At 72.9% G+C, this 54,797-nt stretch carries 55 protein-coding genes and 1 tRNA gene (1 of these 56 only partly in view); 22 read left to right on the top strand and 34 right to left on the bottom strand.

All coding sequences use genetic code 11. The features are described 5' to 3' along the window. Positions 1-60: 60 nt before the first annotated feature. The 5 genes from Q7L73_RS06115 to Q7L73_RS06095 all read right to left on the bottom strand — a co-directional run bounded on the left by Q7L73_RS06115 (position 61) and on the right by Q7L73_RS06095 (position 6,170). Positions 61-1,497: a trehalose-6-phosphate synthase gene (locus Q7L73_RS06115; RefSeq protein ID WP_304687253.1), complete on the bottom strand. Its 1,437-nt coding sequence runs from the start codon at positions 1,495-1,497 to the stop codon at positions 61-63. Positions 1,498-1,528: 31 nt separating this feature from the next. Then, positions 1,529-2,761 carry a glycosyltransferase gene (locus Q7L73_RS06110; protein WP_304686939.1) on the bottom strand — a complete coding sequence of 411 codons (1,233 nt, stop codon included), beginning with the start codon at positions 2,759-2,761 and terminating at the stop codon, positions 1,529-1,531. A gap of 78 nt (positions 2,762-2,839) precedes the next feature. Continuing rightward, a complete protein-coding gene (locus tag Q7L73_RS06105; protein WP_304686937.1) occupies positions 2,840-4,042 on the bottom strand; it encodes a S1C family serine protease in 1,203 nt (400 codons plus the stop codon). Further along, positions 4,039-5,415, bottom strand: a complete 1,377-nt coding sequence (locus tag Q7L73_RS06100) for a cell wall metabolism sensor histidine kinase WalK (protein WP_304686935.1) — start codon at positions 5,413-5,415, stop codon at positions 4,039-4,041. The genes Q7L73_RS06105 and Q7L73_RS06100 overlap by 4 nt, the downstream gene beginning before the upstream one ends. A gap of 44 nt (positions 5,416-5,459) precedes the next feature. After that, positions 5,460-6,170 carry a response regulator transcription factor gene (locus Q7L73_RS06095; protein WP_304686933.1) on the bottom strand — a complete coding sequence of 237 codons (711 nt, stop codon included), beginning with the start codon at positions 6,168-6,170 and terminating at the stop codon, positions 5,460-5,462. A gap of 81 nt (positions 6,171-6,251) precedes the next feature. Between Q7L73_RS06095 and Q7L73_RS06090 the strand changes: the two genes are divergently transcribed. The 3 genes from Q7L73_RS06090 to Q7L73_RS06080 all read left to right on the top strand — a co-directional run bounded on the left by Q7L73_RS06090 (position 6,252) and on the right by Q7L73_RS06080 (position 9,118). Continuing rightward, on the top strand, positions 6,252-8,006 hold the full coding sequence (locus Q7L73_RS06090) for a hypothetical protein (RefSeq protein WP_304686931.1): 1,755 nt from the start codon (positions 6,252-6,254) through the stop codon (positions 8,004-8,006). Between the two features lie 35 nt (positions 8,007-8,041). Then, positions 8,042-8,725 (top strand): class E sortase, encoded by a 684-nt coding sequence (locus Q7L73_RS06085; RefSeq protein ID WP_304686930.1) that lies wholly within the window; start codon positions 8,042-8,044, stop codon positions 8,723-8,725. 201 nt (positions 8,726-8,926) lie between these two features. Then, complete coding sequence (locus Q7L73_RS06080; protein ID WP_304686925.1) at positions 8,927-9,118, top strand: hypothetical protein; 192 nt, start codon at positions 8,927-8,929, stop codon at positions 9,116-9,118. On the opposite strand, the gene thiL is transcribed toward Q7L73_RS06080, so the two are convergent. The 3 genes from thiL to Q7L73_RS06065 all read right to left on the bottom strand — a co-directional run bounded on the left by thiL (position 9,073) and on the right by Q7L73_RS06065 (position 12,607). Continuing rightward, positions 9,073-10,092, bottom strand: a complete 1,020-nt coding sequence (thiL, locus tag Q7L73_RS06075) for a thiamine-phosphate kinase (protein WP_304686921.1) — start codon at positions 10,090-10,092, stop codon at positions 9,073-9,075. The genes Q7L73_RS06080 and thiL overlap by 46 nt on opposite strands. Positions 10,093-10,132: 40 nt before the next feature. After that, positions 10,133-10,351 (bottom strand): translation initiation factor IF-1, encoded by a 219-nt coding sequence (gene infA / locus Q7L73_RS06070; RefSeq protein ID WP_304686918.1) that lies wholly within the window; start codon positions 10,349-10,351, stop codon positions 10,133-10,135. Between the two features lie 126 nt (positions 10,352-10,477). Then, positions 10,478-12,607 carry a transglycosylase domain-containing protein gene (locus tag Q7L73_RS06065; RefSeq protein ID WP_304686916.1) on the bottom strand — a complete coding sequence of 710 codons (2,130 nt, stop codon included), beginning with the start codon at positions 12,605-12,607 and terminating at the stop codon, positions 10,478-10,480. A gap of 185 nt (positions 12,608-12,792) precedes the next feature. On the opposite strand from Q7L73_RS06065, the gene Q7L73_RS06060 reads away from it, so the two are divergent. The 5 genes from Q7L73_RS06060 to Q7L73_RS06040 are packed head-to-tail and all read left to right on the top strand — an operon-like array spanning position 12,793 to position 17,356. Further along, the gene (locus tag Q7L73_RS06060; protein ID WP_304686914.1) at positions 12,793-14,064 is read left to right on the top strand and encodes a mannosyltransferase family protein; all 1,272 of its coding nucleotides are present in this window, start codon (positions 12,793-12,795) and stop codon (positions 14,062-14,064) included. Beyond that, a complete protein-coding gene (locus Q7L73_RS06055; RefSeq protein WP_304686913.1) occupies positions 14,061-14,762 on the top strand; it encodes an HAD family hydrolase in 702 nt (233 codons plus the stop codon). Before Q7L73_RS06060 ends, Q7L73_RS06055 begins: the two co-directional genes overlap by 4 nt. Positions 14,763-14,775: 13 nt before the next feature. Beyond that, complete coding sequence (locus tag Q7L73_RS06050; RefSeq protein ID WP_304686910.1) at positions 14,776-15,657, top strand: CPBP family intramembrane glutamic endopeptidase; 882 nt, start codon at positions 14,776-14,778, stop codon at positions 15,655-15,657. Between the two features lie 32 nt (positions 15,658-15,689). Next, entirely contained in the window at positions 15,690-16,775 is a 1,086-nt protein-coding gene (locus Q7L73_RS06045; RefSeq protein WP_304686908.1) for a L,D-transpeptidase, read from the top strand. Beyond that, entirely contained in the window at positions 16,775-17,356 is a 582-nt protein-coding gene (locus Q7L73_RS06040; protein WP_304686906.1) for an orotate phosphoribosyltransferase, read from the top strand. Before Q7L73_RS06045 ends, Q7L73_RS06040 begins: the two co-directional genes overlap by 1 nt. A gap of 33 nt (positions 17,357-17,389) precedes the next feature. Here the strand turns inward: Q7L73_RS06040 and Q7L73_RS06035 are convergent, their stop codons facing one another. From Q7L73_RS06035 to Q7L73_RS06025, 3 genes are all read right to left on the bottom strand, one after another. Further along, complete coding sequence (locus tag Q7L73_RS06035; protein WP_304686905.1) at positions 17,390-18,028, bottom strand: hypothetical protein; 639 nt, start codon at positions 18,026-18,028, stop codon at positions 17,390-17,392. 10 nt (positions 18,029-18,038) lie between these two features. After that, positions 18,039-19,193, bottom strand: coding sequence for an aromatic acid exporter family protein (locus tag Q7L73_RS06030; RefSeq protein WP_304715507.1), 1,155 nt, complete (start codon positions 19,191-19,193; stop codon positions 18,039-18,041). 60 nt (positions 19,194-19,253) lie between these two features. Then, a tRNA-Arg gene (locus tag Q7L73_RS06025) sits at positions 19,254-19,327 on the bottom strand. 161 nt (positions 19,328-19,488) lie between these two features. On the opposite strand from Q7L73_RS06025, the gene Q7L73_RS06020 reads away from it, so the two are divergent. The 3 genes from Q7L73_RS06020 to Q7L73_RS06010 are packed head-to-tail and all read left to right on the top strand — an operon-like array spanning position 19,489 to position 23,304. Then, positions 19,489-20,466 carry an ABC transporter permease gene (locus Q7L73_RS06020; protein WP_304686901.1) on the top strand — a complete coding sequence of 326 codons (978 nt, stop codon included), beginning with the start codon at positions 19,489-19,491 and terminating at the stop codon, positions 20,464-20,466. A 35-nt stretch (positions 20,467-20,501) separates the two neighbouring features. Then, on the top strand, positions 20,502-22,298 hold the full coding sequence (locus Q7L73_RS06015) for an ABC transporter substrate-binding protein (RefSeq protein WP_304686899.1): 1,797 nt from the start codon (positions 20,502-20,504) through the stop codon (positions 22,296-22,298). 40 nt (positions 22,299-22,338) lie between these two features. Further along, positions 22,339-23,304 (top strand): ABC transporter permease, encoded by a 966-nt coding sequence (locus tag Q7L73_RS06010; protein ID WP_304686897.1) that lies wholly within the window; start codon positions 22,339-22,341, stop codon positions 23,302-23,304. Here the strand turns inward: Q7L73_RS06010 and Q7L73_RS06005 are convergent. Genes Q7L73_RS06005 through Q7L73_RS05985 form a run of 5 tightly spaced genes read right to left on the bottom strand, consistent with a single transcriptional unit; the run spans position 23,301 to position 26,381 of the window. Beyond that, positions 23,301-23,930: a hypothetical protein gene (locus Q7L73_RS06005; protein WP_304686894.1), complete on the bottom strand. Its 630-nt coding sequence runs from the start codon at positions 23,928-23,930 to the stop codon at positions 23,301-23,303. The two genes, Q7L73_RS06010 and Q7L73_RS06005, sit on opposite strands and share 4 nt — an antisense overlap. 11 nt (positions 23,931-23,941) lie before the next feature. Then, on the bottom strand, positions 23,942-24,385 hold the full coding sequence (dtd, locus tag Q7L73_RS06000) for a D-aminoacyl-tRNA deacylase (protein ID WP_304686890.1): 444 nt from the start codon (positions 24,383-24,385) through the stop codon (positions 23,942-23,944). A 10-nt stretch (positions 24,386-24,395) separates the two neighbouring features. Then, positions 24,396-25,382 carry a DUF4921 family protein gene (locus Q7L73_RS05995; RefSeq protein WP_304686880.1) on the bottom strand — a complete coding sequence of 329 codons (987 nt, stop codon included), beginning with the start codon at positions 25,380-25,382 and terminating at the stop codon, positions 24,396-24,398. Continuing rightward, on the bottom strand, positions 25,375-25,806 hold the full coding sequence (locus Q7L73_RS05990) for a GNAT family N-acetyltransferase (RefSeq protein WP_304686875.1): 432 nt from the start codon (positions 25,804-25,806) through the stop codon (positions 25,375-25,377). Before Q7L73_RS05990 ends, Q7L73_RS05995 begins: the two co-directional genes overlap by 8 nt. Further along, positions 25,803-26,381: a TlpA disulfide reductase family protein gene (locus Q7L73_RS05985; protein ID WP_304686870.1), complete on the bottom strand. Its 579-nt coding sequence runs from the start codon at positions 26,379-26,381 to the stop codon at positions 25,803-25,805. The genes Q7L73_RS05990 and Q7L73_RS05985 overlap by 4 nt, the downstream gene beginning before the upstream one ends. A 212-nt stretch (positions 26,382-26,593) precedes the next feature. Here Q7L73_RS05985 and Q7L73_RS05980 point away from each other — a divergent pair, with 212 nt between their 5' ends. Further along, complete coding sequence (locus Q7L73_RS05980; protein WP_304686863.1) at positions 26,594-30,172, top strand: DEAD/DEAH box helicase; 3,579 nt, start codon at positions 26,594-26,596, stop codon at positions 30,170-30,172. 31 nt (positions 30,173-30,203) lie between these two features. Here Q7L73_RS05980 and Q7L73_RS05975 read toward each other — a convergent pair whose 3' ends face one another. The 13 genes from Q7L73_RS05975 to Q7L73_RS05915 are packed head-to-tail and all read right to left on the bottom strand — an operon-like array spanning position 30,204 to position 41,005. After that, a complete protein-coding gene (locus Q7L73_RS05975; RefSeq protein WP_304686857.1) occupies positions 30,204-30,950 on the bottom strand; it encodes a biotin--[acetyl-CoA-carboxylase] ligase in 747 nt (248 codons plus the stop codon). Next, positions 30,947-32,452, bottom strand: coding sequence for a uroporphyrinogen-III C-methyltransferase (gene cobA / locus Q7L73_RS05970; RefSeq protein ID WP_304686850.1), 1,506 nt, complete (start codon positions 32,450-32,452; stop codon positions 30,947-30,949). The genes Q7L73_RS05975 and cobA overlap by 4 nt, the downstream gene beginning before the upstream one ends. Next, a complete protein-coding gene (gene hemC / locus Q7L73_RS05965) occupies positions 32,449-33,384 on the bottom strand; it encodes a hydroxymethylbilane synthase (RefSeq protein ID WP_304686844.1) in 936 nt (311 codons plus the stop codon). The genes cobA and hemC overlap by 4 nt, the downstream gene beginning before the upstream one ends. Beyond that, positions 33,384-34,733, bottom strand: a complete 1,350-nt coding sequence (hemA, locus tag Q7L73_RS05960) for a glutamyl-tRNA reductase (RefSeq protein WP_304686837.1) — start codon at positions 34,731-34,733, stop codon at positions 33,384-33,386. The genes hemC and hemA overlap by 1 nt, the downstream gene beginning before the upstream one ends. Further along, complete coding sequence (locus Q7L73_RS05955; RefSeq protein WP_304686832.1) at positions 34,730-34,999, bottom strand: hypothetical protein; 270 nt, start codon at positions 34,997-34,999, stop codon at positions 34,730-34,732. Before Q7L73_RS05955 ends, hemA begins: the two co-directional genes overlap by 4 nt. Beyond that, on the bottom strand, positions 34,996-35,745 hold the full coding sequence (locus Q7L73_RS05950) for a cytochrome c biogenesis protein (RefSeq protein WP_304686831.1): 750 nt from the start codon (positions 35,743-35,745) through the stop codon (positions 34,996-34,998). The genes Q7L73_RS05955 and Q7L73_RS05950 overlap by 4 nt, the downstream gene beginning before the upstream one ends. A 4-nt stretch (positions 35,746-35,749) precedes the next feature. Beyond that, positions 35,750-36,457 (bottom strand): heme exporter protein CcmB, encoded by a 708-nt coding sequence (locus Q7L73_RS05945; protein ID WP_304686829.1) that lies wholly within the window; start codon positions 36,455-36,457, stop codon positions 35,750-35,752. Further along, positions 36,454-37,140 (bottom strand): ATP-binding cassette domain-containing protein, encoded by a 687-nt coding sequence (locus tag Q7L73_RS05940; RefSeq protein ID WP_304686827.1) that lies wholly within the window; start codon positions 37,138-37,140, stop codon positions 36,454-36,456. Before Q7L73_RS05940 ends, Q7L73_RS05945 begins: the two co-directional genes overlap by 4 nt. Further along, positions 37,118-37,603 (bottom strand): molybdenum cofactor biosynthesis protein B, encoded by a 486-nt coding sequence (locus Q7L73_RS05935; RefSeq protein ID WP_304686826.1) that lies wholly within the window; start codon positions 37,601-37,603, stop codon positions 37,118-37,120. The genes Q7L73_RS05940 and Q7L73_RS05935 overlap by 23 nt, the downstream gene beginning before the upstream one ends. 11 nt (positions 37,604-37,614) lie before the next feature. Continuing rightward, positions 37,615-38,094 (bottom strand): cyclic pyranopterin monophosphate synthase MoaC, encoded by a 480-nt coding sequence (gene moaC / locus Q7L73_RS05930; protein ID WP_304686816.1) that lies wholly within the window; start codon positions 38,092-38,094, stop codon positions 37,615-37,617. 27 nt (positions 38,095-38,121) lie between these two features. Further along, positions 38,122-39,273: a sigma-70 family RNA polymerase sigma factor gene (locus tag Q7L73_RS05925; RefSeq protein ID WP_304686810.1), complete on the bottom strand. Its 1,152-nt coding sequence runs from the start codon at positions 39,271-39,273 to the stop codon at positions 38,122-38,124. A 47-nt stretch (positions 39,274-39,320) separates the two neighbouring features. After that, positions 39,321-40,058, bottom strand: coding sequence for a bifunctional precorrin-2 dehydrogenase/sirohydrochlorin ferrochelatase (locus Q7L73_RS05920; protein WP_304686792.1), 738 nt, complete (start codon positions 40,056-40,058; stop codon positions 39,321-39,323). A 44-nt stretch (positions 40,059-40,102) separates the two neighbouring features. Continuing rightward, positions 40,103-41,005 carry an aminoglycoside phosphotransferase family protein gene (locus tag Q7L73_RS05915; protein ID WP_304686784.1) on the bottom strand — a complete coding sequence of 301 codons (903 nt, stop codon included), beginning with the start codon at positions 41,003-41,005 and terminating at the stop codon, positions 40,103-40,105. Between the two features lie 51 nt (positions 41,006-41,056). Between Q7L73_RS05915 and Q7L73_RS05910 the strand changes: the two genes are divergently transcribed. Continuing rightward, entirely contained in the window at positions 41,057-41,872 is an 816-nt protein-coding gene (locus tag Q7L73_RS05910) for an oxygenase MpaB family protein (protein WP_304686779.1), read from the top strand. Here Q7L73_RS05910 and Q7L73_RS05905 read toward each other — a convergent pair. Next, positions 41,869-43,152 carry a replication-associated recombination protein A gene (locus tag Q7L73_RS05905; RefSeq protein WP_304686767.1) on the bottom strand — a complete coding sequence of 428 codons (1,284 nt, stop codon included), beginning with the start codon at positions 43,150-43,152 and terminating at the stop codon, positions 41,869-41,871. The genes Q7L73_RS05910 and Q7L73_RS05905 overlap by 4 nt on opposite strands. A 34-nt stretch (positions 43,153-43,186) precedes the next feature. On the opposite strand from Q7L73_RS05905, the gene Q7L73_RS05900 reads away from it, so the two are divergent. Genes Q7L73_RS05900 through ychF form a run of 6 tightly spaced genes read left to right on the top strand, consistent with a single transcriptional unit; the run spans position 43,187 to position 47,846 of the window. Next, entirely contained in the window at positions 43,187-44,491 is a 1,305-nt protein-coding gene (locus Q7L73_RS05900; RefSeq protein ID WP_304686754.1) for a M20/M25/M40 family metallo-hydrolase, read from the top strand. Further along, a complete protein-coding gene (locus Q7L73_RS05895) occupies positions 44,488-45,585 on the top strand; it encodes a quinolinate phosphoribosyl transferase (RefSeq protein ID WP_304686750.1) in 1,098 nt (365 codons plus the stop codon). Before Q7L73_RS05900 ends, Q7L73_RS05895 begins: the two co-directional genes overlap by 4 nt. A 15-nt stretch (positions 45,586-45,600) precedes the next feature. After that, positions 45,601-46,011 (top strand): methylmalonyl-CoA epimerase, encoded by a 411-nt coding sequence (gene mce, locus Q7L73_RS05890; RefSeq protein WP_304686746.1) that lies wholly within the window; start codon positions 45,601-45,603, stop codon positions 46,009-46,011. Then, a complete protein-coding gene (locus tag Q7L73_RS05885; RefSeq protein WP_304686740.1) occupies positions 46,011-46,232 on the top strand; it encodes a hypothetical protein in 222 nt (73 codons plus the stop codon). The genes mce and Q7L73_RS05885 overlap by 1 nt, the downstream gene beginning before the upstream one ends. A 31-nt stretch (positions 46,233-46,263) precedes the next feature. Continuing rightward, positions 46,264-46,770: a phosphatase PAP2 family protein gene (locus tag Q7L73_RS05880; protein ID WP_304686735.1), complete on the top strand. Its 507-nt coding sequence runs from the start codon at positions 46,264-46,266 to the stop codon at positions 46,768-46,770. Beyond that, the gene (ychF, locus tag Q7L73_RS05875) at positions 46,767-47,846 is read left to right on the top strand and encodes a redox-regulated ATPase YchF (RefSeq protein WP_304686721.1); all 1,080 of its coding nucleotides are present in this window, start codon (positions 46,767-46,769) and stop codon (positions 47,844-47,846) included. Before Q7L73_RS05880 ends, ychF begins: the two co-directional genes overlap by 4 nt. Positions 47,847-47,858: 12 nt before the next feature. Here the strand turns inward: ychF and Q7L73_RS05870 are convergent, their stop codons facing one another. Both Q7L73_RS05870 and Q7L73_RS05865 read right to left on the bottom strand, forming a co-directional pair. Beyond that, complete coding sequence (locus Q7L73_RS05870; protein ID WP_304686714.1) at positions 47,859-48,005, bottom strand: hypothetical protein; 147 nt, start codon at positions 48,003-48,005, stop codon at positions 47,859-47,861. Positions 48,006-48,424: 419 nt separating this feature from the next. Beyond that, positions 48,425-49,297, bottom strand: a complete 873-nt coding sequence (locus Q7L73_RS05865; RefSeq protein ID WP_304686709.1) for a 5'-3' exonuclease H3TH domain-containing protein — start codon at positions 49,295-49,297, stop codon at positions 48,425-48,427. A gap of 70 nt (positions 49,298-49,367) precedes the next feature. Here Q7L73_RS05865 and Q7L73_RS05860 point away from each other — a divergent pair, with 70 nt between their 5' ends. The 3 genes from Q7L73_RS05860 to Q7L73_RS05850 are packed head-to-tail and all read left to right on the top strand — an operon-like array spanning position 49,368 to position 52,997. Next, entirely contained in the window at positions 49,368-49,826 is a 459-nt protein-coding gene (locus Q7L73_RS05860) for a MaoC family dehydratase (RefSeq protein WP_304686703.1), read from the top strand. A gap of 39 nt (positions 49,827-49,865) precedes the next feature. Next, on the top strand, positions 49,866-51,530 hold the full coding sequence (locus Q7L73_RS05855) for an acetolactate synthase large subunit (protein ID WP_304686698.1): 1,665 nt from the start codon (positions 49,866-49,868) through the stop codon (positions 51,528-51,530). Between the two features lie 27 nt (positions 51,531-51,557). Then, positions 51,558-52,997 carry a hypothetical protein gene (locus Q7L73_RS05850; protein WP_304686694.1) on the top strand — a complete coding sequence of 480 codons (1,440 nt, stop codon included), beginning with the start codon at positions 51,558-51,560 and terminating at the stop codon, positions 52,995-52,997. 6 nt (positions 52,998-53,003) lie between these two features. On the opposite strand, the gene Q7L73_RS05845 is transcribed toward Q7L73_RS05850, so the two are convergent. Both Q7L73_RS05845 and Q7L73_RS05840 read right to left on the bottom strand, forming a co-directional pair. Then, positions 53,004-54,332, bottom strand: coding sequence for a lyase family protein (locus tag Q7L73_RS05845; RefSeq protein WP_304686692.1), 1,329 nt, complete (start codon positions 54,330-54,332; stop codon positions 53,004-53,006). 105 nt (positions 54,333-54,437) lie between these two features. Next, positions 54,438-54,797, bottom strand: partial view of an alpha/beta fold hydrolase gene (locus tag Q7L73_RS05840; protein ID WP_304686690.1) — the end only. It continues 480 nt past the right edge of the window; 360 of the gene's 840 nt are visible here — the last part of the coding sequence; its start codon lies beyond the right edge, outside the window; the stop codon is at positions 54,438-54,440.

Raw genomic sequence — 54,797 nt, 5'->3', positions numbered from 1 at the left:
AGTGACGGGGAGTTCGGGCTGGCGTGAGGGGGAGTTCGCGCTGGAGTGAGGCCGCCGCGCTCAGTGCGCGTCGGCCGCCTTCTTCTTGATGTCGGCGAGCTGGTCGTCGATCCAGTCGCCGGGGTTGCGCTGGGTGACGATCCGCTTGAGGCCCTCGACGCGGCGCTCGCGCTCCTCGCGCGACATCGTCAGCGCGGCGTGGATCGAGTCGGCCAGCTCCTGGATGTCGAACGGGTTGACCGACAGCGCGAACTCGCCCAGCTCCTCGTGCGCGCCGGTGTTCTCCGACAGGATCGAGACGCCGGCGCGCTCGTTCACGAGCGGGCCCTCCTTCGCGACCAGGTTCATGCCGTCGAACATCGCGTTGACGAGCAGCAGGTCGTAGTTCTTGTAGGCCGCGACCGCCTCCTCGAGGTCGTCGCGCAGCTTCAGGTGGATCGGCATCCAGTCGGGCGTGCCGTGACGGTGGTTGACGACCGCGACGACGGCCTCGATCCGCTCCAGGTACTCGGCGTACTCCGGCACGTCGGTTCGCGACGGCATCAGCTGCGCGACGAACGTCACGCGCTCGCGGAACTCGGGATGCTGCTCGAGGAAGACGTCGAAGGCGGTGAAGCCGCGCAGCACGTTCTTCGACAGGTCGGCGCGGTCGACGCGCAGGATCAGGTGCTCGCGGCGGCGGCGCAGCAGCTCGCCCTCGAACTCGGCCGTGCGCGGACGCTTGGCGACGGCGCGCGTCTGCTCGGCGTCGATCGGCAGCGGATAGGCGCGGACCCACACCTCGTGACCGTCCGGGCAGTGGACGATCCCCTTCTCGAAGTCGACCTCGAGGTCCATCAGGTCGCGGCAGCAGTAGAGGAAGTTGCGCCGGTAGGAGCGCGTGTGGAAGCCGACGATGTCGTTCGCCAGCAGGCCCTCGTAGATCTCCGTGCGGATCTTCGTCGGCAGCACGCGCCAGGCGTCCGGCTGCGTCCACGGGATGTGAACGAAGTGGTGCAGGAAGACGTCGGGCCGCTCGCGCCGGATCAGGCCCGGCAGCGTGTAGAGGTGGTAGTCGTGGACCATCACGACCGGCTCCTGCTGGCCCTCGATCTCCTCCAGCACGGCCCTCGCGAGGTCCTCGTTGACGACGTTGTAGCCGAACTCGAACGCCTCGACCTCCTCGCGGCGGATGTCCGGCGCGTTCGAGAGATCCCACAGGTAGTGCTGGATGAACCACAGCATCGGGTTCGCGAAGACGTTGTAGAAGCGGTCGAAGGCGTCCGGGTCCGACGCGACCAGGCGGACTCTGTAGCTGCCGCCGTCGGGCAGCTCGGCGGTGAACGGTCTGCCGCCGTGCTGCTCGGTCACGGCGATGTCCTGCTCGGTCATCGCCGACGCGATCCAGATCGCGTCGCGGTGGGAGGCGAGTCCGGTGAGGGCGGTGACGAGCCCGCCGCCGCCGCGCTTCACCTCCCCGTCGTCGAGGAACGTGACAGGGCCGCGGTTGGAGACCAGGACCAGCGGTGCAGCATCAGCGGACAGCGGACTATCCCTCCAGGTCGGTGAAGATCTTCAGCCAGTCGCGCAGCAGCCGCGGCATCAGGAAGTGCCTGCGGATGTGCTCCTTGCCGGCGAGCCCGAGTCTGCGCCCGAGGCCGGGGTCCTGGAGGATCTGCGTTGCGCGGTCGGCGCACTGCTCGACGCTCTCGACGAGATAGCCGGTGACGCCGTCCTCGACCTGCAGCGGGATCCCGCCGACGTTGCCGCCGATGAACGGCCGCGCCTTCCAGATCGCCTCCGAGACGGTCAGGCCGAAACCCTCGCGCGTCGACTTCTGGATCAGCACGTCGGCGTGCGACTGGAAGGCGTTGACCTCGATCGCGCCGACGTTGTTGAAGTTGTTGAGGATGTGGATGTCGGGATCGCCGTCGGCGTGCGCGACGGTCGCGTTGAAGAAGTCCCAGCCCTCGGGGTCGTCGGTCGCCATCGAGCCGACCAGCGCCAGCTGCACCTCCGGCACCGCCTGCTTGACGATCCGGTAGGCGTCGATCACGCCGAGCGGGTCCTTCCACGGGTCGAAGCGCGACACCTGGCACATCAGCGGCCGGTCGACGTCGATCCCGAACTGCTCGCAGATGTAGGTCGAGTCCTCCGGCGAGAAGGCCATGTTCTTCGGCGCCAGCGGGTCGATCGCCGGCGGCACGATGTGGATCCGGCCGTCCATCCCGGGCGGGACGTACTGCTGCATGTGGAAGACCGAGTCGGCGTACGTGCGGATGTAGGGCAGCAGCCGCTCGATCGTCGCCGGGTTCGGCGTCGAGAGGTCGATGTGGCAGCGCCAGATCCAGTGCCGCGACTTCTCCGGCGCGAGCGTGTGCATCGCCGCCGGCTGCGGGTCGTGCGCGACGACGACGTCCCAGCCGCGGGACAGCTCGCGCGCGTTCATCTCGTTGTAGCGCCGCCACGAGGACCACTGCTCCTCGGTCAGGTCCTGCGGGTTGCCCTGCAGCGCGTTGTGCATCACCTTCGTCGCGTTGAAGAACTCCTCGCGCCCGTAGATGACGTGCCACTCGACGTCGAGGCCGACGTCCTTCATCAGCGGGACCATCGTGTAGAGGATCTCCGAGACGCCGCCGCCGAAGGCGGTCGCCGACAGGTGCAGGACGCGCTTGCCACGCAGCGGCTCGGCCAGCTCGCGGATCTCCTCGACGAGCGAGCGACCGACGATGCTGGCGTAGTCAGCGAGCGTCTTGTGACCGACTGCGACGGGTTGGAGCATGGCTGCGGTGGGCTCTTGGCTCGGGGATCGGGAGCGGCGCGCGCAGCGTACCGAATGGCCGGCCCCTGCCGAAAGGGCTCAGCCCGGCCGCGTGCCGAGCGTCACCTGCACCGTGCGCTGTTCGCCGCCGCGCCAAACCTCCAGCGTGACGACGTCGCCCGGTCTGTCGTCGGCGATCGCGGCCGCGAGATCGCGGTCGCGCGTGATCGGCTCGCCGTCGAGCGCGGTGATCAGATCGCCGCCGGTCGCGTATCTCTGCGCCATGAACTCGACCTCGTCGTCAGCGCTGCCGGCGTCGAGGCCGGCGACCGCGGCCGGTCCGTCGGCGGTCACCGCCTGCACGAGCGCCCCGGTCGTGCTCGGCAGGCCGAGCCGTCTCGCCAGCTGCGGGAAGACCGGCACCGTCGAGACGCCGATCCAGGCGTAGTCGACTCTGCCGCTCGCGGCGAGCTGGTCGAGCGAGCGTCTGACGGTGTCGACCGGGATCGCGAAGCCGACGCCCTCGCCGCCGCCGCCGGTCGACTGGATCTGGGCGTTGATGCCGATCACGCGGCCGGCGGCGTCGACCAGCGGGCCGCCCGAGTTGCCGTGGTTGATCGCGGCGTCGGTCTGGATCGCGCCGCCGATCGCGAAGCGGCCGTCGTTGGCGGGGCCGCCCGAGTTGAGCGAGTCGATCGTGCGGTTGACGCCGGAGATGACGCCGACCGAGAGCGACTGCGGCTCGCCGAAGGGGCTGCCGATCGCGGCGACCGGCACGCCGACCGTCAGCCCTCTGCTGCTGCCGAGCGGCAGCGGGCGCAGCGTCAGGTCGGCCGGGTCGACCTCGATCAGCGCGACGTCGGAGTTGAGGTCGGTGCCGACGATTCTGGCCGGCACCTGGTTGCCGTCGGAGAACTGCACGTAGATCGTCTCGGCGCGTCTGACCGCGTTGCCCTCGCCGTTGGTGACGACGTGGGCGTTGGTCGCGATGCGGCCGTCGCCGTCTATCACGAAGCCGGAGCCGAGCCCCTCGCCGCCGGTCGGGGCTCTGGCGTCTCTGTCGCCCTCGAAGAGGCTGATGACGGTGACGACCCCGGGCGCCTCGCGGGCGTAGATCGCGCTCGGGTCGAAGCGGCCGTCGGACGCCTGCCGGATCACCTCGACGCGGGTCGTCGCGGTGCGGACGGGACCGTGGTCGCTGGAGAGGCCGTCGGGCCCCTCGTCGCCGCCGCCGCAGCCGGCGACGGCGAGCGCGACGGCTGTCAGAGCCGTCGGCGCGAGGATCCGGATGCGATGCGTCATGCGGGCAGCTCCAGCGTGAAGACGGTGCGACCGGGGCGCGACTCGACGCCGAGGCGGCCGCGCATGCGCTCGGCCAGCTCGCTCGCGATCGCCAGCCCGAGGCCGGAGCCCTGGGCGTCGTCGGTCGTGTAGAAGGGTTCGAAGATCTGCGACAGCGCCTGCCGCTCGATCCCCTTGCCGTGATCGCGCACGGCGAGCCGAGCGAAGCCGTCGTCGCGTGTCGCGGAGACGACGATGTCGGTCCCGGCCGGCGAATGGGTGAGGGCGTTGTCGATGAGGATCCGCATGATCTGGGCGACCCGGACAGGATCGCAGAGTGCCTCGACCGCGCGGCCCGTCAGCCGCACCTCGAGATGCGCGTCGCGCTGCGCGAGCACGGGCTCGAACTCGGAGCTGACCGCGCTCGCCAGCTCCGACAGGTCGACCGGCTCGGGCCGCAGCTCGAGCGAGCCGGCCTCCAGCCGCGACAGGTCGAGCAGGTCGACGGTCAGCTTGCGCAGCCGCTCGACCTGCAGCCGCAGCTGCCCGATGAAGCGCCGCCGCGTCTCCTCGTCCAGCTCCTCGTCCTCCAGCAGCTCGACGAAGCCGCCGAGCGAGAAGAGCGGCGTGCGCAGCTCGTGCGAGGCGGTCGCGATGAACTGCTTGCGGGCGCGGTCGAGCTGCGCGAGCTGGCGCTGCATGTCGTTGAAGGCGCGCGCGAGCTGGCCCAGCTCGTCGTCGGAGTCGACCGGGATCGGGCGCGAGAAGTCGCCGGCCGCGACCTGCTCGGCCGCCTCCTCCAGCCGCTTGACGCGCTGCGCGAGCGCGCGTGCGACGAGCCAGCCGGCGAGCACCGCCAGCGCGAGCGCGATCGCGCCGGCGATCAGGATCTGCTGGCGCACGACCGCGACGTTGCCCTCGACGTCGCTGGTCGGCGTCGAGTAGAGCGCGACGAAGCTGATTCTGCCGTCTCTGTCGGCGACCGGGACGGCGACGATCGCGAGCGATCTGGTCACCGCGCTGGCGGTGCGGCCGTCTCTCAGCACGCCCTCGGCGATCCCCTGGTCGAGCGTCTCGCCGCCTCTGACCGAGTCGCTCACGCGCTCCAGCTGGGGCGCGCCGTCGACGCTGTTGACGCGCAGCAGCGTCAGCCGCGCGTTGGCGCGATCGCCCGCCTGGCTGACGGCCTCGTCGAGGCCCTCGGTGGGGACGTCGGTGCCGGCGGCTCTTCTGACGTCGCCGATCGTCCCCTGCGCCGCCTCGCGCAGCTGCGTCACCTTCTCGTCGCGCAGGCGCGTCTCCAGCTGCGGCGCGATGTAGAGGTAGAGCGCGGCGATCGCGGCGAGCGTGATCGCGAAGAAGAGGAAGGCGAGGCGGTTGCGCAGCGAGCGCATCGGCGACGTGGGCGGGTGGCGGCCGGGCCGTCAGCCGGGCGGCGTCAGGCGCCGTCCGTGTCGCGGAAGCGGTAGCCGACGCCGCGCACGGTGAAGAGGTACTCCGGCTCCTTCGCCTCGCGCTCGATCTTCTCGCGCAGGTGGCGGATGTGGACGTCGATCGTGCGCGGGTCGCGGTAGGCGGAGTCGCCCCAGACGCGCGCCAGCAGCATGTCGCGCGTGAAGACGCGGCCGGGGCTGCGGGCGAGCGTCAGCAGGATCTCGAACTCGACGAAGGTCGTCGTGATCGCCTCGCCGCGGACCGTCACTGTGCGCTTGTCGGGATCGATCCGCAGCTCATGGCTGTCGAGCGTGCCGCCGTCGCTCTCGGCCGTCCGCGTCAGCTCCGAGCGCCGCAGCGCCGCCTTCACGCGGCTGCGGAACTCGCGCATCGAGAACGGCTTGGTGATGTAGTCGTCGGCGCCGATCTCGAGCCCGACGACCTTGTCGATCTCCTCCGACTTGGCCGTCAGCATGATGATCGGCACCGAGCTGCGGCTGCGCAGCCGGCGGCAGACCTCGAGCCCGTCGAGCTGCGGCAGCATCACGTCGAGCACGACGAGGTCGAACGGGCGCTCCTCGAAGCGCGCCAGCGCCTCGCGGCCGTCGGTCGCCTGGACGACCTCGTAGCCGTCTCTGCGCAGGGGATACGAGAGCAGCGTCTGGATCGACTGCTCGTCGTCCACCAACAGGATGCGGGTCGAGCGCTCGGTCATCTCCTCTCGCCGCAGAAGGTTAGTGGCGTGTCCAACTTGCGGGAAGATCGGCCGGCCGGAACGGGTGGATAACCTGCCGGTGTGCTCGATCCGCGGATCTACCGCGCCGCTTTCCTGCCGGTCCTGTTCGTCCTGGTGCTCGTCGGCTTCTCGCTGCGCGAGCAGCCGCGCGGCGTGACGACCTCGCTCGCCTCCGAGGCGTTCGACGGCGTCGGCGCCTTCGCGACGCTGCAGCAGCTCGCCAGCAGCGCGCCGAACCGCGCGCCCGGCTCGGCCGGCGACCGCCGCGTCGCCGCGCGGGTGCGCGAGGGCCTGAGAGCGAACGGCTTCGACGTCAGCGTCCACCGCCTCAGCGCGCAGACGAGCGTCGGCGCGCGCCAGGTCGAGACCGTGATCGGCCAGCGGACCGGCTTCTCCAGCCGCCGGATCCTCGTCGTCGCCGCGCGCGACGCGATCGGCAGCCCGGCGAAGGCGCAGCTGTCGGGCACGGCGGCGCTGCTGGAGCTGGCGCGCGTGCTCGGCGCGCGCACGCTCGACCGCACGCTCGTGCTCGCCTCCGTCAGCGGCGGGATCGACGCCGCCCGCGAGCTGGCCGAGCACCCTGGCGGCAGCGTCGACGCGGTGCTCGTGCTCGGCGACCTCGCCGGCACCGCGACGCGTCAGCCGCTGGTCGTGCCGTGGGGCGACTCGGCCGCCGTCGCGCCGCTGGAGCTGCGGCGGACGGTCGAGCTGGCGCTCGCGAGAGAGGCCGGGCTCGGCAGCAGGCGGGCGCGCCCGGCGAGCCAGTTCGCGCGCCTGGCGGCGCCGTTGACGCCGGGCCTGCAGGGTTCGTTCGTCAGCGCCGGGCTGCCGGCGGTGCTGCTGTCGGCCAGCGGTGAGCTGCAGCCGGCCGCCGACCAGGAGGTGTCGGAGGCGCGCCTGACCGTCTTCGGCCGCGCTGCGCTGCGCTCGATCTCCGCGCTCGACTCCTCCGCCGACCTGCCGGCGCCGGAGGCGTACGTGATGATCGAGAGAAAGCTGCTGCCCGAGTGGCCGGTGCGGCTGCTCGGCGCGGCGCTGCTGCTGCCGGTGCTGCTCGCCTCGATCGACGGATTCGCGCGCGTGCGGCGGCGGCAGGAGCCGGTCGGCCTGTGGCTGCGCTGGGTCGGCGCCTGCGCGCTGCCGTTCGTGCTCGCGCTGCTGCTGACGATCCTGCTGAAGCTGACCGGGATGCTGAGCGCGGCGCCGCCGGGGCCGGTCGCGATCGCCGACCTGCCGGCAGACGGCACGGCGCTGGCGGCGATCGTCAGCGTGCTCGTGGTGGTCGTGCTCGGCTGGTTCGTGCTGCGGCCGCTGGTGGCGCGCTGGTGGGGCGCGCGCGGCGAGCCGGCCTCGCCGGGCGCGGCGGCGGCGGTGATGCTGACGCTGTGCGCGATCGCGGTCGTCGTGTGGATCTTCAACCCGTACACCGCGCTGCTGCTGATCCCGGCGCTGCACCTGTGGCTGCTGGCGATCGCGCCGGAGGTGCGGGTGCACCCGTTCGCGGCGGTCGGCATGTTCCTGCTCGGGCTCGTGCCGCCGCTGCTGATCGCCTACTCGTACGCCCGCCAGCTCGGGCTCGACCCGGTCGAGCTGGCGTGGACCGGGCTGCTGCTCGTCGCCGGCGGCAGCGTCGGACCGCTCGCCGGCCTGCTGTGGGCGCTGCTGCTCGGCTGCAGCGGCGCGGTCCTCACGATCGTGCTGCGCAGCAGCTGGCACGGCGGGCCGGAGGGGCAGGCGCCGGTGACCGTGCGCGGCCCCACCAGCTACGCCGGGCCGGGCTCGCTGGGCGGCACCGAGTCGGCGCTGCGGCGCTGACCGTCCACCCGTCCGCGAACCGGCATACTGGAGCGATGCGGCGCGTCCTGCGGGCACTCTCCAGCGTCCTGATCGTCTCGGGCGTGCTGCTGATCGTCGATGCCGGCATCACGCTCGCGTGGCAGGAGCCGGTCTCGGCCTTCCTCGCCAACAGGCAGCAGAGCAAGCTCGCGGACCAGTTCGAGCAGGTCGTCCAGGCGCAGCCGACGCCGGTCCAGAGACGGGCGCTGGCGCAGCTCAGAACCGACAGACACCGGATCGCCTTCCTCGCGCGCGAGGCGCGCCGCAAGGCGGTCGACGGCGACGTCTTCGGGCGCCTGCGGATACCGGCTATCGGCGTCGACAGCTACGTCGTCAACGGCACCGCGCCCGACGACCTGCGCAAGGGGCCGGGCCACTATCCCGACACGACCTTCCCGGGACTCGGCGGCACGGTCGCGATCGCCGGCCACCGCACGACCTACCTGGCGCCGTTCCGCAAGATCGACGAGCTCGGCAGAGGCGACGAGCTGGTGCTGCGGATGTCGTACGGGACCTTCACCTACGTCTACGACAGACAGCAGATCGTCAAGCCGACGGCGACGTACGTCACGAGAGACGTCGGCTACGACCAGCTCGTGCTGTCGGCCTGTCATCCGCTCTACAGCGCGGCCGAGCGGATCATCGTCTACGCGAGACTGAAGTCGGTCAGACCGCGCGACGCGGCCGACCGATCCTGAAACCGGCGCGTCAGCGCACCGGGCCAGCTCCCGGTGAGATGTCCAGTCGCGAACACTGTCGCTCATGTGCCAAGCCGGTCGGCCCGATACCCAGGGCACGGACGGGCAATCCGGCAGCGCGGCAAGCCATCCAGGCGTGCCGCTGACGACTGCTGGCTTGACCTCTTCCCGTCCGGACAGTCAATGGACGACACCAACACCGTGAAACTCAAAGATCTGAGAGCCCGCATCGCGAGGGCCGACTACGACGTCGACGTCGATGCCGTCGCGGAGGCGTTCGTGACGCGCATGCTCGCCGTCCACGGCGCGCTGCGCCGTGCCGACGTGCGCGAACTGCTCGGCGACGCCTACGACGAGATCGGCGGCGTGCCGGCGCGGAAGTCGTGCTCGTAGCCGCGCAGGGGCGTGGACGGATCCTCGCTCCCGCGCAGCAGTGAGACGCCCGGCCCCGCCGTCGCGGCCGCCGCCGCTGTCCCGATCCAGCTGACCGCGACCGCCGCCTCGACGGCGGCGCGCGCTGCCGGCGGGACGCAGAAGCACAGCTCGTAGTCCTCCCCCGCCGTCGCCGCGAAGGCTGCCGGCTCCTGCCCGAGCGCGGCTGCGACCGGGGCGACGCCGGCTGCCAGCGGCAGCCGCTCCAGCTCCAGCCGCAGCTCGACGCCGCTGGCGCGGGCGAGATGGCCGGCGTCGGTCGCGAGCCCGTCGGAGACGTCGACCAGCGCGCTCGCGCCGGCCGCCGCGAGCGCGCGGCCCTCGGGTATCCGCGGCCGCGGCCGCAGGTGCGCGGCGCGCAGCGCCGCGGCGGTGGCGTCGTCGACGACGGACGGCTCGACGCGGCGGTCGAGCAGCGCGAGTCCGGCGCCGGAGCCGCCGAGCGTGCCGGTCACGCCGACGAGGTCGCCGGGGCGGGCGCCGTCGCGGCCGACCAGCTGCTCGGCGCGGTCGGCCCAGCCGACGACGGTGACCGCGACGACCAGCACCGGCCCGCGCGAGAGGTCGCCGCCGGCGATCGCGACGCCGCAGTCGCGCGCGAGCGCGTCGGCGCTGCGGAACAGCTCCAGCACCTCGTCCTGCTCGAGGCCGGGCGGCAGCACGAGCGAGAGGTAGGCCTCGCCGGGGTCGGCGCCCATCGCGCCGACGTCCGACAGCGCGCCGGCGAGCGCGCGATGGCCGACGTCGGCGAGCGTCGCCGTCGGGTTCGGCGTGCGGCAGCGGAAGTGGATCCCGTCGACCATCGTGTCGACGGAGGTGACTGCGTACGGGCGCGCGCGCACGACGGCGGCGTCGTCGCCGATGTGGCGGACGACGCGGTCGCTGTCATGCGCGAGGATCTCGCTGAGCGCTTCGATCAGCGCCAGCTCACGCATCGTTCAGGGCTCCCGGCGGTGCGGCCGGCCGGCCGCCGCCTCAGCGGTGGCGGTAGACGATGCGCGCGCGGTCGAGGTCGTACGGCGACAGCTCGACGCGCACACGGTCGCCCGGCAGGATGCGGATCCGGAAGCGGCGCATCTTGCCGGCCACGTGGCCGAGGACGAGATGGCCGTTGTCGAGTCTCACGCGGAACATTGCGTTCGGCAGGGCCTCGATGACCTCGCCTTCGAGCTCGACCTTTTCTTCCTTCGACAAACCGTGTCCTATCTGGCGGTGGGTTCGGATGCGGGCATGCGCATGCAGCAGCGCCTTCAGGCCCGACGGTCTACGGTACCAGCCCGCGCGGGGCCGGGGGAGGGCTGAACGCGGCGCCTGGCCGCGTCAGTTGCCGCCGGGGACGCCGGCGCCGCCGCCCTCGGTCTGTATCTCGGGCTCGCCCTGGGGCGGCCTGGCGTAGCCGTCCGGATTGTTGTTGACGCCGCCGGTGCCCGTGTCGCCGGTCGTTCCGTCGGTGCCGGTCGTGTCGCCGGTGCCGTCGGTCGTCCCGTCGCTGGAGCCGTCGCTGCCGTCGTACGAGTAGTCCTCGTCGTCGTTGGAGCCGGTCGAGGAGTATCTGCCGAAGAACGGCTCGGACTCGAACGTGCCGCCCGCGGCCCAGTCGGAGCCGCAGTAGCCGTCGGAGGCGACCGACATGTACGCCTTCCAGATCGGCGCCGGGAAGGTGCCGCCCTGAACCGACTGGCCGTGCACGACCATGTAGACCGGCGTCTTGTAGCCCATCCAGACGGCCGTCGACAGTCTCGGCGTGAAGCCGACGAACCAGGCGTCCTTGATGTCCGAGGTGGTGCCGGTCTTGCCGGCCGCGGGGCAGCCGTAGCTGGCGCCGACGCCGGTGCCGGACTGGACGTTCTGCTCCAGCACCTCGCGCGCCTTCTCGGCCTGCGCCGGTGTGAAGGTGCGCTTGCTTCTCGTTCTGCCGAGATCCTGCACCTGGCCGTCGCGCAGCCGCACTCTCGTCAGGATCGTCGGCGTGCGGCGGATGCCGCCGTTGGCGATCGTCGCGTAGGCGTTGGCCATCTCCAGCACCGTGACGCCGTATCTGAGGCCGCCGAGGCCCTCGGCCGGGTAGGCGTCGAGTCTCGACGTGATGCCCATGTCGTAGGCCGCCTGGCGGACCGCGTCGGGGCCGACGTCGGCGTCGAGCTGGGCGTAGACGGTGTTGTCGGAGGAGAGCGTCGCGCGCGTGATCGTCTCGCTGCCGCTGTAGGTGTGCCCGAACGTCTCGACTCTGTAGGTCGGGTCGCTGGCGAGCCAGCCGGGTTCGAGCACTCTCGACGTGTAGTAGGTCGAGTCGGGGTCGATCCCCTTGCGCAGCGCGGCCATCAGCACCATCGTCTTGAAGGTCGAGCCGGGCTGGCGCTGGGCGGTGGCGGCGTAGTTGTAGACCGTCTTGCCGTCTCTCTCGTCGCCGTACTCGGCGGAGGAGGCCATCGCGAGGATGTGGCCGTTGGCGGGGTCGATCGTGACGATCGCGGCCGGCGGGTCGGCGGGGTCGTAGAGGATCTCTCTGATCGCCGCGCGCGCCGCCTCCTGCTTCTTCAGGTCGATCGACGTGTAGACCCTCAGGCCGCCCGCCCGCAGCACGTCGGCGCCGTACTTCTTCAGCAGCTGCTGTCTGACGTAGTCGAAGACGAACGGCTCCTTGCGCTGCTGGTAGAAGGCGTTCGGCTTGACGCCGAGCGGCGCGGCGTTGGCTCTGTCTGCCTCCGCCTGCGTGATGTATCTCGAGTCGACCATCGCGCGCAGGACCTCGGAGCGGCGCTGCTTGGCCTTCTTCGGTCTCTCGAACGGGGCGTACGCGCTCGGCGCCTGCGGCAGGCCGGCCAGCAGCGCCGACTCGGCCAGCGTCAGCTGCGAGACGTCCTTGTCGAACAGCACGCGCGAGGACGACTGCACGCCGATCGCCTCCTGGCCGCCGACGGTCGTGTACGGGACGTTGTTGAGGTAGCTGACGAGGATCCACTCCTTCGAGTGCTGCTTCTCCAGCTCGTCGGCCAGCTTCGCCTCGCGGATCTTGCGCGTCAGGTCCTTCTTGAATCTGTTCTCAGGTATGTAGAGGTTGCGGACGAGCTGCATCGTCAGCGTCGAGCCGCCCTGCGAGGCGGCGTCGTCGGTCACGTTCTTGACCGCGGCGCGCAGGACGCCGACGTAGTCGACGCCTCTGTGCTTGTAGAAGCGCTTGTCCTCGATCGCGACCGTCGCCTGCTTGAGCGCGTTCGGGATCTTCGTCCCGTCGACCGGCGTGCGCAGCGTGTCGCCGCCGGCGATGAAGCCGAGGCGCGTGCCGTCGGCGGCGTAGACGGTCGAGATCGCGCCGGCCGGCTTGGGCCGGATCGACTCGATGTCGGGCGTGTCGTTGACGACGCCGACGACCCAGCTGGCGGCGACCACGCCCGCGCCGATGCCGCCGAGCAGCAGCAACGTCGTTATGACGAGGAAGACGCGCCGCACCGGGCGCCCGCGATTGCGCCTGCGGCGCTTCTGTCGCTCTCGACGACTCACGTGAAGGGGGAAGGCTGCGGGGCCGCGTCCGGCGGCTCCAGTAAGCAAAGAATAGCCAGAGCCGGTTTTCGCCCTCGCAGGCGATGCTCCTGCCCACGCGTCCGGCGGCGGGTTGCTGCCAACATCCGGCGGCGATGGAACGTCAACCGGTCGGCAGCGTGCGCGCGGCGTGGCAGGTCCTGTGGAGCTCCCGCGCGGTCGTCTGGGCGGCGGGCCTGCTCGGCCTGCTGTGGCTCGGCGAGGCGCCCAACGCCGATCAGTTCGACCCGGGCGCGCTGACGCGGCCGTTCTCGCCCTTCGGCAACCTGCTGGTCGCGCCGGCGGCGCGCTGGGACGCCGTCTGGTACCTGGCGATCGCCCGCGACGGCTACTCCGACACGGTCGACGGCGCGAAGGCCGCCTTCTACCCGCTCTATCCGCTGCTGACGAAGGGCGCCGGCTGGGTCGTCGGCTCGACGCTGGCGGCCGGGGTGCTGATCTCGATCGTCTCGTTCTTCGGCGCGCTCGTGCTGCTGCACCAGCTCGCGGCGCTGGAACTGGGCGAGCGCGGCGCGCGCCACACGCTGCTGCTGGTCGCCTTCTTCCCGGCCTCGTTCTTCTTCTCGGCCGTCTACGCCGAGTCGCTCTTCCTGCTGCTGTCGGTCGCGGCCGTGCTGTCGGCGCGGCGCGGGCTGTGGATGTGGGCCGGGATCGCCGCCGCGCTGGCGACGCTGACGCGCAACAGCGGCGCCGTGCTGCTCGTGCCGCTGCTGCTGCTGTTCCTCTACGGGCCGCGCGAGGACCGGCCGCCGCGGGAGCGGGAGGAGAGCGGACGCTGGTCGCGCTGGGCGCCGCGCTATCCGCTGACGCCGCAGCTGCTGTGGCTGGCACTCGTGCCGCTCGCGCTCGCCGGCTACCTCGCCTACTGCGGGATCGTGCTCGACGATCTCTTCGCGCCGTTCGGCGCGCAGGGCCTGTGGGGCCGCCACCTCGTCCCGCTCGGCGGCATCTGGGAGGGCGCGCGGGCGGCCTGGCTGGGGCTGCGGCAGGTCGGCGCCGGCACCGCCACGCCGGTCTACTTCAGCGACGCCGGCGGCGACCCGCTCGCGAACGCCGGCCAGAACCTGATGCTGTTCGGCTTCCTCGTGTTCGCGCTGGTGGCGCTCGTCGGCGCGCTGCGGCGGCTGCCGATCGCCTACGGCGCCTACGCGCTCGTCGCGCTCGTGCTGACGCTCTCCTACCCCGTCGACGCGCAGCCGCTGATGTCGCTTCCACGCTTCCTGGCGGTGCTGTTCCCGCTCCACATGTGGCTCGCGAAACGGCTCGGCGAGCGCGGCGACGGCGCGGTCGAGCGCGGCGTCGCGATCAGCGCGGTGCTGCTCGGGCTGCTGACGGTGCAGTTCGCGCGCTGGGGGTTCGTCGCGTGAGCGTCGCCGGGGCGCCGCCGCGGGCCTGGCTGCTCGACGCGCTCGGCACGCTGCTGGAGCTGGAGCCGCCGCTGCAGCCGCTGCGGCGGGAGCTGCGCGAGCGCTTCGGGCTGGAGCTGAGCGCGGCGGAGGCCGGCGCGGCGATGAAGGCCGAGATCGGCTGGTACCGCGCCAACCACGACAGCGCGGTCGACCGCGCCTCGCTCGCCGAGCTGCGGCGCGGGGCGGCGCGCGTGCTGCGCGACGCGCTGCCGCCGGCCGCGCACGCGCTCGACCTCGGCGCGCTCACCGAGGCGCTGCTGGCCGCGCTGCGCTTCCGCCCGTTCCCCGAGGTGCCGCAGGCGCTGCGGGCGGCGCGCGCGGCCGGGATCGGGCTGGTCGTCGTCTCCAACTGGGACGTCTCGCTGCACGACGCGCTCGACGCCTCCGGCCTGACGCCGCTGCTCGACGGCGTCGTCACCTCGGCCGAGCTGGGCGCGTCGAAGCCCGACGGGCGCATCTTCGCGCGCGGGCTGGAGCTGGCCGGCGTCGCGGCGGAGCAGGCGCTGCACGTCGGCGACGACCTCGACGCCGACGTCGGCGGCGCGCGCGCCGCCGGGATCGACGTGCGCCTGGTGCTGCGCGACGACGAGCCGGCGCCGCCCGGCGTCGCGGTCGTGCGCTCGCTCGCCGAGCTGCCGGGGATCGCCGCCGCGTAACCTCTGGACGACCGTGAGCAGCGCCCCGCCTCCCCGCTTCATCCCGCCCGTCTCCGCGACGCCCGCTGAGCCACCGCCGCCGGCCGGCCCGCCGCGCGAGACGAACTGGCAGCCGTGGAGCGGCATCGTCGCGCTGCCGGCGGCCTTCTTCGCCGCGGTCCTGCTGCAGTTCGTCGTGCTGGCGGTCGGCTCGGCCTTCGGCTCGCCGTTCGACGACCCGACGCCGGCGGTCAACATCCTGTCGCTGCTGGTGCAGGACTTCTGCTTCGTCGGCGCGGCGATCTTCTTCGCCCGCGCGGCGGGGCCGATCGTGCCGGCGCAGTTCGGGCTGCGGCGGACGCGCTTCGTGCGGGCCTTCGGCGTCACCGCCGGCCTGTTCCTCGGCTACATCGTCTTCAACGCGCTCTACGCGACGCTGATCGACGCGAACACCGAGACGAACGACCTGCCGAGCGGGCTCGGCGTCCACCAGAGCACGGTCGCGCTCGTCGCCGTCGGCCTGCTGGTGACGGTCGTCGCCCCGCTGGCGGAGGAGTTCCTCTTCCGCGGCTTCATGTTCGGCGCGCTGCGCAACTGGCGCGGTCCGTGGACGGCGGCGGTGATCACCGGCGTCGTCTTCGGCGCGATCCACGTGCTCGGGACGGACGTCGAGTTCCTGCTGCCGCTGATGGTCTTCGGCTTCCTGCTGTGCCTGATCCGCTGGAGAACCGACTCGCTGCTGCCGTGCATCGTGCTGCACGCGATCAACAACTCGATCGCGTTCGGCGACCGCGGCGGCGACTTCAGCATCGGCGGGACGGCGCTGTGGACGGTCGGCGCTGTGGCCGCCTGCATGCTGATCTGCGCTCCGTTCGTCGGTTCTCGATCTGACCAGGCGAACGCGCCGGCGACGTGACGACACGGCGCTCATCTAGGATGGTCAGCCTCATGACCGGTCGCACCGCCATCCCCGCATTCGCCGCGACGCTTGCGATCGCCGCGACTCCGGCCGCCGCCCTTGCTCAGGAGGCGCCCGTCGAGCCCGCCGTCGATCCAGCCGCAACGGTTGCCGCGCAGAGAGCCGGCGACCCGCAGGCGAGAACCAGCCCGACGGCCAGAGCGGAGCCGACCGAGAGAGTCGTCAAGCAGCGCGGCGGCAGACTCGGCGTCAGCCTCGCCGGCGGCGTCTACCACGTCGGCAGCACGACGCTGACGCTGCCGGGCAGAGAGGTCCGCATCAGCGGCCGCATCAACCCGTACGTGCCGCACCAGAAGGTCAACGTGCGGATCTGGCTCGGCGACAGACTGGCGAAGTCGGTCGTCGTCACGCCGAAGCCGACGAAGACGAAGCAGACCGCGACCTTCACGGCCAGATTCACCGCCGGCAAGATCGGCGACGTCAAGGTCTTCGCCGTCCACGCGAGAACGCCCGAGCAGAAGGCGATCGAGTCGGCGGCCGCGAAGGTCACCGTCGCCAACCCGAACGCCGGCTACGGCACGACCAGCCCGTTCGCCGGGCTGATCAACCAGAAGCTGCTCGCGCTCGGCTACGCGACCTCGTTCGGCAACACCTTCGACGCCGCCACCGGCCGCGCGCTCGAGGCCTTCCGCAAGGTCAACGGGATGGACCGCACGCAGTCGCTCGACGCGGCGATCGTCGACAAGCTGCTGCGCGGCGTCGGCGGCTTCAAGGTCCGCTACCCGCAGCACGGGCGCCACGTCGAGGCCCACCTCGGCCAGCAGGTGCTGGCGCTGATCGAGAACGGCAAGGTCTTCCGCGCCTACACGACCAGCTCCGGCGCGTCGGTCACGCCGACCGTGCTCGGCAACTACCGCTTCTACTGGAGACAGCCGGGCGTCAACAACAAGGGCATGGTCGACTCGACCTACTTCATCCGTGGCTACGCGATCCACGGCTACCCCGAGGTCCCGACCTACCCCGCCAGCCACGGCTGTCTGCGCGTGCCGATCCCGGTCGCGCACGACATCTACAACTGGGTCCACATCGGCGACCAGATCGACGTCTACTACTGATGCCGATCGTCGCGGCGCCGTACGGGGCCGAGGAGGCGCGCGAGCGCCTCGTCCGCTCGCTCCGTGACGAGGCGCTGGTGATCGGCGAGGTGGTGCTGACGAGTGGCGCGGTCGCGCAGTACCTCGTCGACGTCAAGCGCTCGGTGCTGACGCCGGAGGGCTTCTTCGCCGCCGGCGTCCTGATCGCCGAGCAGGCGCGCACGCTCGGCGCGACCGCCGTCGGCGGCCTGACGATGGGCGCCGACCCGCTCGCATGCGCGGCGCTCGCCGGCGGCGCCGACGTGAAGGCCTTCTTCGTCCGCAAGGAGACGAAGCAGCACGGCCTCAGCCGCCGCATCGAAGGGCCGCAGCTGACGCCCCGCGACCGCTGCCTGATCGTCGAGGACGTCGTCACGACCGGCGGCTCGACCGTCAAGGCGATCGAGGCCGTCCGCGCCGAGGGGCACGAGATCGCCGGTGTCGTCGCGATCTGCGACCGCCTCGCCGGCGGCGCGGCCGCGATCGAGCAGGCGGCGCAGGCGCCGTACGTCGCGCTGACGACGATCGACGACGTCTACCCCGGCCGGCCCGACCGCGGCTGACTGCGGGCCGCCGGGCGAGCGACCCGGCGGCGCTTACGCCGGCCGCTCGGAGTGGAGCGTGTCGACGACCCGCGCGACGACCCGCCGCGCCGGCTCTCTCGGCGACTGCGCGCTGCGGAACGCCAGCAGCGTGTAGGTCGCGTCGCCTCTGCGCTGGAGCGCGACGAGCGTGATCGCCTGCTCGACGCCGGTGTCGGCGTAGGTGCCGGTCGCGGTCGCCTGCGCGCCCGGATAGGGGCTCGTCCGCAGCGGTCTCGAATCGCTCGAGCGGAGGCCTCTGTAGCCCCTCAGCGACTCGATCGCCTGGTCGGCGTAGGTGGCCGGCTCGGCGACCCTCCCGGGTGCGCTGCGGTCGGCGCCGACGGCGATCGCGAGCGTGCGGTCGCGCGAGCGCAGCACCAGCGTGCCGCCGCTGCGGCGGGCGCTCCAGCCGGGCGGGAGGCCGACGCTGAAGCCGCCTCTGGGGTCCTGCACGCGGCGCCAGCCTCTCGGCAGCGCGGGCAGCGGACCGGCGTCGGCGACCGGCACGTCCGCGACCGTCGCGGGGACCGTCGTCGTGATCGTGCGGGTGGGGCCGCGCTCGCCGAATCCGCCGAACGCCTTCACCGTCGCGACGCCGGCCAACAGCGCGCAGGCCGTCAGCAGCACGACGCGTCGCCCCGTCCTGGACATGGCTTCAACCCTAGAGGGTCGGCCGGGGCACCGGGGGTGCGCCAACCGATCCCTGTTCCTCGGCGGCGACCTCCAGCGTCGCCGCGCGCACGGCCGCGCGCGCGTCGTCGCCGTCGAGCCCGAGCCCGCGCAGCAGGTCGACCGCGGTCGAGCGGACCTGGCCGACGAGCACGCTGACCGACATGTTGCCGGTCCGCTCCAGCACCAGCGTCGCGCGCGCCGCCGCCCGCAGCGCGCTGTGGCGCGGCTGCGCGGCGTTGCGGCCGTCGTGGTCGGCGAGCGCGAGGTCGTAGCCGCGCACGGTCGCCGCCAGCTCGTGCAGCGCGATCCCGAGGTCGGGCGGGACGTGGTCGCCGAGCTGGATCGCGCGCAGCGCCCCGCGCGCGAGCACGCGCACGTTGCGGACCGCGTTGTCGAGCTGCGGGTCGGCGGTCGCGTAGTGCGAGAGACGGTCGCGCGTGCGCCAGCGCGGCGGCGCGATCCGCGCCGTCTCGCCGGCCGCGACGACCGCTCTGTGGAAGGCGTCGGCCTTCGCGTCGAGCGCCCGCGCCGCCACCAGCGCCCGCTCGCCGGCGTCGAGGTCGCGTCTGTCGAGCGCCGTCGCGATCGCCTCCAGCGCCTCCGCCAGCTCGTGCAGCAGCGGCCGCACGGTGCGGCGCGCCAGCGCCAGCGGATCGACCGGGATCAGGATCGAGACGGCGATCCCGAGCAGGCCGCCGGTGAAGGCGTCGATCATCCGCCCCCAGTAGATCCCCTCGGTCGGCGGCTGCAGCGTCACGACGAGGATCGCCGAGACGCTCGCCTGCGTGATCAGCAGCGGTCCGCCGCCGACGAAGACGGCGGTCGCCATCGCCAATGCGATCACGCCCATCAGCTGCCAGGTGCCGACGCCGATGACGGAGATCAGCAGGTCGCCGACGGCGATCCCGAGCGTCACGCCGACCATCAGCTCGACGGTGCGGCGACCGCGCTCCATGTAGGTCGCGCCGAGCACGATGATCGCCGCGATCGGGGCGAAGAACGGCCGCGCGTGACCCCACACCTCGGTCGCGATCAGCCAGGCGGCGCCGGCCGCGAGCGTCGCCTGCGCGATCGGCAGCGCCGCGCGCCGCACGTCGGTGAGGCGTTCGCGGAGCCGCATGCGGGAAGCCAGCCGGGAGTTCACGACTGCAAGCATGCCCGACGCACTGCGACGCGCCCCGGCAGCCCTGCGAAGAGACCTGCATGCCCCGACCTGGATTCGAACCAGGGACCTACTCCTTAGGAGGGAGTCGCTCTATCCAGCTGAGCTATCGGGGCGCGTGGCACAGCGTAATGGACCATGTATACGCCGCGAGCCTGTGCTATGCAGCAGTTCCAGCAAGGAGTCGGCGGGGCGTGCGCGAACCTGAAGCGGTCCGAATGGGAGCTGACGACGAGTCATATCGCGCCAACTGCGCGCGGGCGGCGGGGACCGCCCGATGAGCGTCGGCACGCCGAGCGTGCTGCACGATCCGTTCGCCGAACCACCGGCGGGCGCGACCGAGCAGGCGTACGGGCGCTCGCCGGCGCAGCTCTTCTGGCGCCGCTTCCGGCGCGACCGCGTCGCGCTCGCAGCGCTCGCCGTGATCGTCGCGCTGGTGCTGGTCGCGCTGCTGGCGCCGTTGCTGCTGAAGCTGCTCGGCCTGCCCGGACCGAACGTGCGCGACGCGAAGGCGCTGGACGACTTCGGCGCGCCGGTCGGCCCCAGCTCGGCGCACCCGTTCGGCGTCGACGACTTCGGCCGCGACGTCTTCGCGCGCACGGTCTACGGCGCCCGCGTCTCGCTCTTCGTCGGCCTCGTGGGGACCGCGATCGCCGCGCTGCTGGGGACGCTGCTCGGTCTGCTCGCCGGCTGGTCGCGCGGCTGGGTCGACGCGCTGCTGGTCGGGCTCGTGGACGTGATGCTCGCCTTCCCGGTGCTGCTGCTCGGGCTCGGGATCGCCTCCGCCTGCACGCTCGGCGGCGGCTGTGCCGGCGGCCTGATCGAGCCCGGCCTGCGGACCGTCCTGCTGGTCGTCGCGGCGATCGGCTGGACGGTGATCGCGCGCGTCGTACGCGGTCAGGTGCTGTCGCTGCGCGAGCGCGAGTTCGTCGACGCGGCGCGCGTCGGCGGCGCCTCCGAGCTGCGGATCGTCACCCGCGAGGTGCTGCCCAACCTTGTGCCAACGGTGATCGTCTACTCAAGTCTGATGATCCCGCAGACGATCTTGTTCGAAGCGGCGCTGTCCTTCCTGGGAGTGGGAGTGTCACCGTCGACACCGAGCTGGGGCTCGATGCTCGCCGACGCAGCGCCGAACTTCGATACGCAATGGTGGTACATGCTTTTTCCCGGGCTCGCTCTGCTCGTCACCGTGATGGCCTTCAATCTGCTGGGTGACGGCGTGCAGGACGCACTCGATCCGATCTCCAGACAGTGACCTGCTCAGCTGACATGACCATGAAAGGACCGCACATGCCGCGTTCCGTCGCGCGGACGTTGCTTGCCGGCGCCCTGACCCTCGCGCTGGCCCTGCTCCTGACCGCCTGCGGCTCGGGGGGTGACGACAAGGGCGGGAGCACGGCCGATTCCTCCACCGCCGTCAGAGGCGACAACGGCGCCGGCGGCAGCAGAGGCGGCGTCCTGAGAGTGATCACCGAGGAGGATCTCGACAGCCCGCTCGACTCAGGTCACACCTACTCGGCCTCCACGTTCAACCTGCTCTCGGGCACCGTGCGGCCGCTGTTCCGTTACACGCCGGACAACCCCGAGAGATCGGTGCCCGACCTCGCCGCCGCTCCGGCCGACGTCTCCGCCGACGGCAGAACCGTCACGGTGAGAATCCGCAGAGGCGTCAGATACAGCCCGCCGGTGAACCGCGAAGTGGTCGCCAGAGACGTCAAGTACGCGATCGAGCGCGGCTTCAACCCGTCGGTCGCATCCGGGTACGCCGGGGTTTACTACGGCGACGTGATCGGCGCCGACAGAGCCGACGGCGGCCCGATCGCGGGCATCACCACGCCCGACGACCAGACGATCGTCTTCAGACTGAACCGCCCGACCGGCGGCATCCTCGCGGAGGCGCTGGTGCTGCCGCTGTCGGCGCCGGTGCCGCCCGAGGTCGCGCGCAGATACGACGCCAGACCGGTCGGCGGCTACTCGACCTACGCCGCCCACCAGGCGGCGACCGGGCCGTACATGTTCGACGCCAGAGCCGACGGCACCGTCCAGGGCGTCGGCATCGTGCCCGGACGCAGATACGTGCTGAGACGCAACCCGAACTGGGATCCGGCGACCGACGACCGGCCCGCCTACCTCGACGGGCTCGAGTGGAGCGTCGGCAACGACCCCAACGTCGCCGGCCGCCAGGTGCTCGACGGCAACGGCATGAACCTCGGCGACACGCCGACGGCCGCGATCATCAAGCGCGCCGTCCAGCAGTCGCCCGACCAGATCTTCTTCAGCCCCGGCGGCGGCAACCGCTACGCCGCGATCAACACGCAGGTCGCGCCGTTCGACGACGCCGACCTGCGCAAGGCCGTGATCGCCGCGACCGATCGCGACCAGATGCGGCTCGTGCGCGGCGGCAGACTGCTCGGCGACGTCGCGACCCACTTCCTCTACCCGGGCGTGCCCGGCTTCGAGGAGGCCGGCGGGCTGGAGGGCACCGGCGCCGACTTCCTCGCCGCCCCCAGCGGCGATCCGGAGGTGGCGAGAAAGTACATGGTCGCCGCCGGCTATCCGGACGGCAGATACACGGGCGACGAGACGATCACGATCGTCGGCGACTCCGGCGACCCGTCCGACAAGGACGCGGAGCTGGTCGACGCGGCGGTCAGAAGCCTCGGCTTCAGAACGAGACTGCTGCTCGTCGACTCCAACACGATGTACGGCAGATACTGCCAGTCGCCGAGCGCGAGAGTGAACATCTGCCCGAACATCGGCATGTCGCGTGACTTCGCCGACGCCCAGACGGTCCTCGACGCCGCCTTCAACGGCACGTCGATCAGCCGGCAGGACGGCTCCAACCCGAACATCTCGCAGCTCGACGATCCCGCGATCAACGCGGCGATGAAGAGAGCCGAGCTGGTGGTCGATCCGCAGGAACGCGCGCAGGCGTGGGGAAGAATCGACCAGATGATCACCGAGACCGGCGCGGCGATCCCGTGGCTGTGGGACAACCAGCCGGTCGTCTCCTCCAAGGACGTCCGCTGCGCCAACCAGCTGTGGAACCAGGGGCACTGCGACCCCGCCTTCAGCTCGCTGAGATGAGCCGCCGTCGCCGGCGCGCGCCCACGGGGGCGCGCCGGCGATGATCGGCTACATCGCCAGGCGGCTGCTGCAGGCGGTCGTCGTGCTGGTCGCCGTCTGCGCGCTCACGTTCGTGCTGTTCTTCCTGCTGCCGTCGGGCGACCCGGCCGTGCTGCGGGCCGGCAGACGCGCGACGCCGGAGACGATCGCGGCGATCCGCGCGCAGCTGCACCTCGACGACCCCGTCTGGGTCCAGTTCTGGGCCTACCTGAAGGGCGTCTTCCTCCACTTCGACCTCGGCTACAGCTACTACTCCAGCGAGTCGGTCAGCTCGCTGCTGCGGTCGCGGCTGCCGGCGACGCTGTCGCTGACGCTCGGCGCGGTCGTGCTGTGGCTGGCGATCGCGCTGCCGATCGGGATCGTCTCCGCGCTGCGGCGGCGGACCTGGGTCGACCGTCTGCTGATGGGCGGCGCGCTGGTCGCGATCTCGGCGCCGGTCTACTGGGTCGGCCTCGTCGCGCTCTACCTCTTCTCCGACGACATCGGGCTGGTCCCGCTGCTGCCGGGCGCCAACCGCTACGTCGCGCTGAGCGACGACCCGGGTGCTTGGTTCGGCGCGCTGCTGCTGCCGTGGCTGGTGCTGGCCGGCGCCTTCGCCGGCGTCTACGCGCGGATGCTGCGGACGAGCCTGATCGAGACGATGCACCAGGACTTCATCCGCACGGCGCGCGCGAAGGGGATCTCCGAGCGGCGGGTCGTGCTGCGCCACGGCGTGCGGGTCGCGATCACGCCGGTCGTGACGCTGCTCGGCGTCGACATCGGCGTGCTGCTCGGCGGCGCGGTGCTGGTCGAGACGGTCTTCAACGTGCCCGGGATCGGGACGCTCGGCTACGACTCGATCCGCTACGCCGACTTCCCCGTGATCCAGGGCACGGTCCTGCTGGCCGCGCTCTTCGTCGTCGTCGCGAACCTCGTCGTCGACGTCGTCTACGCCTACCTCGACCCGCGCGTGCGGGTCAGCGGCTAGGCGTCGTCTTCCTCGTCGTCCTCGACGTAGAGCGACTCGTGCGCCAGCTCCTCGCCGGCCGCCGACCACAGCTTCACGACGAGGAAGTCCTCGCGGTAGGCGTCGGGGGCGATGAGCGTGAAGCGGTAGTCGACCAGCTCGCACTGGTCGACGGCCAGCTCGGCCAGCTCGGCCGTCACGATCGCGCCGTTCTTGACGAGCGGGATGCCCCAGATCAGCGTCATGTCGGCGCTTCTGCCGTTCTGCCCGCGCCAGCGGCCGACGACCTCCTCGTTGAGGTCGATCTGCCACTCGGGGTTGGCGTCGGCGGTCTCGCTGGTGAAGTCGGCGTGGGCGGCGAAGTCCTCCGGCGCGCCGCCGGGGCCCTCCGCGAACGAGACGTAGCCGAACAGCTCGTTGCCGGCCGAGGTGCGCGCGGTCGCCGGCACGTAGGTGCGGCCGCCGTAGCTGCGGTCCGGGAACCAGACGACCTCGCCGGGCTCGCCGACCTCCTCGTCGCCCGGGTCGATCGCGTCGACGGCCTCGAGGAACCAGCTGCGGAGGGTGTCGGCCCAGCGGCCGTAGGGGAGCGTCTCCTGCGGCGGCTCGGCCGCGAAGCGGATGACGTAGCGATCGGTCGGCGGCATGAGGGCGGAGCCTACTGCGCGCCGCCGCCGGGCGGCTCGACCTCGACCATCAACGTGACGGGCCCGTCGTTGACCGACGCGACCTGCATGTCGGCGCCGAAGATCCCGCGGCGCGCGCCGAGCCGCTCGCAGACGCGCTCGTAGAGCGGCTCGGCGACCGCCCCCGGCGCGGCCGCGACCCAGCTCGGCCGCGTCCCCTTGCGGGTGTCGCCGTAGAGCGTGAACTGGCTGACGCAGAGCACCTCGCGGCCGGGCCCGAGCGGCTCGTTCATGCGCCCGTCGGCGTCGGCGAAGATCCGCAGCGCCAGCAGCTTGTCGGCGAGCCGGTCGGCCTCGCGCTCGCCGTCGGCGTGGGTGACGCCGAGCAGCACCAGCAGCCCGGGGCCGATCTGCGACACCGTCTCGCCGCCGACGCTGACGCTCGCGTGCGAGACGCGCTGGACGAGGGCGCGCACGCGCGGCCGCCTACGCCTCGCGCAGCGCCGCCGCTGCCGCCTCCGGCGCGACGATGTTGAGGTTGAGGCCGGCGCCGAGCTCGAGCCCGGCGAGGTGGGTCAGCCGCGGCAGCACGTCGATCCGCCAGCAGAAGTGGTCGGCGCCGCTCGGCGCGGTGCGGACCCACAGGTTCAGCGGCGGGTCGGCGCCGAGCAGGCGGCCGAGCCGCCCGAGCACGTCGTGCAGCAGCGCGGCGCCGGTCGGCCCGTCGTCCTCGAAGCGGGCGCGCGCTCTGCGCGGCGCGATCGTCAGCTGGTACGGGAGCCGGCTCGCGAACGGCGCGAAGGCGACCGCCTCGTCGTCGATCGCGACGATCCGCTGCCGCCGCCGCACCTCCTCCTGCAGCAGGTCGGCGAGCAGGCTGCCGCCCATCGTGCGGGTCGCGTGGGCGCCGAAGCGCTCGCGCTCGCGGGCGATCGCGGCCGGCACGAAGTCGAGCGCGTACAGCTGCGCGTGCGTGTGCGGCAGCGAGGCGCCGGCCTCGCGCCGCTCGTTGACGATCAGGTGGCGGCAGGCGGCGTCGGCGTGGGCGCGCATCCGCAGCCGCCAGACGTCCATCGCCGCCGCGACCTGCTCGACCGGCAGCTGCGCCAGCGAGGTGACCGGCTGCGGGCCGTTGACGATCACCTCGTGCCCGCCGCGGGCCGGCGCGGTCGTGTAGAGGTCGCGGTGCGACTCCTCGCCCGGCTCGGGCGCGTCGGGCGTCAGCGCCGGATAGAGGTTGGGCACGACCCGCACCGTCCAGCCGGGCGTGTCGGGCCGCGGGTCGGCGACGCCCGGCCGCAGCGCGAACAGCTCCGGCGGGGTCTGCTGCTCGTGGCCCTCGGCGAACGGGTCCCTGGCGGGGTCGATCGGCTCCGCGGGCGTCGCGCTCAGGCCCGCGTTGGGGCGGTTGGCGCGGTCGGCCGCGACGATCGTGCGCAGGCCGGTGAGTGGGTCGACACGAACCTCAGGCAAGTCGCTTCTCCATCGCGATGTGCTCTATTCCCGCTTCGACGAAGACGTGACCGCGCGGCTCGTAGCCGTTGGCCAGGTAGAGGTCGCGCGCGTAGGTCTGGGCGTGCAGCACGAGCCGCCGCGCGCCGGCGTCGAACGCCTCGGCGTCGGCGGCGATCAGCAGTCGCGTCGCGAGCCCGCGGCGGCGCGCGGCCGGCTCGACCGCCAGTCGGCTGAACTGCACCGTCTTGTCGACGATCAGCAGCCGGCAGGTGCCGAGCACGACGCCCTGCTCGACCGCGACGAGGTGGATCGCCTCGCCGTCGCGGCCGTCGAGCTCCTCGCGCTTGGGGACGCCCTGCTCGCGACAGAAGACGCGGTCGCGCAGCGCCAGCGCCGCGCTCATCTCGGCGGGGGATCCGACGCGGCGGATCTCGGCGCTCACTGGCTCGGCACCGCGCCGAGGTACCGCTGCAGGTACTGCTCCAGCGCCTTGTCGTCGCGGAACGGACCCTGTTTGATCGTCGCCTGCTCGCCGTCTCTGTCGTAGAAGACGGTCGTCGGCAGGCCGACGGTCGCGCCGATCTTGCGCGCGATCTTCTCGTCCTGGTCGACGTAGCTCGGATACGGCACCCAGTGGTCTCTGAGCCACGTCTGCGCGTCGCCCTTCGGGTCGGTCACGTCGAGCCCGACGAAGGCGACCGATCTGCCGTATCTCGCGGCGAGCCGCTGGAAGACCGGGAACTCCTCCTTGCACGGTCCGCACCACGAGCCCCAGGCGTTGACGACGACCGGATGGCCTCTCAGCTCGGCCAGCCGTCTGTCGAACGCCTCCTGGCCGCCGGGCAACAGCTCGCCGGCCTGCGCGTGGAGCGCGGCGAGCGGCGCCGGAGCGCCGCGCAACGCCGCTCTCGCCTCGGCCGGCGTCGGCACGTCGGCGTCCTCGCCGGAGCCGCCGCAGCCGGCCAGCAGCGACGCTGCCAGCACGCAACAGGCGATCGACACGGCGAGGGGGCGCATCGGCAGAAGCTTGGCACATCGCCCGTTCGGGCCGTCCTATCTGCTTCAATACGGATATCCTGCTGTGTTGCACGGGGGGAGCACTGTGAGGGTCTCCTCCGTGCCCGGCGTTTGCGCCGGCCCTCTGAGTCGCCGAAAGCTTCACCGCGGCTCATCTTTGATCTCAGAGGCAACGTCCAACTTGAGGCACTGCCACGCCTGTACGCCGTTTGATGGCTGAATCACTCCTTCCTGACGCCAGATCGATCGCGAGCGCTGAGCAATTCACGCGCGAGCGCTTCGTCCATGACGGCGAAGAAGCCGCGGACGCGCTCGCGCCCGGCTCTGCCCGCCGTCGTGCGCTCGATGCTGCGCTGGCCGAGCTCGCCGCGGGCGCGAAGACGCCGTCGATCGCCTGGCGCCGCGAGTACTCGCTGCTGGTCGGCCTCGAGCGGCTGCTGAGCGAGGAGGAGGCCCATCTCGCCGACGGCACGCTGCTGAACCCGCATCAGGTCGACGCGCTCTCCGGCACGTTGACCGCCCTGATGGCCGAGGTTCAGCGCACCGGCAACGGGTCCAACGGGAACGGCAACGGCGTCGCTGCCGCCCCCGCCCCGCCGGAGGAGCCGGTCCAGCTCGCCTCCGCCGCGATCCCCGGCGAGGAGGATCGGGACCTCGACCTCGACGACGACGAGGGCGAGCCCGACGAGGAGCCGCAGGACTGGAACGACGAGTCGGCCGAGAACGAGGACGAGGTCCAGCTCGCCGAGCAGCCGGAGGATCCCAACGCCGCTCGCCGCTTCTGGTTCGAGCACGCGACCGGCGCCGGCAAGACGGTCGCCGCGCTCGGCTTCGTCGAGGCCTCGCGCACCGGCGGCGTGCTGATCCTGACCCATCGCCGCAACCTCGTCGACCAGTTCCACGGCGAGCTCAGAACGCGCGGCTACGGCGACCGCATATCGGCGCCGCTGCTGGCCGGGCAGGACAGCCCGAGGGGCCCGGTCACGGTCGAGACGTACCAGTGGTTCGTCCGCAACGCCGGCAGAATCTCGGACGCCTACACGATCGTCATCTGCGACGAGGCGCACACCGCGCTGGGCGAGAAGACGAGCGGCTCGATCCGCCAGTGGGCCGGCCCCGTCTTCGTCGGCATGACCGCGACCGGCGCGCTGATCGCCCGCCACGTCGCCGACCTCTTCCCGACGCAGACCTCGCGCTTCGACCTCGCGCAGGCGGCCCGCCGCGGCGTCATCTCGCCGCTGCGCTGCATCCGCATCCCGCCCGGTCCGGGCGTCCGCACGATCGCCAAGGTGCCGCTGCGGCGCGGCGAGGTCGACACCGAGTTCGACCAGGAGATGCTGGCCGAGCTGCTCGACCAGCTGCCGTTCAACCTCGCGATCGCCGACCTCTACAAGACGCGCTTCAACAACGTCCCCGGCGTCGTCTACACCGCCGGCGTGCGGCACGCCTACAACGTCGCACAGGCCTTCCGCGACGTCGGCATGAAGGCGCAGGCGGTCTCCGGCGAGACGCCCAAGCGCGAGCTGGCCCGCATCCTCGCCGACTACGAGCGCGGCAAGATCGACGTGCTGATCAACGCCCAGCTGCTCGCCGAGGGCTGGAACTCGCCGCGCGCGACCGTCTGCATGCACCTCGCGCCGACCGCCTCCAAGCGCATCTACCAGCAGCGCGTCGGCCGCGTCACGCGTCGCCACCAGGGCAAGGAGGCCGGCATCGTCGTCGACTTCGTCCACCCGGCGACGAAGAACGACGAGTCGGTCATCACGCTCCACTCGCTGCTCGACCGCGACGTCTACCGCGGCGGCGCGATCGTCGTCGGCCCGGTCCGTCGCGGCCGCGGCCGCCGGGTTCGCGTCGAGCGCCGCGTGCTGCCGGTGACGCCGGATCCCGAGAAGCGCGCCGAGGTCTTCGAGCGCGAGCTGTGGCGGATCGCCGTCGACCATCTCGACTACGGCGAGCAGCACGTCTGGGCCGCGCTGGCCGGCGCTCGCGTCGCGCCGAACGGCTGGCGCCGCGCGAAGGCGATGCTCCACTTCGACCGCCAGGGCGACCTCAAGCGCCGCTTCCTGATCACCGCGGTCGAGCGCAACCGCAACGCGCAGCTGCGGCTGCGGGCGCTGCAGGAGATCGCCGCCGCGAGGGACGCCGAGGCGTTCGACCAGGCGATCGACCTGATGGGCACCTGGCCGCGTGACGAGCGTCGCGAGGGCGTCAAGATCATGCTGCAGGCGCTGGCCGAGAAGAGAATCGGCCGCAGGGATCAGGCGAACGCCTGGATCTGGAGGATGGCTGAGTACACCCGTGAGGTGCACGAGGAGTACGCCGTCCAGCGCTGGCCCGAGACGAAGCGGCTGCTCGGCCTGCTCGTCAACTCCTCCGGCGGCGCCCACGCGCGCAACGCGCGCCGGCTCGTGCACGCGTCGAGGAGACAGGACCGCCGCTTGTCGGCGGCGCTGCTGGCGGCCGCGCTGGCGCACACGCCCGAGGCCGAGGAGGCGCTGCGCGGCGCTCGTACGCGGATGGCGCGCAAGCCGTCCGCGCTCGCCCGCGAGCTGCTGAGGAACTTCCCCAGAGGCAGGCGCTCCCGTGGTGCCCGTCGTCGCCGCAAGGGCGGCAAGGACGTCGTCGCGCCGGAGGAGACGCTCGCGACCACCGCGGTCGCGCTCGACGGCGAGGGGCCGGACAGCGAGGTGCTGGACGAGGCGCTCGGCGCGCCCGACTCGGCTGCTGCTGACGGCTCGGGCTCGGGCTCCGGCTCCGGCTCGGGTGACCAGCCGAAGCCGAGACGCGGCTCCCGCCGCCGCCGTGGCGCGCGCGGTCGCAGAGGCGGCGCGCCCGAGGGCGACAACGCCGCAGCGGGTCGCGACGGCGCCGCCGATCGCGAGGCCGCCGCGACGAGCGCGCCGGCCGGGAACGCTGGCGAGGCACCCGAGGCCGCGCCGAGAAGAGCGCGCAGACGGCGCGCGCGCAGAACTGAGATAGCGGCGGTGTCGGTCGTCGACGACGCCAGTGCCGTGATCGGCAGCGGCGCCGACGCGACCGCGCCGGTCGAGACCGAGGCCGTTGCCGAGATGCCCGCAGCGGCCGCGCCGAGAGCGAGACGCGCGCGCAGAGCGGTCGCCAGAAGAGCGCCCGCGAGCGTTGAGGCCGCCGACGGCGCCGCGCCCGCGAGAAGAGCGCCCGCAAGGCGCGCGGCGAGAGCGAGAGCGGCCGCCGAGAGCGACCAGCTCGAACTGGTCCCGGCCGTGGTCGACGAGCTGTCGAGAAGAGCGCGCACCACGCGCAGGGTGGGCGGGCTCGGCACCGGCGTGCTCGACGCCGTCACGGCCGCTGCCGAGGCCGTGCGCGCCGCCACCGGCGAGAACGGCGCCGCCGCCGCGCCGGCCGCCAGGAGAGCGTCTGCGACCAGAAGCGCGGCCGCGAGAAGAACGCCTGCGGCGAGAAGAGCGCCTGCCGCGAGAAGAGCCGTCGCCGCCGCGAGAAGAGCGGCGGCCAGAAGCGCGCCGGTCGCGAGGAGAGCCGCTGCCGCCAGAACCGCGGCGCCCGCAAGGAGAGCGGCCGCCGCGAGAGTCGCGGCGCCCGCGAGAAGAGCCGCTGCCGCGAGCGCCGCGCCGCCGGCGAGAAGAGCCGTCGCCAGAAGAGCGCCGGCCGCGAGAAGAGTCGCTGCGGTCAGAAGAGCCGCTGCGAGAAGAGCGCCGGCCGCCAGAAGCGCGCCCGCCGTCAGAAGAGCCGCGGCGGCCAGAAGAGCCAGAAGAGCGACGGCGAGAAGAGCCGTCGCCGCCGCCGACTAGCGTCGCCGCGCGAGCCGCGAGCCGGCGCTGACTAGCGCGCTGGCGGGAGGGCGCCGAGGTGGACTTCGCCGGCGTCGAGCAGCTGCTCGACGCCATCGTCCGTGCGCACCCGCAGCCTGCCGTCGTCGGCGATCCCGGCGGCGGTGCCGCGTCCGCCCTCCCAGGCGATCTCGCGGCCGAGCAGCGCGTCGACGGCGCGGAAGGCGTCGAGCAGCTCGTTCAGCGGTGCCGCCAGCCAGCGCTCCAGCGCCGCCAGCAGCAGCGTCAGCGCCTGCTCGACGGCCTCCGGCTCGCGGCCGAGCGTCGTCGCCCGCGCGGCCAGCTCGGGGGGGAAGTCGTCCTGTCTGGTCGCGACGTTGATGCCGATCCCGAGCACCGCCCAGCCGTCCTGCAGCCGCCCCTCGGCGAGGATCCCGGCGAGCTTGCGACCGTCGAGCAGCACGTCGTTGGGCCACTTGATGCGCGGCTCGCGGCCCTGCGCGTCGAGCGCGCGGGCGACGTCGGCGACCGCCAGCCCGGCGGCGAGCGTCAGCAGCGGGGGCGGGTCGCGCAGGATCGTCGTGACGGCCAGCGTCGTCCCCGGCGGCGTCGCCCAGGCGCGCCCCTGCCGCCCGCGCCCGGCCGACTGCTCGCGCGCGGTCACGATCGTCCCGTGCGGCGCGCCCGCGATCGCCAGCTCCTGCGCGCGCGCGTTCGTCGACCCGATCGTGCGGTGGTGCAGGCGCGGGCGCCCGAGCGTCGTCGCCGGGCTCGCGCCGGCCGCGTCCGCGCGGCTCACGTGCGGTTCGCCCGCGCGCCCGCGTCGGCCAGCAGCGCCGCGAGCAGGCCGTCGACGTCGTGCTCGCTCGCCTCGACGTGCGGCTCGAGGCCGAGCTCGCGCAGCGTCGCGCTCGTGACCGGGCCGATCGAGACGAGCCGCGTCTGCGGGCCGATCCGCTCCGGGCCGCCGAGCGCGTCGAGGAAGAAGCGGACGGTCGAGGAGGAGGTGAAGGTGACGTAGTCGGCCGCTGTCGCGGCGGCGCGGGCGTCGTCGTCGAGCCGCTCGGCGACCGTCTCGTAGAGGTCGACCACCTCGACCTCGGCGCCACGCGCGCGCAGCGCGTCGGGCAGCACGTCGCGCGCGACGCGGGCCCGCGCGACCAGCGCCCGTCTGACCGGCACGCCGGCGAGCGCGTCGACCAGCGACTCGGCGACGAATCTCTCCGGCACGACGTCGGCGACGATCCCGTTCGCGCGCAGCGCGCGGGCGGTGCCGGGGCCGATCGCCGCGACCGTGGCGCCGGCCAGCGCGCGCGCGTCGCGCCCGCCGGCGGCGAGCCGCGCGAACAGCGCTCTGACGCCGTTGGGCGAGGTCAGGCAGACGAGGTCGAAGCCGCTCGGGTCGAGTGCGACGTCGGCGTCGAGCGGCTCGATCCGGATCGCCGGCGTCTCCAGCGCCTCGGCGCCGAGCGCGCGCAGCCGCTCCGCGAGGCCGCTCGCCTGCGCCCGCGCGCGCGTCACGGCGACGCTGACGCCGGTCAGCGGCCGCTCCTCGAACCAGCGGATGCCCTCTTCGCGCAGCGCCGCGACCGGGCCGACGACGGTGATCGACGGCGGTCTGATGCCCTCCTCGCGGGCGCGCTCGGCGATCGTCGCGAGCGTGCCGACGACCGTCCGCTGGCCGGGCAGCGTGCCGCGCTCGACGACCGCCGCGGGCTCGTCCGCCGGCCGCCCGCCGGCGATCAGCTGCTGCGCGATCCGCGGCAGCTGCTTGACGCCCATGTAGAAGACGAGCGTGCCCGGGAAGGTCGCGAGCGCCGGCCAGTCGATCGCCGACTCGGGCTTGTCGGGATCCTCGTGGCCGGTGATCAGCGCGACAGCGCTGGCACGGTCGCGGTGGGTGACGGGGATGCCGGCGTAGGCCGGCGCGGCGATTCCGGCGGTGATGCCGGGGACGACCTCGAACGGGATCCCGGCGGCGCGCAGCACGAGCGCCTCCTCGCCGCCGCGGCCGAAGACGAACGGGTCGCCGCCCTTCAGCCGCACGACCTTCTTCCCGGCACCGCCGTGCTCGACCAGCAGCGCGTCGATCCGCTCCTGCGGCATCGACGGCCCGTGGCCGGTCTTGCCGACCGAGATCAGCTCGGCGTCGGAGCGGGCGTGCGCGAGCAGGCCGGGCGGGATCAGGCGGTCGTAGAGGACGACGTCGGCCTCGCTCAGGACGCGCAGCGCGCGTCCGGTCAGCAGCTCGATGTCGCCGGGCCCGGTGCCGACGAGCCAGACACGTCCGGTCGTGCTCACAATCTGACTCCTTCGGGGGTGGATGCCGGCGGCGGCGAGCCGGCGCCGAGCGACTCTGCCACGTCGAGCAGGTCGCGCGCGCCGGCCGCCAGCAGCCGCCGGCCGGCGGCGACGCCGAACGTCTCCGCGTCCACGCCGGCCGCTGCCGTCAGCTCGTCGCGCAGCCAGGCCGAGCCGTCGGGCAGGCCGACGAAGCTGCGCAGCGTCAGGCCGCCGTCGCCGCTGCGCACGGCGTGCGCGCCGAGCGGCGTGTGACAGGTCGCCCCGAGCGTGCGGACAAGCGCTCGCTCGGCGGCCAGCGTCGCGGCCGAGCCGCGGTCGTTCAAGCGCTCGACGGCGGCGATCGCGACGGAGTCGTCGGCGCGCACCTCCAGCGCCAGCGCGCCCTGGCCGGGTGCCGGCACCAGCTCGTCGAGCAGGCCGTCGATCGCGTCGGCGCGGCCGAGCCGCTCCAGCCCCGCGACCGCCAGCACGATCGCCTCGGCGTCGCCGGCGGCGAGCTTGCGCAGGCGCGTGTCGACGTTGCCGCGCAGCGCGACGACGTCGAGGTCGGGCCGCAGCGCGCGCAGCTCCGCGGCGCGCCGCAGGCTCGACGTGCCGATCACCGCGCCCGCGCGCAGGCCCGCCAGCGACGGCGCGCCGCAGAGCGCGTCGCGCGCGTCGATCCGCGCCGGCACGGCGGCCAGCCTCAGGCCGGCGGGCAGCTCGCTCGGGACGTCCTTGGCGGAGTGGACGGCGACGTCGATCTCGCCGGCCAGCAGCGCGTGCTCCAGCTCCTTGACCCAGCGCGACTTGTCGCCCAGCAGCGCGCCTCTGTCGCCGCTGGTCGTGACGGTGACGACCTCGACGCCGGCCCGCTCGCCGCCCAGCAGCGTCGCCACGTGGCGAGCCTGGACGAGCGCGAGTGCGCTGCCGCGCGTGCCGACGCGCATCAGCCCTGCGCGGCGCGCCGCCCGCTGCGCAGCGCGCGGACCTCGGCCAGCGGGGCGTCGTCGGCCGCGGCGGCCTGCTGCTGCTCGTCCTCGAGCCCGAAGAGGTCGCGGATCACCTGCATCCGCAGGTGGACGCGGTCGTCGTTCATGCCCTTCATCCGCAGCGTCGGCTCGTGCAGGATGCGGTTGACGACCGCCTGCGCGAGCGCCTCGATCCGCTCCAGGTCCTTCTCGGAGGCGGACTCCCAGCGGCCGGCGTTGTCGCGCACGATCTGCGCCGCGATCTGCTGCCCGCGGGCGCGCAGCGCGCCGACCGTCGGCAGCACCTCGAGCTGGCCGAGCCACTCGGCGAAGCGCTGGATCTCCTGCTCGACGATCCCCTCGGCGTGCTGCGCCTCGACCTGGCGGACGGAGCGGTTGCGGCGCACGACGGCGCTGAGGTCGTCGACGTTGTAGAGCGCGACGCCGGGCACGTCGCGGACCTCGGGCGCGACGTCGCGCGGGACGGCGAGGTCGAGGATCAGCAGCGGACGGCCGTCGCGCTGCTCCATCACGGCGGCGATCTCCTCGGCGTGCAGCAGCGCGTGCGGCGAGGAGGTCGCGCAGATGACCGCGTCGGCGCGCACCAGCTCGGCCGGCAGCTCGTCGAACGAGGTCGTCTGGCCGCCGAACCGCTGCGCGAGGCTGATCGCCCGCTCGCGGCCGCGGTTGGCGACGATCATCGCCTCGACGCCGTGGTCGGAGAGCGAGCGGGCCGCCAGCTCGCTCGTCTCGCCAGCGCCGATCAGCAGCACCTCGCGGCGCTCCAGGCCTTCGAGCTGCTCGGCCGCCAGCGCGGCGGCGACGGAGGAGACGCTGAGCCGGCGCTCGCCGATCTTCGTCTCGCTGCGGACGCGCTTGCCGGTCGCCAGCGCGGCGCGGAAGAGGTGGTTGGTCAGCGGACCGGTCGACTGCGCCGAGAGCGCGTCGTCGTAGGCGCGCTTGACCTGGCCCTGGACCTCGGCCTCGCCGACGATCATCGACTCCAGCCCACTCGTGACGCGATAGAGGTGGCGGGCGGCGTCGCAGTTGCGCAGCGCGTAGATCGAGCCGGCCAGCTCGGTCGGGCGGATGCCGGCCTTGCGCGCCAGCATCCCCAGCACGGCCGACTCGGCGTCGACCGGGTCGCCCGCGACGACGTAGACCTCGGTGCGGTTGCAGGTCGAGATCACGACCGCCTCCTGCACGTCGCCGATCGCGCGCGTGTCGCGCAGGAAGTCGGCGACCCTGCCCGGCGTCAGCGCGAGCCGCTCGCGGACGGCGACGGGAGCGGTCTTGTGTGAGACGCCGATCGCGAGCAGCTCGCTCACGAGGCGTTCTCCTGGGCCGCGGCGGCGGTCGCGGCGCCGACGGCGGGGCCGACCCCGTCGGCGCTCTCGGCCTGCTCCCGCTGGCGGCGGTCGAGCTCTCTGTTGATGTCGCCGAGGTCGCGCTCGAGCCGCTGCAGCTTCGTCGCCATGATCGCGACGTAGATCAGCACGATCGCGAAGAGGACGATGAAGGCGGCGGCGACGTAGCGGCCGGCCTTGTCGTACGGCACCGCGGGGGCGGCGGCCAGGACGGCGAGCGGGTTCATCGGGCGGGGGCCTCCTGCGGAGCGATCGTCGGCGCCGCGGAGCGGCCGAGGGGGGCGACGGCGTCGTCGCCGAGCAGCCGCCGTCTGAGCGCGCGGATCTGCCAGGTCAGGGTCTTCTGGGCGATCTCGTACTTCACGATCAGCCAGAACAGCAGGCCCATCGCGACGATCGAGACGAGGAAGACGAACATCATCTCGCCCGGCAGGCCGCCGTTGGCGGTGCCGAAGGTGCGCGGGTGGACAAGGCTGGTCGCCATCCGCACGGCCATGAAGTTGAGCGGGACGAAGGCGCCCGCGATGATCGCGAAGACGCTCGCGTAGCGCGCCTGCCGCTCCGGGTCCTCGATCGAGAAGCGCAGTGGCTGGTAGGTCGCGTACAGCAGGAAGACGATCAGGAACGAGACCAGCGTCGGCTCGTCCCACACCCACCAATGGCCCCACGAGGCCTTCGCCCAGATCGCGCCGGTCAGCAGGCCGACGATGTTGAAGATCAGCGCGATGTGGATCACCACGTACGAGCGCAGGTCCCATTCGCGCGAGCCGGTCTTCAGCTGGCGCCAGGCGAAGATCCCCGCGACCACGTAGGCGATCAGGGTGATGATCGCGACCGGCACGTGGAGGTAGAAGATCTTCTGGATGAAGCCCTGGTCGGCGTCGTTCGGCGCCCAGAAGACGACCAGCGCGAACGTGGCGGAGAGGGCGACGAGGGTCGCGAGCGTGAGCGCTCGCAGCCCCTTTCCGTGCATTGCTTCAGTCCTCCAGCAGGAAATCGAAGACGGCGTAGGCGAGGAGCCCGAAGACAAGATCATAGAGGCCGAGCATCAACAGCCACTTCGCCGCCGGCCAGGCGTCGCCGTGCGCGGCCAGCAATGGCGCGCAGGCGCGCGCCGCGGCGATCAGCGCCGGCACCAGCAGCGGCAGCGTCACGATCGGCACGATCAGGTCGCGCGAGCGGGTCCGGATCGCGAGCGCGGCGACGAGCGCGCCGACCGACGAGAGCGCGAGGTTGACGAGCGCGAGCGTGACGATCAGCGCCGGCAGCCCGTGCCACGGCGACGGTCCCAGCAGCAGGATCGCGAAGGCCGGCACGGCGACCACTTCGACCAGCGTCAGGAACAGGAACAGCGCCGTGCCCTTCGCCAGGAACAGCGCCGTGCGGTCGATCGGCGCCATCAGCACGGCGTCGAAGCCGCCCTCCTCGTGCTCGGCGACGAACAGGCGGTTGATGCCGAGGATCGCGGCGAAGAGGATCGTCACGAGCAGCACGCCGGCCGCCAGCGAGCCGTCGACCTCGTCTCTGCCGAGGCCGAAGTGGAACAGCACGAAGGTCGTGATCGAGAACAGCACCATCGCCGGGATCGACTCCGGCGCGCGCCGCTCCAGCAGCAGGTCCTTGCGCAGCAGCGCCATCGTCGGGCGCATCGGCTTCGCGTCGCGCCTGGCGGCGTCGCGGCTCATCGGTAGAGCGCCTCCACGGCCGCCGTGTCGATCTCGGAGGTCGGGCCGAGCAGCGCCTGGCTGCCGTTGCGCAGGCCGAGCGCGAGGTCGGCCTCGGCCAGGCCGCCGACCGGGTCGTGGCTGGTGATCACGCGCGTGCGGCCGCTCTCGCGCCCGATCAGCGGCTCGATCAGCTCCGCCGCGGCCGGGTCGAGGTTGGCGCGCGGCTCGTCGAGCAGCAGCAGCGGCGGGTCGTGCAGCACCGCGCGGCAGACGGCGACGCGCTGCAGCAGCCCGCGCGAGAGCGTCCGCACCGGGTCGTCGGCGCGCGGCAGCAGTCTCGTCGCCTCCAGCAGCTGCTCGGCGCGCTCCTCGCCGAGCTTGTGCAGGCGGGCGTGGAAGCGCAGGTTCTCGCGTGCGCTGAGGTCGCGGTAGAGCAGCGCGTCGTGGGCCAGCAGGCCGACCTTGCCGCGCACCGCCCACTCTCTTCTCGGCAGCTCCTCGCCGAGCACGCTGGCCGTGCCGGTGTGCGGCCGCAGCAGCGTCGCGAGCACGCGCAGCAGCGTCGACTTGCCGGCGCCGTTGGGACCGAAGATCACGAGCGTCGCGCCGGCCGGGACGGTCACGGTCGCGTCCCGCAGCGCCCAGCGTTCGCCGTAGCGGCGGCCGACCCCGGTCAGCTCAATGGCGGGCGCGTCGGCCATCTTGGCGTCCCAGCTGCGCGACGACGTGCTTGAGCGCCGGCGCGAGCACGGGGAAGAGCTGCGCGATCGCCTTCGGGCTGCCGGGCAGGTTGACGATCAGCGTCTGGCCGGCGATCCCGGAGACGCCGCGCGAGGCCATCGCGAAGGGCGTGTATCTGAGCGACTCGGCCCGCAGCGCCTCGGCGAAGCCGGGCGCCTCGCGGTCGATCGCGTCGCGCGTCGCCTCGGGCGTGTGGTCGTCGGGCGTGAGGCCGGTGCCGCCGGTCGTGAAGACGAGCGGCAGCCGCTCGCTCGCGTAGCCGCGCAGCGTCGCCGCGATCGCCGAGCGGTCGTCGGTGACGCGGTCGCGGGCGACGATCTCGCAGCCGGCGGCGCGCGCCAGCCGCTCCAGCTCGGCGCCCGAGAGGTCCTCGCCCTCGCCGCGCGCGAGCGACGTCGAGATCGTCAGGATCGCCGTCTGCACCGCGGCGGAGACTACTGACGCGTCCAGGTTCCCGAGCGCCCGCCGGACTTCTCCAGCAGCACGACCTCGGCGATCTCGACGCCCTTCTCCAGGCCCTTCACCATGTCGTAGACGGTCAGCGCGGCGACCGACGCGGCCGTCAGCGCCTCCATCTCGACGCCGGTCTGGGCACTCGTGCGGGCCTCGCTCGTGAGCGTGATCGTGCCCGCCTCGGCGTCGATCGCGGCGGCGACGTCGACGAACGACAGCGGCAGCCCGTGGCAGAGCGGGATCAGCTCGGAGGTCCGCTTCGCCGCCTGGATCCCGGCGATCCGCGCGACCGCGATCACGTCGCCCTTGGGCGCGTTGCCGTCGCGCACCGCGGCGGCGGTCGCCGGCGCCATCCGCACCAGCGCGCGGGCGACGGCGCGGCGGTCGCTGACCGCCTTCGCGCCGACGTCGACCATGCGGGCGCGGCCGTCAGCGTCGAGGTGGGTCAGCGGCTCGCTCACACGCGCAAGTCTTGCACCCGCGGCGCGCTACGCCGCGAGCGGCTGGATGCCCGCGTGGGCGTGCGCCGCCTCGACGAGCCCGTCGCGCAGCCGCCGGCCGGCGTCGCTGGCCTCCGGCAGCTCCGCGTGCCACTGGACGCCGACGGCGAACGGCAGGCGCGGATCCTCGACCGCCTCGATCAGCCCGTCACTCGCGGTCGAGGTGACGGTGAGGCCCCGGCCCAAGCGGTCGACCGCCTGGTGGTGGAGCGTCGGGACCGCCGCGCGCGCACCGAGGATCCTGCGCGACAGCGTGCCGGCCGCGGTGCCGATCGCGTGCGTGCCGCCGCTGTGGTCGTCGCGGTGGCCGATCTCGCTCAGGTCCTGATGCAGCGTGCCGCCGCGGGCGATGTTGATCAGCTGGTGGCCGCGGCAGATGCCGAGCACCGGCATCCGCGTCGCGAGCGCCTCGCGCAGGACGCCGAGGTCGGTCACGTCGGCCTCCAGGCGCGGGTTGCGGGCGGCGCGGATCGGCTGGCCGTAGACGGCCGGATGGATGTCGTGCGTGTCGCCGGTCAGCACCAGCGCGTGCGCCGTCGCGAGCTGGCGCGAGGCGTCCTCGGGCGTGACGCGGCGGACGCGCAGCTCGCCGCCGCCGAGCCACTGCTCGTAGATCTCCGGCTGCTCGTCACGCGCGACCAGCAGCACCAGCGGCGGCTCGTCGGCGGGCCGTAGACCGGCGTAGACGATGCGGAAGCGCTCGCGGGCGCGGGTCAGCCGCTTGCGCGCCGCCTCCGGCGTCGTCTGCAGCAGGCGGGCGGCGTCGGTCGGGCCGAAGCCGGCGAACTGGAGCGTCACGAGCGCCCGCTCGCGTGCCGGCAGCTGCGCCAGCGCCGCCTCGATCGCGAGCCGCTCGTCGTGGTCCTCGACCGGCGCCGCGTTGGCGGCGGCGAGGTCGTCGAGCAGGGCGGCGTCGTCGTGCGGGCGGCGAGCGCGCAGCTGATCGATCGCGGCGTTGCGGGCGACGCGGAAGAGCCAGGCGCGCTGGCGCTCGTCGGAGACGTCGCGCGGGGCGTGCAGCCAGGCCCGCAGGAAGACCTCCTGGGCGAGATCCTCGGCGAGGCCGGCGTCGCCGACGTAGCGGCGCAGGTGGCGCTCGATCGGCCGGCGGTGGGTGGCGATGAGGAGGTCGAGATCCATGTCACCTGTTGAGACGGAGCCCGCGAGCGAAAGCGGACACCCGCCTCCTACGCCGGCGTGTGGGTGCGCTGGGCGGCGGCGATGATGTCCAGCACCGCCTGCTCGTCGTTGGCGCGGATCAGCTCGATCGGGTCGGGGGCGCCGTTGACGATCCCCTCGAAGAAGTCCTTGCGCTCCTGGTAGGTCGGCAGCGTCGACTTGGCCCAGCCGCGGGCGTCGTTGAGCATCACCGCCAGGCGCGCGTAGTCCTCGCCGAACAGCTGCGAGATCTCGCTCTTCATCCGCTTCGCCAGCGCCGGCGAGGCGCCCGCCGTCGAGATCGCGATCGCCAGCGGCCCGGTGCGGACGATCGCCGGCAGGATGAAGTTGCAGAGCGGCGGCACGTCGACGACGTTGACGAGCATCGCCCGCTTCTCGGCGTCGTCGTAGACGCCGATGTTGACCTCGGAGTCGTTCGTCGCCGCGATCACCATGAAGGTGCCCTCGAGGTCGGCCGGCTCGTAGGCGCGGGCGATCCACTGGATCGAGCCCTCGTCGGCGAGCCGCTGCAGCTCGGGCTGCAGGTCGGGCGCGACGACGGTCACGTCGCCGTCGCAGGCGAGCAGTCCCTCGACCTTCTCGAGGCCGACGTCACCGCCGCCGACGACGAGGCTGCGCCGTCCTCTCAACTTCAGACACGCGATGTAGAACGGCGTGTCGAGCATGTCGCGGACGCAGGTCTGGTCGCAGATTCCCTTGCGGTACTGGCAGACGCATTCTTTGCCCGCATAGGCCTGTGCTGGCATGAGACCAGCCTACGCGCTTCGCCGCGCGCCCATGCGTCAGCGGCTCAGCTCGTCGCGTCCGCGAAGCGGTGGAGCCGCTGCGCCCAGGCGCGGTCGTGCGGGTCGGCGCGGTCGCCGTCGGCGTCGATCGCGAGCGCCTCGGCGCGCGCCCGGAGGCGCGCCCAGGCGGTCGCTCGCTCGGGCGCGAGCCGTGCTGCCGCGGCGTAGGTCGCGATCGCGGCGCGGGCCTGCGCGGCAGCGTCCCGCGGGTCCGCGGGCAGCGGCGGCGCGAGCGGGTCGATCAGCGCCCAGACGTCGGCGTGGCGGTCGCCGCGGACGCCGTGCGGATCGATCGCGCGCCAGCCGTCGCCGGCGCGCAGCACGTTGCCGCCGTGCAGGTCGGCGTGCAGCAGCACGTCGTCGTCGCGCGCGGCCAGCAGCGCCTCCAGCTCGGCGAGCGCGGCCGGATCGCGCGCGAGCGCCTCGCGCCAGCCGCGGGCGTAGGCGCCGGAGATGTGCGGACAGGCGTCCGGAGCCGCGCCGGCAGCGTGCAGCCGCGCCGCGAGCGCGCCCGTCGCGGTGAGACGCTCGTCCCACGACAGGCCGGCGGCGTCGAGCGTGGTGCCGGGGCGCAGCCGCTCCAGCAGCAGCGTGAAGCCGTCGTCGCGGCTGGCGAGCAGGCGCGGGACGGCGCCGCTCGGCGCCCAGTGCGCCAGCGCCGCGCCCTCGCCGGCCAGCTCGGCGGCGTCGGCGTGGCCGCGCGGGTTGAGCTTCAGCACGCCGTCGCCCGTCACCAGCACGAGCGCGACGTGACCGCCCGGCAACGGCTGCGGCGCGGCCAGATCCCACGCGCCGACGGCCGCTTCGAGACGGGCGTCCACGTCGGCGGCGATCGCGCTCGTGTCGGCGCTCGGCCAGTATCCCGCCCAGCGACGGCGCAGCGCGGCGAGCTGGGCGGCGACCTCCATGGTCAGAGCATCGCGAACCGACCGGCCGGCTGCCTCGTACCCTCGATGGACATGAGTACGCATCCGGGGGTCTACGACGACGACGCGATGATCCGCCGCGTCCATCGCGAGCAGATCGTCGCGCTGGCGGGGCCGCGCGCGCTGCTGATGCAGGCCGCGCACCCGGTCGCGTTCGCCGGCTTCTTCGCCCACACCGGCGCGCTCGACGAGCCCTACGAGCGGCTCCACCGCACCGCGCTGGCGGTCAACCTCGTCGTCTTCGGCCCGCGCGCCGAGGCCGAGCGGGTGACCGCGATCGTGCGCAGAGTGCACGGCGGCATCCGCGGCGAGCTGGCCGAGCCGGCCGGCCACTTCCCCGCCGGCACGCCGTACGCCGCCGACGACCCGCGGCTGCTGATGTGGATCCTCGCGACGCTGGTCGACTCCGGGATCGTCGTGCACGAGCGCTACGTCGGGCGCCTCACGCGCGATGAGCGCGACGCCTACTGGCGCGACTACCGCGTCTTCGGCCGGCTCTTCGGGCTGCGCGAGGACGAGATGCCCGAGACGATCGAGGGCTTCGACCAGTACATGCGCGGCATGCTCGCCAGCGGCGACCTGCACGTCAGCGAGGAGGCACGGCGGACGGCCGTCCAGATCGTGCTGAAACCGCCGGTGCCGCTGCATCTGCGGCCGCTGCTGGAGTATGCGAACTTCGCCACCGTCGGCCTGCTGCCGCGGCCGATCCGGCGGCTCTACGGCTTCCGCTGGGATCCCGCGAGAGGGCTCGCGCTGCGCGGCGGCCAGGAGTACGCCCGTCGCGTGCTGCTGCCGCTGATGCCGGGCCGCTTCCGCTTCGCCCGGCCGCAGCTGCCGCAGCCGGCCTAGGGCTGCTTTCCCCGCGCTCTGCGGATCCGCTCGTGGCGCTCGCCGAGCGCTCTCTCGGTCGCGGTCGGCTGCCAGAAGCGCGTGCCGGCGACCGACTCCGGCAGCAGCTCCTGCGGTGAGACGTGCCCGGGACGGTCGTGCGGGTAGTCGTAGCCCTCGCCGCGGCCGCCCGAGCGGAGTGCGGCAGGCGGTCTCGCGGCGCCGTTTCTGCGCACGAACTCGCGTGCTCGGCCAAGCGCTTTGTAGGCAGCGTTCGACTTCGGCGCCAGCGCCAGGTAGACGGCGCACTGCGCGAGCGCGTGGGCGCCCTCCGGCAGCCCGACCAGCTCGACCGCGGCCGCCGTCGAGGTCGCGACGACGAGCGCCTGCGGGTCGGCGTTGCCGACGTCCTCGCTGGCGAGGATCACCATCCGCCGGGCGATGAAGCGCGGGTCCTCGCCGCCCTCCAGCATCACCGCGAGGTAGTAGAGCGAGGCGTCGGGGTCGGAGCCGCGCGTCGCCTTGATCCAGGCCGAGATCGTGTCGTAGTGGTTGTCGCCCGCGCGGTCGTAATGAAGGATCCGGCCGGCCAGCGCCTCGCCCGCATGCTCGACCGTGACGCGGCTCTCCGGCGCCGTCATCGCCGCCCGCTCCAGCGCGCCGAGCGCGGTGCGCGCATCGCCGGCCGCGCGCGCCGTCAGCAGCTCGACCGCCTCGTCGTCGACCTGCACGAGCCCCAGCTCTCTGCGCTCGATCGCGCGCCGCAGCAGCGTCCGCACGTCGTCGTCGCTCAGCTCTCTCAGCTCGTAGACGCGCGCCCGCGACAGCAGCGCGCCGTTGACCTCGTAGGAGGGGTTCTCGGTCGTCGCGCCGATCAGCGTCACGAGCCCCTCCTCGACGGCCGGCAGCAGCGCGTCCTGCTGCGCCTTGTTGAAGCGGTGGATCTCGTCGAGGAAGAAGACCGTCCGCCTGCCCGTGCGACGGCGTCCCTCGGCCCGCTCGATCACCGCGCGCACCTCCGGTCTGCCGGCCTGCACGGCGCTCAGCTCCTCGAAGACGGCGTCGGCGCTGGCGGCGACGATCCGCGCGAGCGTCGTCTTGCCGGTCCCCGGCGGGCCGTGGAGGATCATCGAGTGCGGTCTGCCCGACTCGATCGCGACCCGCAGCGGCGCGCCTTCGTGCAGCAGGTGCTGCTGGCCGACGTACTCCGCGAGTGTCGCCGGCCGCATCCGCGCCGCCAGCGGCGCACCTGCGCGCTTCTCGGCGGCGCTCGGTTCCGGCGGCTCGAACAGCGATGACATGCCGCAAGTCTGGCGCACCATTAGCATCACCGCGATGCCCGCCGATCTCCAGTCCGAGACGACCGAGCTGCTGCAGCGGCTGATCCAGTTCGACACGGTCAACCCGCCCGGCAACGAACGCGCCTGCCAGGAGTACCTCGCCGCGCACCTGACCGCGGCCGGCTTCGAGGTCGAGCTGCTGGGGGCGGAGGAGGAGCGGCCGAACCTCGTCGCGCGGCTGCGCGGGGAGCAGCCGGGCCCGGTGCTGGGCCTGCTCGGCCATGTCGACACGGTCCTCGCCCACCCGCGCGAATGGCAGCACGACCCCTGGTCGGGCGACATCGCAGACGGCTTCCTGTGGGGCCGTGGCGCGCTCGACATGAAGTCGCAGGTGGCGGCCGAGATCGCCGCCGCGACGGCGCTGGCGCGCGAGGGCTGGCGCCCGAAGAAGGGCGACCTGCTCGTGATGTCGGTCGTCGACGAGGAGACCGGCGGCGCGCTCGGCGCCCAGTGGCTGACGCAGCAGCATCCCGACAAGGTCCGCTGCGACTACCTGCTCAACGAGGGCGGCGGCGAGCAGTTCGAGTACCGCGGCAGACGCCGCTACGGCGTCTGCGTCGCCGAGAAGGGCGTCTTCCGCTTCACGCTCGTGACCGAGGGCGTGGCCGGCCACGCCTCACAGCCGAAGATGGGCGACAACGCGCTGCTGAAGCTGGCGCCGCTGCTGGAGCGGCTCGCGACGCGGCAGCCGCAGTACGAGCTGACCGAGGCGCCGGCCGCGTTCCTGCGCGGCCTCGGCGAGGATCCCGCGGACCCGGTTGGCGCGCTCGCCCGCATCGAGCAGGCCGACCCGCGGATGATCCCGCTGTTCGAGCCGATGTTCGGCGTCACGCTGACGCCGACGCGCGTCTCCGCCTCGCAGAAGATCAACGTGATCCCCAGCCGCGCCGAGCTGAAGGTCGACTGCCGCGTCCCGCCCGGCCTCGGCCAGGAGGCCGTCGAGCGCGCGATCGAGCAGGTGCTCGGCCCGCAGGACGGCTGGCGGATCGAGTGGGACACGCGCATCTCCGGCAACGGCTCGCCGCTCGGCTCTCGCCTGCGCGAGGCGATCAACGGCTGGATCGGCTCGCAGGACCCGGCCGGCGCGACCGTCCCGCTGATCCTGCCCGGCTTCACCGACTCGCGCCACTTCCGCGCCGCCTTCCCCGACTGCGTCGCGTACGGCTTCTTCCCGCAGCTGCACCAGTCGCGCTTCGAGACGGCCCCGCTCGTCCACTCCGCCAACGAGCGGATCGACGTGCGCGACCTCGGCTTCGCCGCGACCTTCTACCGTGACGTGATCGTCGAACTGCTCAGATGAGCGGGATCGTCCAGCCCACCCGCCTGGACCCCGCGACCTTCCGGCTGCCGGTCGAGCGGATCCGCGACGGCTGGTACTCCGACGCCTACTTCGTCTCGACCAAGCAGCTGCTCGAGGCCGACGGCCGTCATCCGCAGGTGCTCGTGCAGGCGTTCCAGAAGCGCGACTCGCTGCTTGGCGGGATCGACGAGGCGATCGCGATCCTCAAGCTCGGCGCCGGCCGCCGCGGCGACGACGGCGTCTGGATCCCCGGCTGGGACCAGCTCGAGGTGCGCGCGCTGCACGAGGGCGAGGAGATCGCCCCGCGCGAGCCGGTGCTGGAGATCGCCGGCGACTACACGCTCTTCGCGCACCTCGAGACCGTCTACCTCGGCACGCTCGCGCGCCGCTCGCTGGTGATGCGCAACGTGCGCGAGGTGGTCGAGGCGGCTGCCGGCAAGCAGGTGCTCTACTTCCCCGCCCGCCACGACCACTGGCTCGTGCAGACCGGCGACGGCTGGGCGGCGCACGTCGCCGGCGCGATCGGCGTCTCGACCGACGCGCAGGCGTCGTGGTGGGGCGGCCGCGGGATCGGCACCGTCCCGCACGGGCTGATCGCGGCCTACGGCGGCGACACGGTGACGGCGGCGCGGAAGTTCGCCGACCGCTACCACCCCGAGGTCAACGTGACCGTGCTGGTCGACTGGGAGAACGACTCGGTCGGGACCGCGCTGCAGGTCGCCGACGCGCTCGGCGAGCGGCTGTGGGGCGTCCGCCTCGACACCGGCGAGCAGATGGTCGACCGCTCGCTGTGGGGCGAGCTGGGCGACTTCAAGCCGACCGGCGTCAACGTGCGACTGGTCGAGAACGTCCGCGCGGCGCTCGACGCGGCCGGCCACGAGCGCGTGCGGATCGTCGTCTCCGGCGGCTTCGACGCCGAGCGGATCGGCCGCTTCGAGGCCGACGGCGTGCCGGTCGACGCCTACGGCGTCGGCTCCTCGCTGATCCGCGGCGAGAACGACTACACCGCCGACGTCGTGCGCGTCGACGGGCGGCCGTGCGCGAAGGCCGGCCGCGGCGAGCGGCCCAACGCGCGGCTGCAACGCGTCGAGTAGCTATGCTCCGGCCGCATGCTCGGCCGCATCGATCACATCGGCGTCGCCGTCGAGGACCTCGACGCAGCGCTCGCGCTCTACGAGAGCGCGCTCGGAATGCCCGTCGTCCATCGTGAGACCGTCACGGAGCAGGGCGTCGAGGCGATCCTGCTCGACGTCGGCGAGAACCACGTCGAGCTGCTGAAGCCGCTCGGCCCGGAGACCCCGGTCGGCAAGTTCCTCGCGAAGAAGGGCCCCGGGCTCCACCATGTCGCCTACCAGGTGGAGGACGTCGTGGCGACGCTGGCGTCGCTGAAGGCCGCCGGCCTGCGGCTGATCGACGAGACGCCGCGCACCGGCATCCGCGGCTCGAAGGTCGCCTTCCTGCACCCGGCCTCGACCGGCGGCGTGCTGACCGAGATCGTCCAACCCGCGGAGAGACACTGATGGCTGAGCAGCAGAAGATCATCATCGGCTTCCATGGCCAGACGTTGCCCGTGCGCGCCTCGCGCGACCAGATCGCCGACCTGATCGGCGAGCTCGGCAAGGGCGCGAGCGGCTGGTACGACATGCAGACCGACGACGGCGCGCTCTTCCTCGACCTCGGCAAGATCGAGTTCGTGCGCACCGACGCGCACGAGCAGCGCGTCGGCTTCGGGCTCTCCTGAGCCCGCTGCATCGCCCGCAGGACCTCGTTCGATGGTGACGTTCCCCGCTTCGCTGCAGGCATTCGACGTCGCCGGGCTGCGCCTGACGCGCACGCTCGGCCACACGCCGGCGCTGGAGCGCGCCGTCCGCGGCTACTCGCGACTGGGCCAGTACTCGGCCGGCTGGCTGGCGCTGGGCGCCGCCGGCGTCGCGCTCGACAGGCCGCGGCGGGCGCAGTGGGCCAGAGCGCTCGCGGGCGTCGGCGCCGCCTACGCGGTCAACCAGGCGATCAAGTTCACCGTCAGGCGGCCGCGCCCGCAGCTGGAGGGTCTGCCGCAGCTGATGGCGACGCCGACGCAGCTGAGCTTCCCGAGCGCGCACGCGACCTCGTCGTTCGCGGCGGCGCAGGCGTACGCCGGGCTGCTGCCCGCACGCCCGCTGATGGCGGCTGCGGTCGCGATGGCGGGATCCCGTCTCTACCTCGGCGTCCACTGGCCGTCGGACATCGTCATAGGCGCCGCGCTCGGCACGGCGATCGGCAAGGGAGCACGCACATGAAGGTCGGGATCGTCGGGATGCCGAACGCTGGCAAGTCCTCGCTCTTCAACGCGCTCACGCGCGCTGGCGCGGAGGCGGCCAACTACCCGTTCACGACGATCGAGCCGAACGTCGCGGTCGTGCCGGTGCAGGACGAGCGGATCGACCAGCTCGCGGAGATGCTCGGCTCCTCCGAGACGGTCCACGACTCGATCGACTTCCACGACATCGCCGGTCTCGTGAGAGGCGCCCACGAGGGCGAGGGCCTCGGCAACAAGTTCCTCGCGAACATCCGCGAGACCGACGCGATCGTCCACGTCGTCCGCGCCCACACCGACGACAACGTGATCCACCCCGACGGCCGCGTCGACCCGCTCGCCGACATCGAGACGATCGAGACCGAGCTGATCTTCGCCGACCTCGAGCAGGCCGAGCGCCGTCACGGCCGCGTCGTGCGCGCCGCCCGCGGCGGCGACAAGGTCGCGATCGCCGAGGAGGCGTGGCTGAGAGCGCTGATCGAGGCGCTCCAGGCCGGCAGACCGGCGCGCACCGTGCCGGTCCCCGACGAGGCGCCGAACGTGATCAAGGAGCTGCAGCCGCTGACGGCGAAGCCGGTCCTGTTCGTCGCCAACGTCGACGAGGGCAGCGACGAGGTCCCGCCCGCGATCCTCGCCCACGCGGAGGCGCACGGCGCGAAGGCGGTCGCGATCTCCTCTCGCATCGAGGCCGAGCTGTCCGAGCTCGACGACGACGAGGCGCAGGTGATGCGCGACGAGCTGGGGATCGCCGAGTCCGGCCTCCAGCGGATCGTCCGCGGCGCCTTCGAGCTGCTCAACCTCAACGCCTTCTTCACCGTCGGCTCCGGCGTCCGCGCCCAGTCGTGGCACCTCAGAAGAGGCCTCACCGCCTGGCACGCCGCCGGCGAGATCCACGGCGACATCCAGAGAGGCTTCGTCCGCGCCGAGGTGATCGGCTGGAGAGCGCTGATCGACGCCGGCGGCTACGCCGCCGCCAGAGAGGCCGGCACGCTCAGAGTCGAAGGCCGCGACTACGTGATGCAGGACGGCGACGTGATCACCGTCAAGTTCACCCCGTAGCCCGCGCCTCGCTCAACCGAAGAAGAACCAGCGGAAGTACTCACGCCAGGTTCTCCCGCCGGGTCTCCAGATGTCCCCGGTGCGCGTATACCAGGTGCCCATCTCGTCGAGCAGACGCTCGGCCTCCACGATCAGCGGGTCTTCAGGTCTCTTCCACATGTCAGTCACCCTAGGTTGTGAGAAATACGGGCCGCAACCGTCGCCAACAGCTGCACGACCAGCCCGCAGCTACCGACTCGGATTGCGCGTGACAGCTGCGTCTTGAGTCGCGCCAGCAGCCGCTGTTGAAGCGCCAGCTGCGTGAGGAAGAGATGCGAGACGGCATGGCCCCCAGCCGATGTCAGCAGAGTGACAGAGGCCGGTCGCTCCGGCGTCTCGCGACGCGGCCAGACGACGGCCAGCGCGCTGGCTCGCGCTGCCGCGCAGCTCCGCCGCGGTCGCGCGTTGACGCCCGACGGCGCGGACGGCCTACTCGTGGATCAGCTGCTCTGCGGCCGGCGGTTCGGGCACCGCCCAAACGCTACGGATCCAAGTGCAGCGTGTGGGACGTGGACCGCACCAATCCTGCGCAGGGATTGTTACAACCGCGACGCGTCGCGGTCGGCGGCGCGCAGGCGGACGGCGAGTCTTCTCATGCCGAGCGCCTCGGCGGCGTCGGCGCCGCCGGCGAGGTCGAGCGAGGCGTCGGCCGGCCGGGCGACCTCGACGCGCTGGAGGGTCGCGATCGCCAGGTAGTCGCGCAGCTCCTCGGCCTGCTCGCGCAGCGCTCTGGCGACGCGCGGTCTCTCGCCGTCAGGGTCTGCGAGCGCGGCCTCCAGCGAGCCGTGGCGGCGCAGCAGGTCGGCGGCGCCCTTCTCGCCGATCCCTCTCGCGCCCGGCAGGCCGTCGGACGGGTCGCCGCGCAGCGCGATGAAGTCGGGCACGAGCGCCGGCGGGATGCCGTAGCGCTGCTCGACGGCCGCCGGCGTCATCGGCTCGAACCCTCTCACGCCGGTCTTCAGGTAGAGCACCGTGACGGCGTCGGTCGCGCACTGGAACATGTCGCGGTCGCCGGTCATCAGCAGCGCGCGGCCGCCGGCCTCGGTCTCGGTCAGCGCGAACGAGTGCAGCAGGTCGTCGGCCTCCAGCTCGTCGCTGCCCGCGAGCGTCCAGCCGAAGCCCTCGAACAGCTCGCCGGAGCGGGCGAACTGGAGCGCCAGGCCCTCCGGCACCGGCGGCCGGTCGGCGTGGTAGCCGGCGTAGCGCGCGACGCGGTATCTGGCCGCCTCGGCGCCGTTGCAGATGACGACCGCGCGCGGGCCGTGGTCGGCGACGATCCGCAGGATCGCGTTGGTCGCGCCGAGCAGCGCGTTGACCGGCATCCCGCCGTCGCCCTTGATCGAGTCCGGCAGCGCGAACCAGGCGCGGTAGAGCAGCGACGGCGCATCGACGGCGAGCAGCGGGGAGGGCATCGCCGCAGCCTATCGCCGCGCCCCGCGGAAGCGGCGCGGGCGGGCCTCGCGCCGGATTAGCCTTGCCCGCATGATCACGCTCAACGGCATCGACGACATCAAGGCCCGCGTCGGGCAGGAGCTCGGCGTCAGCGACTGGGACGACGTCACGCAGGAGAAGATCGACGCCTTCGCCGACGCGACCGGCGACCACCAGTGGATCCACGTCGACCCCGCGAGAGCGGCGCAGACGCCGTTCGGCGGCACGATCGCCCACGGCTACTACACGCTCTCGCTCGCGCCGAAGTTCTCCTACGCGCTCTACGAGGTGACGAACGTCGCCTTCGCGCTCAACTACGGCGTCAACAAGGTCCGCTTCCCGGCGCCGCTGCCGGTCGGCAGCAAGGTCCGCATGCGCGCGACGATCGCCTCCGTCGAGGACATCGCCGGCGGCATCCAGATGGCGACGGCGCTGACGTTCGAGCGCGAGGGCGGCGACAAGCCGGTCTGCGTCGCCGAGACGCTCGTGCGCATCTACGCGGGCGGCTGAGGCCGTTTCGCAAGCGCGGCGCCGGGCACGGTCTCAGCGATGCCATCAGAGCGCCGCGCCTCCGACCTGTTCGTCGAATGCCTCGAGGCCGAAGGGGTCAGATACGTCTTCGGCATCCCCGGCGAGGAGACGCTCGACCTGAACGAGTCGCTGGAGGACTCCTCGATCGCGTTCGTGCCGGTCCGGCACGAGCAGGGCGGCGCCTACATGGCCGACATGTACGGCCGGCTGACCGGCCGCGCCGGCGTCTGCCTCGGCACGCTCGGGCCGGGCGCGACCAACCTCATCACCGCGGTCGCCGACGCCTATCTCGACCGCGCGCCGCTGGTCGCGCTGACCGGCCAGGCGGACGTCGAGCGGATGCACAAGGAGTCGCACCAGTACATCGACTTGGTGCAGATCCTCAGACCGGTGGTGAAGTGGAACGCGCGCGTGTCGAGCCCGGACATCGTCCCCGAGGTCGTGCGCAAGGCGTTCAAGCTGGCCGAGGCGGAGAAGCCGGGCTCGACCCACCTGGAGCTGCCCGAGGACGTGATGGCTGCGTCCGTCGACGGCACCGACGTGGCCGCCTCGACGCCGCTGCCGCGCCAGCAGCCGGTCCGCAGCGAGCCGCGCGCCCGTGAGCTGCTGCGCGCCGCCGAGCTGATCCGCTCCGCCGAGCGGCCGGTCGCGCTCGCCGGCAACGGCGTCGTGCGCGGCGGCGCGGCGCCGGCGCTGCGCGAGTTCGCGCGCGCGACCGGGATCGGCGTCGCCGAGACGTTCATGGCGAAGGGCGCGCTCGACGCCGACAGCCCGCTGGCGCTCGGCACCGTCGGCCTGCAGGCGCGCGACTACGCGCTCGCCGGCTTCGATGACGCCGACCTCGTGATCGCGATCGGCTACGACCTCGTCGAGCACGCGCCGAGACACTGGAACGCGAAGCGCGACAAGCGGATCGTCGTGATCGACACGGTGCCGGCCGAGATCGACGCCAACTTCGTCCCCGAGGTCGAGCTGATCGGCGACATCTACGCGGTCCTCGCGCGGCTGGCCGACGAGTGTCGCGACGCCCGTCACGCCGGTCCCTCGACGCGGCTGCGCGAGCTGGTCGGCGGCCATCTCGAGCAGGCCGCGCACGACGACGCCTTCCCCGCCCACCCGGCCCGCGCGCTGCTGGAGATCCGCTCCGCGCTCGGGCGCGAGGACCTGCTGATCTCCGACGTCGGCCTGCACAAGCTGTGGATCGGGCGGACCTTCCCGGCGCACGAGCCGAACACGGTGCTGATCGCCAACGGCCTCGCCGGGATGGGCTTCGCCGTCCCGAGCGCGATCGGCGCCAAGCTCGTCCACCCGACCCGCAACGTCGTGACCGTCAGCGGCGACGGCGGCTTCCTGATGAACGCGCAGGAGCTGGAGACGGCGACGCGGCTGAAGACGCCGTTCGTGAACGTCGTCTGGGAGAACCGCCAGTTCGGCTCGATCGTCTGGAAGCAGGAGAAGAAGTTCGGCCGTCACTTCGGCGTCGACTTCGCCAACCCCGACTTCGTCAAGCTGGCGGAGGCGTTCGGGCTGCCGGCGTGGCGGGCCGAGTCGATCGAGGACTTCTCTGCGCGGCTGCGCCACGCGCTGACGCTCGACGTGCCCTCGCTGCTGGTCCTGCCGATCGACTACACCCCCGACGTGGCGCTGACGGAGCAGCTCGGCGGCGAGACCGTCGCGACCTGACGGCCGCGGCGGTCATCCTCTGTCGTCGTGACCGATCGCCTCAGCCGTCGTCAGCTGCTCGCGCGCGGCGCCGCCGCCGGCGCGGCCTTCGCGCTCGCCGGCTGCGGCGACGACGGCCCGCCGGCCCCCACCGCGCCCGCGCCGACGCCGCCGGTCCCGACGACCGCCACGACCGCGCTCGTCCCGCTCCCGAGCGAGCGCATGCTCAAGGGCGTCTCGCTGATCGGCGACGTCAACCCCTACGACGACTCGCTCGGCGTCCGCCAGTACCTGCTCGGCGGCGCCCGGCCGACCGAGGTCGTGACGCTGTGGGCCGTCTGGCCCGCGCTGCAGCCGACCGCCCCGGAGCCGCGCACGCGCGAGGCCGCCTTCGCGCAGCTGAGCGCGCCGGCCGACCCCGAGGCCGCCGCCGGCCTCGACCGCCTCGACGCGCAGATCGCGCAGGCCAACGCCGACGGCCGCCGCGTCGGCCTGACGCTCTACCAGGCCTTCCCGGAGTGGACCCACCCGGCGACGCTGAAGCTCGACCCGCGGCTGTCGCACGACCTCGGCGGGCCGGGCTTCCCCGGCGCGGGCCGGCGCGGCACCGAGGCGCACATCCCCGACGACCGCTCCGACGACGGCCCGTGGGCGTGGTTCGTCGAATGGTGCTGCGCCCGCTGGGCCGACACCGGCGGCGCGCCCAGCCCCGGCCCCGGCATCGACGGCGCCACCGCCGGCAACCCCCGCAGCGCGCGGATCGACTGGCTGCAGCCGCTGAACGAGCCGAACCTCGCCTGGTGGCCGCAGACCTCCGACCGCTTCCCCGCCGGGACGATCGCCTCCGCGGTCGCGGAGATGGTCAGAAGCGCGGCGACCGTCGCCGCGCGCTGGCGCACCGCCGCCGCGACCCCGCGCGGGCCGGAGCTGCTGATCCCGAACACGGCAGACGTGGTGGCCGACGCGGGCGGTTTCGGCACGCCCTGGCGCGACTTCACGAGCGAGCTGCTGCGCGCGCTCAGCGGCTGGGTGGCGCCGCTGCCGGTCGGCTGGTCGCAGCACAACTACGCCGACGTCAAGTACGGGCCGCAGCAGGAGGGGCCCGGCGCCGGCCGCTGGCGCGCCCAGGAGGCGATCGACCTGCTGGGCAGCGGGGCCTGGCCCGATCCGGGGCTGTGGCTGACCGAGGGCGGCTACCAGTTCGGCGTCACCGAGGCGGCGCCGCAGGTCTGGCGCGTCGACCCGGCGAAGGTCGCCGACCCGGCCTCCGCGGACGTCTTCGCCGAGCAGGTCGCGAAGCTGCAGGCCAACTGGGAGGCGATGGAGCAGCTGCCGGTGCGGCTGTGGACGCAGTACTTCGTCAACGACAAGGACGTGCGCTTCCAGAGCAGCCTGCGCGGCCCGGTGAGAGTCGGGCCGGACGGCGTCAGAACGCCGAACGACCCGCCCTATCCTGCCGCTGACCTGTGGCCCCGGCTCGGGGCCTGAGGCGCCTCAGCCGGCCGAGCCGCGCGCGATTCTGCGCAGGTCGATCGCCTCGTTGTACGTCTCCTCGCCGACGCCCTGCTCGAGCGCGACCTCGCGCAGCGAGCGCCCGGAGGCCGACGCCTCCTTGACGATCGCCGTCGCCTTGTCGTAGCCGATGAACGGGTTGAGCGCGGTGGCGACGGCCAGCGTCGACTCGGCCGAGCGCTCGCAGCCGGGCAGGTTCGCCTCGATCCCGTCGACGCACTTCTCGGCGAACAGCTTCGCCGTGTTCGCCAGCAGCTGGATCGACTGCAGCAGGTTGCGCGCGATCAGCGGGATGCGGACGTTCAGCTCGAACTGGCCCTGGAGCCCGCCGACGGTGATCGCGGTGTCGTTGCCGATCACCTGCGCGCTGACCTGCAGCACGACCTCGGGGATCACCGGGTTGACCTTGCCCGGCATGATCGAGGAGCCCTTCTGCAGCTCCGGCAGGAACAGCTCGCCGATGCCGGCGCGCGGGCCGGAGCCCATCAGCGCGAGGTCGCCGGCGATCTTCGTCAGCGAGACGGCGATCACCTTCAGCGCGCCCGACAGCTCGACGAGCGCGTCGCGCGCGCCCTGCGCCTCGAACGCGTCCTCCGGCGGGCTGACCTGCAGGTGGCTCTCCTGCGCGAGCTTGCTGCGCACGCGCGCGGCGAACTCCGGGTGGGTGTTGAGGCCGGTGCCGGTGGCGGTGCCGCCGAGCGGGATCTGCGCGACCTGCGGCAGCGCGTTCTTGACGCGGCGCGAGCCGAGCCGGACCTGCGCGGCGTAGCCGGCGAACTCCTGCCCGAGCGTGACCGGGACGGCGTCCATCAGGTGCGTGCGGCCGGCCTTGACGACGTCCTGGAAGGCGGCCGACTTGGCCTCGAAGGATGCCTCCAGCTGGCGCAGCGCGGGCAGCAGCGTGTTCGTCGCCTCGTCGAGCGCCGCGAGGTGGACGGCGGAGGGGAAGGTGTCGTTGCTCGACTGCCCCATGTTGACGTGGTCGTTGGCGTGGACGCCCTCGCCGGCCAGCGAGGCGATCACCTCGTTGGTGTTCATGTTCGTCGAGGTGCCCGAGCCGGTCTGGAAGACGTCGATCGGAAACTGCGCGTCGTGCTTGCCGGCGGCGATCTCGTCGCCCGCGGCCGCGACCCGCTCGGCGATGCCGGCGTCGAGCAGCCCCAGCTCGCCGTTGACGCGCGCCGCCGCCGCCTTCACGCGGCCGAGCCAGCGCACGACCGGGACCGGGACCGTCTCACCCGAGACGGGGAAGTTCGCGACCGCCTTGGTCGTCTCCCCGCCCCACAGCTGCTGCTCCTCCTGCACGCCCATGGATCTCCTCTTCTCAGGTTCGAAATCGGAACTGCCCAGGTCCCGAAACCTACTGCGGCGGAGCCGTCCGCGGCCGCTGGTACTCGCGCCCGTGTGACAGATACGTCATCCGCAGAACGAGATCAGCTCGCGCGCCAGGCCGACCGGGTCGTCGTAGGCCATCAGGAAGCCGGTCGCGGAGAGGATCCGCAGCTGGCCGTCGGGCAGCAGGTCGAGCGCCTCCTGCGCCGCGGGCAGCGGGTGCGCGCGATCCCGGTCGGCCCACAGCAGCAGCGTCGGCGCCGCGATCCGCGGATAGGCGTCGAGCAGCTGGCGCTGCGGCTGGACCGGCCACTGCCGCGCGAAGCGGGCCCACGCCCGCGCGCGGTTGCCGTTGCCGGCGACGTCCATGAAGGCGTGGCGCAGCAGGTCGCGCGCGGCCGGGTTGCGCTGCGCCGACAGCTTCTCGCCGACCGCGGGGCGGAA

The sequence above is a fragment of the Conexibacter sp. CPCC 205762 genome (genome assembly GCF_030646155.1).
Taxonomy (GTDB): Bacteria; Actinomycetota; Thermoleophilia; order Solirubrobacterales; family Solirubrobacteraceae; genus Conexibacter.
This window is presented reverse-complemented; position numbering and strand designations above follow the sequence as displayed.

Excerpts from the sequence above, each read along its gene's own strand:
- Q7L73_RS06110 (WP_304686939.1), bottom strand. The coding sequence starts at position 2,761 with ATGCTCCAACCCGTCGCAGTCGGTCACAAGACGCTCGCTGACTACGCC.
- Q7L73_RS06105 (WP_304686937.1), bottom strand. The coding sequence starts at position 4,042 with ATGACGCATCGCATCCGGATCCTCGCGCCGACGGCTCTGACAGCCGTC.
- Q7L73_RS06100 (WP_304686935.1), bottom strand. The coding sequence starts at position 5,415 with ATGCGCTCGCTGCGCAACCGCCTCGCCTTCCTCTTCTTCGCGATCACG.
- Q7L73_RS06095 (WP_304686933.1), bottom strand. The coding sequence starts at position 6,170 with ATGACCGAGCGCTCGACCCGCATCCTGTTGGTGGACGACGAGCAGTCG.
- Q7L73_RS06085 (WP_304686930.1), top strand. The coding sequence starts at position 8,042 with ATGCGGCGCGTCCTGCGGGCACTCTCCAGCGTCCTGATCGTCTCGGGC.
- thiL (WP_304686921.1), bottom strand. The coding sequence starts at position 10,092 with ATGCGTGAGCTGGCGCTGATCGAAGCGCTCAGCGAGATCCTCGCGCAT.
- Q7L73_RS06060 (WP_304686914.1), top strand. The coding sequence starts at position 12,793 with ATGGAACGTCAACCGGTCGGCAGCGTGCGCGCGGCGTGGCAGGTCCTG.
- Q7L73_RS06045 (WP_304686908.1), top strand. The coding sequence starts at position 15,690 with ATGACCGGTCGCACCGCCATCCCCGCATTCGCCGCGACGCTTGCGATC.
- Q7L73_RS06040 (WP_304686906.1), top strand. The coding sequence starts at position 16,775 with ATGCCGATCGTCGCGGCGCCGTACGGGGCCGAGGAGGCGCGCGAGCGC.
- Q7L73_RS06035 (WP_304686905.1), bottom strand. The coding sequence starts at position 18,028 with ATGTCCAGGACGGGGCGACGCGTCGTGCTGCTGACGGCCTGCGCGCTG.
- Q7L73_RS06020 (WP_304686901.1), top strand. The coding sequence starts at position 19,489 with ATGAGCGTCGGCACGCCGAGCGTGCTGCACGATCCGTTCGCCGAACCA.
- Q7L73_RS06015 (WP_304686899.1), top strand. The coding sequence starts at position 20,502 with ATGCCGCGTTCCGTCGCGCGGACGTTGCTTGCCGGCGCCCTGACCCTC.
- Q7L73_RS06010 (WP_304686897.1), top strand. The coding sequence starts at position 22,339 with ATGATCGGCTACATCGCCAGGCGGCTGCTGCAGGCGGTCGTCGTGCTG.
- Q7L73_RS06005 (WP_304686894.1), bottom strand. The coding sequence starts at position 23,930 with ATGCCGCCGACCGATCGCTACGTCATCCGCTTCGCGGCCGAGCCGCCG.
- Q7L73_RS05985 (WP_304686870.1), bottom strand. The coding sequence starts at position 26,381 with ATGCGCCCCCTCGCCGTGTCGATCGCCTGTTGCGTGCTGGCAGCGTCG.
- Q7L73_RS05980 (WP_304686863.1), top strand. The coding sequence starts at position 26,594 with ATGGCTGAATCACTCCTTCCTGACGCCAGATCGATCGCGAGCGCTGAG.
- hemC (WP_304686844.1), bottom strand. The coding sequence starts at position 33,384 with ATGCGCGTCGGCACGCGCGGCAGCGCACTCGCGCTCGTCCAGGCTCGC.
- Q7L73_RS05955 (WP_304686832.1), bottom strand. The coding sequence starts at position 34,999 with ATGAACCCGCTCGCCGTCCTGGCCGCCGCCCCCGCGGTGCCGTACGAC.
- Q7L73_RS05950 (WP_304686831.1), bottom strand. The coding sequence starts at position 35,745 with ATGCACGGAAAGGGGCTGCGAGCGCTCACGCTCGCGACCCTCGTCGCC.
- Q7L73_RS05945 (WP_304686829.1), bottom strand. The coding sequence starts at position 36,457 with ATGAGCCGCGACGCCGCCAGGCGCGACGCGAAGCCGATGCGCCCGACG.
- Q7L73_RS05940 (WP_304686827.1), bottom strand. The coding sequence starts at position 37,140 with ATGGCCGACGCGCCCGCCATTGAGCTGACCGGGGTCGGCCGCCGCTAC.
- Q7L73_RS05925 (WP_304686810.1), bottom strand. The coding sequence starts at position 39,273 with ATGGATCTCGACCTCCTCATCGCCACCCACCGCCGGCCGATCGAGCGC.
- Q7L73_RS05920 (WP_304686792.1), bottom strand. The coding sequence starts at position 40,058 with ATGCCAGCACAGGCCTATGCGGGCAAAGAATGCGTCTGCCAGTACCGC.
- Q7L73_RS05915 (WP_304686784.1), bottom strand. The coding sequence starts at position 41,005 with ATGGAGGTCGCCGCCCAGCTCGCCGCGCTGCGCCGTCGCTGGGCGGGA.
- Q7L73_RS05910 (WP_304686779.1), top strand. The coding sequence starts at position 41,057 with ATGAGTACGCATCCGGGGGTCTACGACGACGACGCGATGATCCGCCGC.
- Q7L73_RS05905 (WP_304686767.1), bottom strand. The coding sequence starts at position 43,152 with ATGTCATCGCTGTTCGAGCCGCCGGAACCGAGCGCCGCCGAGAAGCGC.
- Q7L73_RS05900 (WP_304686754.1), top strand. The coding sequence starts at position 43,187 with ATGCCCGCCGATCTCCAGTCCGAGACGACCGAGCTGCTGCAGCGGCTG.
- Q7L73_RS05895 (WP_304686750.1), top strand. The coding sequence starts at position 44,488 with ATGAGCGGGATCGTCCAGCCCACCCGCCTGGACCCCGCGACCTTCCGG.
- mce (WP_304686746.1), top strand. The coding sequence starts at position 45,601 with ATGCTCGGCCGCATCGATCACATCGGCGTCGCCGTCGAGGACCTCGAC.
- Q7L73_RS05885 (WP_304686740.1), top strand. The coding sequence starts at position 46,011 with ATGGCTGAGCAGCAGAAGATCATCATCGGCTTCCATGGCCAGACGTTG.
- Q7L73_RS05880 (WP_304686735.1), top strand. The coding sequence starts at position 46,264 with ATGGTGACGTTCCCCGCTTCGCTGCAGGCATTCGACGTCGCCGGGCTG.
- ychF (WP_304686721.1), top strand. The coding sequence starts at position 46,767 with ATGAAGGTCGGGATCGTCGGGATGCCGAACGCTGGCAAGTCCTCGCTC.
- Q7L73_RS05870 (WP_304686714.1), bottom strand. The coding sequence starts at position 48,005 with ATGTGGAAGAGACCTGAAGACCCGCTGATCGTGGAGGCCGAGCGTCTG.
- Q7L73_RS05865 (WP_304686709.1), bottom strand. The coding sequence starts at position 49,297 with ATGCCCTCCCCGCTGCTCGCCGTCGATGCGCCGTCGCTGCTCTACCGC.
- Q7L73_RS05860 (WP_304686703.1), top strand. The coding sequence starts at position 49,368 with ATGATCACGCTCAACGGCATCGACGACATCAAGGCCCGCGTCGGGCAG.
- Q7L73_RS05855 (WP_304686698.1), top strand. The coding sequence starts at position 49,866 with ATGCCATCAGAGCGCCGCGCCTCCGACCTGTTCGTCGAATGCCTCGAG.
- Q7L73_RS05845 (WP_304686692.1), bottom strand. The coding sequence starts at position 54,332 with ATGGGCGTGCAGGAGGAGCAGCAGCTGTGGGGCGGGGAGACGACCAAG.